The organism is Stenotrophomonas sp. GD03958, assembly GCF_029839005.1.
GTDB classification, from domain to species: domain Bacteria; phylum Pseudomonadota; class Gammaproteobacteria; order Xanthomonadales; family Xanthomonadaceae; genus Stenotrophomonas; species Stenotrophomonas hibiscicola.
Genome location: NZ_JAOBZT010000022.1, coordinates 1 through 57,671, shown reverse-complemented (window position 1 = coordinate 57,671; position 57,671 = coordinate 1). Strand labels below are relative to the sequence as shown.

Genomic DNA, 57,671 nt, shown 5'->3' with positions numbered 1-57,671 from the left:
TTCTGTCGCTGCGCGCCGTTCGGCATTACCCGCAGTAAATCACGCGAATAGACGCCCCCAGGGGACGCTGGGCCAGAAGGCTCGGCGATGGCGTCGCTTTGCCCAAAACCAGTCCAATCAGGAGCCGTACCGATGAATCGGATTTATCGCAAGGTCTGGAACAAAGCATTGGGTCAGTTGGTGGTGGCCTCGGAGCTGGCCTCCTCCGACAGCAGCGGTGGTGTTGTCGACCAGCGCCGCGATACGACACAGGCCACGCCCGCGCTGTTGGCGGTGGCACTGGGCCTGGTATTGGGATTGGGCATGAGCAGTTCCGCCGCTGCACAGTCGGTGCAGATCGGTGGCAGCGCCACCTGTGTGGCACTCAGCGGCAAGCTGCTGGAAAAGTGCCTGGTTGAAGGCACGGCCAGTGCCAAGGGCAGCAACGCGGTGGCGATCGGTGGCAACAGCAGCGCCAGTGCAGCCAACAGCGTTGCGCTGGGCGCAGGCTCCAAGGCTACGCGCGCCAACACGGTGTCTGTCGGCGATGCCGGCAAGGAACGGCAGATCACCAACGTGGCCGCCGGTACCCAGGCCACCGATGCGGTGAACAAGGGGCAGCTGGATGCGCAGGCGCGCGCCACGCAGGCCGCGCTGGCGGATGTCGCCGCAGCTGGGGACCGCTACTTCAAGGCTGATGGCGCAGGTGATGACAGCGACGCGGCCAAGATCGACGGGCAAGGCGCGGTAGCCGCCGGTGCCGGCGCCCAGTCCTTGGCCAATGCCACCACCGCCATCGGCACCCAGGCCATTGCCGCCGGTCTCGGCGCCAGTGCGTTCGGACAAGGCGCATTGGCGATCGGCGATGCCAGCGTGGTGGTCGGGCAGAGCGCCGCAGCGTTCGGTCTCGGTGACACCGCCGTTGGCGCCAGCGCCTATGCCGCCAGCGAGAACGGCGCGGCCACCGCGCTGGGTGCGTTGTCCGAAGCAAGCGCCGACGGCGCCACTGCCGTAGGTGGTGGCGCTGTGGCGATGGGCCCAGGCAGTTCCGCACTGGGTCGAGGCGCCACTGCCGCAAACGAAGCCTCGATTGCGGTGGGTGCATTCAGTACCGCCGTGGGCGAATACAGCACCGCACTGGGCTCCAATTCGGCGGCGGTTGCCACCGGCAGCGTGGCGCTGGGCGCAGGCTCGCTGGCCGACCGTGTCGATACGGTGTCCGTCGGTGCGACCGAGTACGGCCTGACCCGGCAGATCACCAGCGTTGCGGCAGGTACTGAAGATACCGACGCGGTCAATGTCGGCCAGCTGAAGGACGTGGCTGCCGTGGCCGATGCCACCGCCAAGCGGTTCCAGGCTACTGGCAGCAGCAACAGCGATGCCGGCGCGCTGGCCGAAGGTGACGAGGCACTGGCGGCCGGCGAGGCGGCCAACGCCATCGGCAACGGCGCCACCGCTGTGGGCGCGGGCGCCAACGCCGTTGCGCAGAACGCGACCGCCATGGGCAACAACGCACTGGCCTCGGGCCAGAACAGTGCCGCGTTCGGCAACAACGCACAGGCCAACGGCCCGGGCAGCGTCGCCGTCGGTGGTGCCGCTGTTGATGCCGATGGCAATCCGCTGATCACCAGTGGCGGCGTACCGGTGGAAACCGGCGCCACCAGTGCCGGTGTCGGTGGCACCGCGGTGGGCGCCAGTGCCGAAGCCAGCGGCTTTGCGGCGTCGTCCTACGGGGTAGGTGCCTATGCCGCCGGCGCGCAGGCATCCGCGTTCGGTGCGGTCGCCAACGCCATCGGTGATTACTCCACGGCGCTGGGTACGCAGAGCAACGCCACCGGCACCAGCAGCGTGGCCATCGGTGGCCCGGCCGACCTGATTCCCGGCCTGGGTTTCTTCGTGCAGACCCAGGCCGGCGGCGAAGCGGCGACAGCCGTCGGTGCCGGTGCCATCGCAAGCGGTGACCGCGCGGTGGCCAACGGCAGCCTGACCGAAGCCTCCGGTGCTGAAGCCACGGCCGTTGGCTACTTCGCTTACGCCCCGGGTGAGAATGCCAGCGCGCTTGGCGCGCAGACGTGGGCCAGCGGCGCACAGAGCACGGCCGTCGGGTACTACGCCACCGCGCGTGGCGCCAACAGTGTCGCGCTTGGCGCGAATTCCGAAGCGGTGCGCGCCAACAGCGTGGCCGTCGGCAGTGCCGGCAACGAACGGCAGATCACCAGCGTCGCTGCCGGCAGCGAAGCCACCGATGCAGTGAACAAGGCGCAGCTGGACGCCGTGGCCAGTACCGCGGACAACACCGCGCGCTTCTTCCAGGCCCAGCCCGAAGCGGGCAGTGATGCCGGTGCGCTCGCCGAGGGCGAAGGCGCGGTGGCGGCCGGTTCGTCGAGCAATGCGATCGGCGCCGGTGCGGTTGCACATGGCGCCGCCGCTTCGGCGATCGGTGATGACAGCGTGGCGGTGGGTCGCAACAGCAGCGCCACCGGCAACGGCGGTGTTGCCATCGGTGGCCTCGGCCAGGCCTACGATGAGTACAACCAGCCGATCATCGGTGCCGACGGCACGGCGCAGCAGGTAGGCACCACCGCCGTCGCCAACGCCACCGCAGTGGGCAGCGGCGCACAGGCCACCGGCGCCGCCAGCAGCGCGTTCGGCAATGCGGCCAAGGCCAGCGGGGACAACAGCTTCGCTGCTGGCGGCACGTCGCGTGCAACCGGCAGCTATGCGGTCGCGGTTGGTGACAGCGCCTTCGCCAGCAGCGATGACAGCACCGCCGTAGGGGGTTACAGCTGGGCGACGGCCAGTGGCGCAGCAGCGTTCGGTTCGGGTGCGTGGGCCACCGCCACCAACGCGTCGGCCTTTGGCAACGCGGCCTGGGCCAGTGGCAGCGGCGCAACCTCCATCGGCTACAACAGCTGGGCCAATGGGGCCAGTTCCACTGCGGTCGGCCGCGGTGCATTCGGCTATGGCGACAACAGCGTGGCACTGGGCTTCCAGGCGCTGGGCAACAGCATCAACAGCATCGCCATCGGTACCAATACGGTGGCCGGCGGCGAAAGTGCGATCGCATTGGGCGCCGGCACCAACGCCAGCGCCAGCAATGCTGTCGCGCTCGGTGCCGGTTCGGTTGCCAGCCGTGCACGCACGGTGTCGGTGGGCAGCAGCGGCAACGAACGCCAGGTCACCAACGTCGCTGCCGGTACCCAAGCCACGGACGCGGTGAACAAGGCACAGCTGGATGCAGTGGCGAGTACCGCCACCACCACCAGCCGCTTCTTCCAGGCCAGTGGCAGCGGCGACGACGTAGCCGGTGCGCTGGTGGACGGTGACAACGCGCTGGCCGCCGGTGATGCGGCCAACGCCATCGGCAACGGCGCCACCGCGCTCGGCAGTGGTGCCAATGCGCTGGCCAGCAACGCGCAGGCGATCGGTTTCAACGCGCTGGCCAGCGCCGCCAACGCCAGCGCCGTTGGTGCCAACGCACAGGCGACCGGTGAGTACGCCACCGCGCAGGGTGCGGAAAGCGAAGCCAGCGGCGAGCAGAGCGCGGCGTTCGGTGCCGCCAGCATCGCCAGTGGTGCCGGCAGTACCGCCAACGGTGTGTTGTCCGAAGCCTCCGGCGAGGAAGCCGTGGCGGTGGGCTACTTCAGCAACGCCAGCGGCAGCGGCTCCACCGCGGTCGGTAGCGAGAGCGTGGCCAGCGGCACCGCGTCGGCAGCGTTCGGCATCGGTGCAGAAGCGACCGGTGGCTACAGCACCGCCATCGGTGGCTATGCGCAGGCCTCGGCGTTCAACGCCACCGCCTTCGGCAACTTCGCCAATGCCTCCGGTTCCAACAGTGTGGCAGTGGGTGGCGATGCGGAAGCCTCCGGTGCCTACAGCACGGCCACCGGCCAGGGCAGCCTGGCCACCGGCACCAACAGTGTTGCCGTCGGCGGTTCGCTGTTCGGCGTGCTGGCCACCGAAGCATCGGGCAACTACTCCACCGCCGTCGGTGGTGGCGCCTGGTCCGGTGGCATCAACAGCACCGCACTGGGCAACGCCGCCGAATCGCGCGCGGCCAACAGCGTGGCGCTGGGTGCCGATTCGATCGCCGACCGCGACAACACCGTGTCGGTGGGCGGTGGTGGCAATACCCGCCAGATCACCAACGTGTCTGCTGGCACGCAGGGCACTGATGCGGTCAACAAGAACCAGCTCGACGCCGTAGCCGCTGCAGCGGAAAAGACCAGCAGGCAGTTCCAGGCCAGTGGCAACGCCGATGGTGAAACCGGCGCCCTGGTTGAGGGCGACAACGCGTTGGCCGCCGGTGATGCGGCCAACGCCATCGGCAACGGCGCCACCGCACTCGGTAGCGGCGCCAATGCGCTGGCGGCCAACGCCACGGCGGTGGGCCTCGATGCGCTGGCCACCGGCGACAACGCCGCAGCGTTGGGCAGTGCCGCACAGGCCACCGGCGAAGACAGCCTTGCGCTCGGCACCGGCGCCAGCGCCAGCGAGCTGGGTGCCAGTGCCGTGGGTGCGCGTGCACAGGCCAGTGGTGCATACAGCACCGCGACCGGCACTGAATCCAACGCCAGCGGCACGCAGGCACTGGCCAGCGGCTTCCGCAGCGCCGCCTCGGCCGATGGCACCACCGCCGTCGGTGGCTATGCCGAAGCAAGCGGACGCCTCGGCACCGCGTTGGGCTATGGCTCGGCGGCCAGTGGTGCCAACACCACGGCAGTCGGCTTCGGCGCTGCCGCGGCCGGTACCGGTGCCGTGGCCGTAGGTCAGTCCAGCGAGGCCAGTGGCGAGGAGAGTGTGGCCATTGGTGGCAGCACCTTCTTCGGCTTGATCCCGTCGCGTGCCAGCGGCACTGGTGCAGCGGCATTCGGTGCGGGTGCGTGGGCGACAGAAGACTACGCGACCGCGATCGGCTGGAACTCGTGGGCGGATGCGGCGGATGCCACTGCGCTGGGTGCCGGTGCCACCGCCAGTGGGTTGAACAGCGTGGCGCTGGGCGCCGGCTCCAAGGCCGAGCGCGACAATACCGTGGCTGTGGGAACCGCGGGCGGTGAGCGCCAGGTGACCCATGTTGCAGCCGGCACTGAAGCCACCGATGCGGTGAACAAGGGCCAGCTGGACGCGGTGGCCAGCGTTGCCGACAAGACCAGCCGCCAGTTCCAGGCCAGCGGCAATGCCGATGGCGAAGCAGGCGCACTGGTGGAGGGTGACAACGCGCTCGCCGCTGGCAATGCGGCCAATGCAATTGGCAACGGCGCTACGGCGTTGGGCAGCGGCGCAACGGTGGTCGCTGCCAATGCCACGGCGGTCGGCGTCGACGCACTGGCCACGGCCGAGCAGAGCGTGGCCATCGGCAGCGGTGCCAGCAGCACCGCAGACAGTGCCGTTGCGCTGGGTGCACAGAGCAGCAGCGGCGGCGCCGCCAGCATTGCGATCGGCGCGCAGTCGCAGTCGCAGGGCATCGGGGCGACCGCTGTCGGCGGCATGGCCGAGGCCGCCGGCCTTGCGGCTACCGCAGTGGGCTACGGCGCGATCGCCGATGGCCGCGAAACGACCGCAGTCGGCAACTTCGCGCAGGCCAGCGGCTGGCGCGCCACGGCGTTTGGTGCAGGCGCCAGCGCCGGCTTCTTCGGCACCGCCGTAGGCAGTGCTGCGCAGGCCGCCGATGTTTCCACGGCGGTGGGCCAGGGCACCATCGCGCAGATCGCCGGCGCCGGCTTCGGCGTGCAGGCAAAGGCTGGCGAGTACGGCACCGCTCTGGGCAACAACGCCGCCACCGGGTTGAACGGCGTGGCGGTCGGCTTCAACGCACTGGCCGGACAGGATGCCGCCAGCGCCAGCGCCGGCCAGTTCACTACCGCCATCGGCAGTGAAGCGTGGGCCACCGAAGATGGCGCCACCGTGGTCGGTTACAACAGCTATGCGCAGGCCAGCAACGCGACGGTGCTCGGCAGCAACACCTGGACCACCAAGGACGCCGGTAACAGCGTCGCGTTGGGCGCGGGCTCGCTGGCCGACCGCGCCAACACGGTGTCGGTGGGTGCTGCGCAGGAGTGGGTCGATGCCGCCGGCGTCACCCACAGCGCGATCAACCGCCAGCTCACCAATGTCGCGGCGGGTACGCAGGCCACCGATGCGGTGAACAAGGGCCAGCTCGATGCAGTGGCCGCCACCGCCGATGCGGTCGGCCAACGCTTCAAGGCCAACGGTTCGGGTACCGCCAGTGCCACCGGCACCGATGCCGTGGCCATTGGCGGCAACGCCAACGCCAGTGGCGGCCGCAGCAATGCGTTGGGCAGCGGTGCCGCGGCCATCGGCAATGCGACGCTGGCACTGGGTGCCAACAGCGGCGCCAGCGGCAACAACTCGGTGGCATTGGGTGCCGGTTCGCGCGCGCTGGAGGCCAACGTGGTCTCGGTCGGCGGTGGCAACGGCACCGCCGGTCCGGCCACGCGGCGCATCGTCAACGTCGCCGACGGCCGCATCGCTGCCGGCAGCACCGATGCGATCACCGGCTCCCAGCTCAACGTCACCAACCAGCGGGTGGGAGCAGTGGAAACCCGCGTGGGTGACTTCGACTCGCGCATCGCGACGGTCGAGACCACGGCGGCCAGTGCGGTCGGCTACGACGACGCCAGCCGTGACCGACTGACCCTGTCCGGTTTCCAGGGCACCACCATCGACAACGTCGGTGCCGGCAGCATCGCCGCCGGTAGCCGCCAGGCGATCAACGGCGGGCAGCTGTTCCAGTCGCTAAGTGATGCCGCCAGCTTCCTCGGCGGTGGCGCCAGCGTTGGCATGCAGGGCGTGTTCGTGGCGCCGAACTACGTGATCCAGGGCGCCACCTACAGCAACGTCGGCGATGCGCTGGGCGCGCTGGACCGCAAGGTCAGCGAGATCGACCGTCGCACCGCCGGTGGCACGCGTGCCGGAACCGCCAGCCTGCGCGCGATGAGTGCCTCGCTGGATGACAGCCCGCTGGCCAGCGCCGCGGATGCGCGTGCAACAGCCGATGCAGCACCGGCCGGCACCGCGCGGGTGCAGGGTACGCCGACGGCCGCCGCGGCGGGTGCTGGCATTCCGGTCGGGACCCCGGCGACCGGCGCCAATGCGGTGGCCATGGGCGAGGGCGCCGTCGCCAGCGGCGCGTCGTCCACCGCCGTCGGCCAGGGTGCCAGTGCCACGGCTGCCAACGCCGTGGCACTGGGCCAGGGTTCGGTCGCCGATCGTGCCAACACCGTGTCGGTCGGCAGCGAAGGCAACGAACGCCAGGTCACCAACGTCGCCGCCGGCACCACCGCCACCGACGCCGTCAACAAGGGCCAGCTGGACCGTGGCGTGGCCACGGCGAACAGCTACACCGACAGCCGCGTCCAGGCCGTCGCCGACAGCTTCGATGTGTTCAAGGGTGAAATCGATGGACGCCTGCGCCACATGGACCGCCGCATCGACCGCCAGGGTGCGATGAGTGCGGCGATGCTCAACATGGCCACCAGTGCCGCCGGTATCCGCACCCAGAACCGGGTCGGCGTCGGCATCGGTTTCCAGGGCGGCGAGTCGGCGTTGTCGCTGGGCTACCAGCGTGCGATCAGCGATCGCGCCACGGTTACCTTCGGCGGTGCCTTCAGCAGTGACGACAGCTCGGTTGGCGTCGGTGCCGGCTTCGGCTGGTAAGCCAAACCACTGCGCCGGCGGCCACCCACGCCGGCGCCAAACCTGCAAACAGGGCCTGGGGGGAGGTCACGGCAATCCCGGCTGGGCCGGCCGGGAGTCGTCAAGGAATGATGGCCGCAGTGTTGGTTCGATCCATGACCCAGAAGAGGAATTCGACGTGATCAAGAAGCAGAACCTTCGCATCAATGTGCTTGCCGCCGCCGTGCTGTCGATGACCGCCGTCGGTGCCGTCCACGCCGCCGGGTTGGCGACCCGTGAACCGGTGCGCCAGGCCAGCACCGCCGAGCCGGGCACCCAGCGCATCATCGTCAAGTACCGTGCCGGCACCGCTGCGGCGGGCGACCGGTCGGCCAAGCTGTCCACCGTGCAGTCCGCGCTGACCCGCGCCAGCCTGTCCGGTGGCACTACCCGCGCCAGCGCGCTCGGCCCGCAGGTCGTGCGCAGGCTGGGCGTCGGTGCCGACCTGATCCGCCTGCAGGGGCGCCTGGCGCCTGCCGAACTGCAGCGCGTGCTGAAGGAACTGAAGGCCGATCCGTCCGTGCAGTACGCCGAGGCCGATGTGAAGCTGCGCCGTACCGAGCTGCGTGCCGGTGACGTGCAGCCGGCGCTGGCGCCGAATGATCCCTACTACCAGCAGTACCAGTGGCACCTGCACAACGCCACCGGCGGCATCAACGCACCGTCGGCGTGGGATGTATCGCAGGGCGAAGGCGTGGTGGTGGCGGTACTCGACACCGGCATCCTGCCGCAGCACCCGGACCTGGTCGGCAACCTGCTGGAAGGCTACGACTTCATCAGCGATGCCGAGACGTCGCGCCGTGCCACCAACGACCGCGTGCCGGGCGCGCAGGACTATGGTGACTGGGTCGAGAACGACAACGAGTGCTACACCGGCTCCGTCGCCGAGGACAGCTCCTGGCACGGTACCCATGTGGCCGGTACCGTGGCCGAGCAGACCAACAACGGCGTCGGCATGGCCGGTGTCGCGCACAAGGCCAAGGTGCTGCCGGTCCGCGTGCTCGGCAAGTGCGGTGGCTACCTTTCCGATATAGCCGACGCAATCACCTGGGCCTCCGGCGGCACGGTGGCCGGCGTACCCGCCAATGCCAACCCGGCCGAGGTCATCAACATGAGCCTCGGCGGCAGCGGCAGCTGCGACGGGACCTACCAGGAAGCGATCAATGGCGCGATCTCGCGTGGCACCACCGTGGTCGTGGCGGCCGGCAACGAGACCGACAACGCCTCCAAATACCGTCCAGCCAGTTGCGACGGCGTGGTGACCGTCGGCGCCACCCGCATTACCGGCGGCATCACCTACTACTCCAACTACGGCACCCGCGTGGACCTGTCCGGTCCGGGTGGTGGTGGCAGCGTCGATGGCAATCCCGGCGGCTACGTCTGGCAGTCCGGTTCCGATGCGGCCACCACGCCGGAGTCGGGCAGCTACAGCTACATGGGCATGGGCGGCACGTCGATGGCCTCGCCGCACGTGGCTGCCGTCGCTGCACTGGTGCAGAGCGCGCTGATCGCCAAGGGCAAGGATCCGCTGGCCCCCGCCGCGATGCGCACCCTGCTGAAGGAAACCGCGCGTCCGTTCCCGGTCAGCATCCCGACCGCCACTCCGATCGGCACCGGCATCGTCGATGCCAAGGCGGCGCTGGCCAAGGCGCTGGAAGAGCCGTGCACCGAGAACTGTGGACCGGTGGCGACGCCGCTGACCAACAAGGCCGCCGTGGGGGGGCTGAACGGCACGGCCGGCAGCAGCCGCCTGTACAGCTTCGAGGCAGCCGCTGGCAAGCAGCTCAGCGTGATCACCTACGGCGGCACCGGCAACGTGTCCGTCTACATCGCCCAGGGTCGCGAGCCGAGCGCCAGCGACAACGATGGCAAGTCGACCCGTCCCGGCACGTCCGAAACGGTACGGGTGAACAAGCCGGTGGCAGGCACCTACTACATCAAGGTAGTGGGCGAAGCGGCCTACAACGGCGTGAGCATCCTCGCCACGCAGTAAGCCTGACGTGTCGTAGTTGAACGGCCGAGGCCCGTCATCCTGTGTGACGGGCTTCGTCTTTTTACGAAAGCTGGCCGCAGGGCGGCGGAAATCATGGCTTAACTGCTAAAGTCGGTCCGATTGACAGGAGAGTCACGTGAACGCGCTCGCTGCAACCGTTACCGACGATGCCGAAGGCCGCATCCTGGATGCGCTGCTGGCACGCGGCCGGCTCAAGGAAGGAGACCTGGCGCGCGCGCGGCCGTTGCACGCCGAGGCCGGCGGCAGCCTGCTGGGCCTGCTGGTGCGCCTGGGCCTGGTGTCTGAACGCGACCAGGCACAGACCAGCGCGGAGGTGCTGGGCCTGCCGCTGCTGGAGGGCAGGCAGGTGCCGGAGGCCCCGCCACAGGCACTGGCCGAGGGCATGCCACTGTCGCTGCGCTTCCTGAAGCAGTTCCATGTGTGCCCGCTGGAGTTGAATGAACACGGGGTGCGTCTGTGGCTGGCCGATGCCCACGATGCCTATCCGCGGCAGGCCGTGCAGTTGGCGCTGGGGGTTCCGGTGACACCGGTGCTGGGCATGCGCGCGGAGATCGATGACCTGGTCGAGCGCTGGTTCGGCCAGGGCCGCAGCGCGATGGGCGCGATCGTGGAGACCGCAGACGGCGAGGGCGGCGCGGTCGACGATATCGAGCACCTGCGCGACCTGGCCTCGGAAGCGCCGGTGATCCGCCTGGTCAACCTGGTGATCCAGCGTGCGGTGGAACTGCGCGCGTCGGACATCCATGTCGAACCGTTCGAGAGCCGCCTGAAGGTCCGCTACCGTGTCGATGGCGTGCTGGTGGAGGGAGAAAGCCCGCCGGCCAACCTCACCGCAGCGGTGATCAGCCGCATCAAGATCATGGCCCGGCTCAACATTGCCGAGCGCCGCCTGCCGCAGGACGGCCGCATCATGCTGCGCGTGCAGGGCAAGGAGCTGGACCTGCGCGTGAGCACCGTGCCGACCGCGCACGGCGAAAGCGTGGTGATGCGCCTGCTCGACCGCGAGACAGTGGTGTTTGATTTCCACCGGCTGGGGTTCACCGATGCGTTCCTGCCGCAGTTCCGCAAGGTGCTGGAACAGCCGCACGGCATCCTGCTGGTGACCGGCCCGACCGGCTCGGGCAAGACCACCACGCTGTACACCGCGCTGAGCCAGCTCAATACCGCCGACGTCAAGATCATCACGGTCGAGGACCCGGTCGAGTACCAGATCGAGGGCATCAACCAGATCCAGGCCAAGCCGCAGATCGGCCTGGACTTCGCCAACGCGCTGCGCAGCATCGTGCGCCAGGATCCGGACATCATCATGATCGGCGAAATGCGCGATCTGGAAACCGCGCGCATCGCGATCCAGTCGGCACTGACCGGCCATCTGGTGCTGTCCACCCTGCACACCAACAATGCCGCCGGTGGTATCACCCGCCTGCTCGACATGGGCGTGGAAGACTACCTGCTCACCTCCACCATCAACGGGATTCTGGCCCAGCGCCTGGTGCGCCGGCTGGAACCGACCCACGCCGAGCGCTACGAGGCTTCGCCGGAGGAAATCAAACGCTTCGAGCTGCGCCGCCTGCAGCCGGAAGGGCCGATCCATCTTTTCCGCCCCAGGCCCTCGGCGCTGGCGCCGACCGGTTACCTCGGTCGTACCACCATCATGGAATTCCTGGTGATGAACGATGCGCTGCGGCGTGCGGTGATGCGCCGCGACGGCATGGGCGAGATCGAACGCATTGCCCGCGAAGCCGGCATGCGCACGATGTACGAAGACGGCCTGTCCAAGGCCCTCAGTGGGCAGACGACCATCGAGGAAGTCCTGCGTGTCACCGAGGAAAGCTGATGCGCGCAGGACGACGGGGCTGACATGCCGACCTACCGTTACAAGGCACTGAACCCGCACGGCGAGATCTTCGACGGGCAGATGGAAGCGGCCAGCGAGGCCGAGCTGGTCGCGCGCCTGCAGGACCAGGGCCATCTGCCGATGGAGACACAGCTGGCCGATGGCGGTGCGATCGGTGGCGGTACCTGGCGCAACCTGTTCCGCCAACGGCCGCTGCAGGGCGCGGCATTGCTGCAGTTCACCCAGCAGCTGGCGACACTGCTCGGTGCGGGCCAGCCGCTGGACCGCGCGCTGTCGATCCTGCTCGGGTTGCCCGAAGACGATCGTTCGCGTCGCGCGATCACCGACATCCGCGATGTGGTGCGCGGTGGCGCGCCGCTGTCGACCGCACTGGAACGCCAGCACGGGTTGTTCTCGCGCCTGTACGTGAACATGGTGCGTGCCGGTGAGGCCGGCGGCAGCCTGCACGAAACCCTGCAGCGCCTGGCCGACTACCTCGAACGCAGCCGGGCCCTGCAGGGCAAGGTGATCAACGCGCTGGTGTACCCGGCCATCCTGCTGGTGGTGGTGGGTGGTGCGCTGCTGTTCCTGCTTGGCTACGTGGTGCCGCAGTTCGCGCAGATGTACGAGAGCCTGGATGTGGCGCTGCCGTGGTTCACCAACGCAGTGCTGCAGCTGGGCCTGTTCGTGCGTGACTGGTGGGTGCTGCTGCTGGTGGTGCCGGCGCTGGTGGCGCTGTTCTTCGAACGCAAGGCGCGGCAGCCGGCCTTCCGGTTGGCGCTGGATGGTTGGCTGCTGCAGCGTCGCGGCATCGGCCGCCTGCTGGGTGAACTGGAGACTGCCCGGCTGGCGCGAACGCTGGGTACCCTGCTGCGCAATGGCGTACCGCTGCTGGGTGCCCTGGGCATCGCCCGCAACGTGCTGGGCAACCGCGCGCTGGCTGCCGATGTGGAAACCGCCGCCGATGAAGTGAAGAACGGTGCCGGCCTGTCGCTGGCGCTTTCGCGAGGCAGGCGTTTCCCGCGCCTGGCCCTGCAGATGATCCAGGTTGGCGAGGAGTCCGGCGCGCTCGATACCATGCTGTTGAAAGCGGCTGACACCTTCGAACAGGACAGCGCCCGCCGCATCGACCGCCTGTTGGCGGCGATGGTGCCGGCGATCACCCTGGTGCTGGCCTCGGTGGTGGGTGCGGTGATCGTTGCCGTGCTGGTGCCGCTGTACGACCTGACCAATGCCATCGGTTGACGATGGATCCCTACGCAACCCCGACACTCCGCAACTGAAAGGACCGACCATGATTGCTTCCCGTCGACCGATCCGCCTTTCCTTCACCGCAGCGCGCAACCAGTCGGGCATGAGCCTGCTGGAGATCATCATCGTCATCGTGCTGATCGGCGCGGTGCTGACCCTGGTCGCCAGCCGCGTGCTGGGTGGCGCCGACCGCGGCAAGGCCAACATTGCCAAGGCACAGGTGCAGACCGTCGCATCCAAGGTCGACAACTACCAGATCGATACCGGCAAGCTGCCCGGCTCGCTCAATGATCTGGTGACTGCACCGGCTGGCGTGGCTGGCTGGCTGGGGCCCTATGCCAAGCCGGCCGATCTGAACGATCCGTGGGGCCATGCGCTGGAATACCGCACGCCGGGCGAGGGCCAGCCGTATGAGCTGATCAGCCTGGGCAAGGACGGCAAGGCCGGTGGCAGCAGTGTCGACGCCGACATCCGCTACCAGCCGTAACCGGGCATGTCGTGTTTCCTGCCGCGCCGGTTGCAACGCCCGCGCCTGCCCGGCAGGCGCGCAGCGGGCCTGTCGCTGCTGGAAATGCTGCTGGTGATCGCGCTGATCGCCGCGATCGGCCTGATCACCGCTGCCGGCCTGTCACGCGGTTTCGCTGGCATGCAGCTGCGCAGCGCCGGCAAGGACATCGCCAACCAGCTGCGCATGGTGCGCGCGCAGGCGATCACCCGCGGCGAGCCGCAGCGCTTTGTCATCGAGCCGGCCAAGCGGCGCTGGGAAGGCGCCAACCAGCGCCACGGTGACGTGCCGGCACAGCTGCAGGTGCAGTTCGAAGGCGCCGCGCAGCTGGCCACCGCGCCGGGGCAGGGCGTGATCGAGTTCCACCCCGATGGCGGCTCCAGCGGTGGCCGCATCCGGCTGCAGCGTGACGACGCCGAATGGCGCATCGACGTGGGCTGGCTGACCGGTGAGGTCCGCTCTGGCCCTTGGCGGGCGCAATGAAGCGGCGCGCCCGCGGCTTCACCCTGCTGGAAGTGATCATCGCCTTCGCCCTGCTGGGCCTGGCGCTGACGCTGCTGCTGGGCAGCCTGTCCGGCGGCGCAAAACAGGTGCGCGATGCCGAGCTGCGCACGCGCGCGGTGCTGCATGCGCAGTCGCTGCTGGCCGAAACCGGCGTCGCCTCGCCGCTGCAGGCAGGCAGGCAGCAGGGAGACTGGGAGCAGGGGCGCTACCACTGGGAATTGCAGGTCCAGCCGTGGGCAGAGCCGCGCGCAGGCAATGTCGCGCAGGCAACGTCACCGGGAACCCCCTGGCTGGCCGAACTGCAGCTGCAGGTGCGCTGGGGTGACAGCGAGCGCGAGCAGCTGCGCTGGCGCAGCCTGCGCCTGTTGCCGCCCGACCTGGAGAATGCGCGGTGAAGCGCCGCGCCGCAGGGTTCACCCTGGTCGAAGTGATGCTGGCCACCGTGCTGCTGGCCGGCGGCCTGGCGTTGGCCTTTGCCAGCGTGCGCTCGGCGATGGCGGTCAGCCAGCGCGGCGAACAGATCGCCGCCGAAAGTGAACGCATGCGGGCGGTCGAGTCTCTGCTGCGCAGGCAGCTGGCCGGCGCACTGCGCACCCCGCTGGAGGTCCAGGACCCCACCCGCGAACCGGTGTTCTTCCAGGGCGAAGAACAGCGCATGCTGTTCGCCGCCGACCTGCCCGGCTACCTCGGCCGTGGCGGCTCCTACCTGCACGCGCTACAGGTGGACGGACGCGAGGGGCAACAGCGCCTGCTGCTGGACCTGGTGTTGCTGCAGGAAGGCGAGCGCATCGCCGAGAATCCGCCACGCCCGCCGGAGGTGTTGGTTGAGAACCTGAAGTCGGTGCAGCTGCGCTATCGCGGCATCGATGCGGGCACCGGTCAGATGAGTGACTGGATGCCGCGCTGGGACGATACCCGGCGGCTGCCGATGCTGGTGGAGATCAGGATCGTGCCCGCCAAGGGCGCGCCCTGGCCATTGCTGGTGGTGGCACCGCGCGCCGGTGGCAGTGGAGGTGCGCGATGAACCGGCAACACGGTGCGGCGCTGGTGCTGGTGCTGTGGCTGATCGCATTGATGACCGCGCTGGTCGGTGCGTTCGCGCTGAGCGCACGGGTCGAGCATCTGCAGCAGCGGGTATTGGATGACGATGCACGCGGGCAGGAACGTGCGCGCGCCGGCCTGGAGTACGCGCTGCTGCGCCTGTCCGCTGATCCGCTGCGGGCGCCCTGGCGTGCCGATGGCCGCACCTACCGCTGGCAGTTCGATGACGCCAGCATCGAGATCAAGGTGCTGGACGAGAATGGCAAGATCAACCTCAACCTGGCCGACGTGACCCTGCTGACGGCGTTCCTCAAGGCACTCGGTGAAGACGAAGGCGCTGCCCGGCAGATGGCCGGCGCCATTGTTGACTGGCGTGATGAAGACAGCCTGCTGCAGCCCGGTGGCGGTGCCGAAGCGCCGGACTACGCGGCGGCCGGGTTGCCGTATGGCCCGCGCAACAAGCGCTTTGAGACACTCGGCGAACTGCAGCGGGTGCTGGGCATGCGCGGCCCGCTGTACAAGGCCATGCTGCCCCACCTGACCCTGTACAGCCGCCAGGCGCGCCCGGATCCCCAGTTCGCCAGCGCGCCGGTGCTGACCGCGCTGGGGCTGGATGCGGATACCGTGCTGGCGCAGCGCGCCCAGCAGGAGCGTGACGCAGATACCGCTGGCGGTGCGACAACGCTTGCCAGCAGCAGCGGCACCTATAGTATCGAGTCCCGTGCAACCGACAGCAGTGGACGCCGGTCGGTGTTGCAGGCAGTGGTACGCAATGGCTCGGGCGGGGTTCCCGGGCGGTCCTACACAGTGCTTCGCTGGGAGCAGGGAATGACAGCAAGATGACGGCATGGCAGGACAGTGTGCGGCAGGTGCAGGGCCGGATCGGCCCGGGCGCCGGCCGTTTCCTGCGCTGGTGGCGGCAATCGCTGCTGGCGTGGGTGCCGGCCCGTTGGCAGTGGGCGCTGGGCTGGGCACAGGCGCGCCTGCTGCTGCAGCGCCAGGGTGACCAGCTGCAGGTCTGGCGTGAGGCCGGTGAACGCCGCGAAGCGGTTGCCAGCGTGCCATGGCCGCTGTCGCCGGTGGAACTGGACCGCGTGCTGGAACCGAGGCTGCGCAGCCTGCCACGGGTGTGGCTGCTGCCGGCCAGCGAGGTACTGCGTCGTCATCTGCGCTTGCCCGCGGCTGCGGCCGACCGCCTGCGCGCCGTGGTCGGTTTCGAGATCGACCGCCAGACGCCGTTCGAATCGAGCCAGGTCAGCTTTGACGTGCGTGAGCTGGGGGGCGCAGCCGAGGGCCAGCTGCAGGTCGAACTGATCGCCTGGCCGCTGCGCCAGCTGGAAGCGTGGCGGGCCAGCGTGGGCGAGTGGGCCGATGCACTGGCCGGTGTCGATGCCATCGACAGCGAGGGTGAGCCTCTGCAGGTGAACCTGCTGCCACCGGTGCAGCGCCAGTTGCGCGCGGATCCCATGCGGCGCTGGAACGTGCTGTTGGCCGTGGCCGCGCTGGTGATGCTGGTGCTGGCCGCCGTGCAGCTGCTCGACAACCGCCGTGACGCTGCCGATGCGCTGCGTGCGCAGGTCGAGCGCAGTGCACGCAGTGCGCGTGGTGTCGCCAGCGAACGCGCGCAGCTGCAGGCGCTGATCGATGGTGCCGCATTCCTGGAAAAGCAGCGCAGCCAGCGTGCCGGAACGGTGGAAATCTGGAATGAACTGACCCGGCGCCTGCCGGAGGGCACCTATCTGGAAAAGCTGGCCATCGAGAACAACAACCTGCAGCTGATCGGCCTGAGCCGCGAGGCGTCGCAGCTGGTGCAGCTGCTGCAGGACGCACCGCAGTGGCGCAAGGTCAATCTGACCGGCGTACTGCAGGCCGATGGTGCTGCCAGCGGCCGTGACCGTTTCACCATGACTGCCGAACTGCAGCCGTTGCCGGCTGCAGCCCCGGCCCGGGAGGCGGCCGATGCCGATGCCAAGCGCACGCCGTGACCGCTGGCTGGCACTGGCGCTGCTGCTGGCAGTGCTGGGCCTGGCCTACCTGCTGCTGGTGCACCCCTGGTTCACCCGGCCACTGCGTGAAATCGACGCCGACGTGGCCGCCCTGCGCGAGCGCGAACAGCGCGTGCAGGCGCAGCTGCAGCAGCAGCCGCAGATCGAACAACGCCTGCGCGCCACCCGCGAGGCACTGCAGCAGCGGCCGGGCTTCCTGCGTGAGGCCACCGCCGAAGCTGCAGCCGCTGCGCTTGGCGCCAGGCTGCAGGATGCGGTGGCGATGGCCAGCCCGGGCAACCGCAGTTGCACCATCAGCAACCGCACGCCACTGGCCGACAACCGCCGTGACGCCGAATTCGTGCGCGTGGCCATGCAGGTGCGCCTGCGCTGTGGCGTGGCCGAGCTGGCCACGGTACTGCACAGCCTGGAAACCGGCAGCCCACGCCTGTTCGTCGACAATCTCAACCTGATCGCGCAGCGCTTCCAGCAGTCGCCGAATGAATCCGGGCTCGGCCTGGACGTGTCGTTCGAACTGGCCGGTTACCTGCTGCCCGGTGCCGCTGCCGATGGCGCTGCGGCGGCACCGGCAGCCGAGCCGGGCGCGGCGCCGCAACCGCCTTCGGCTGCACCGGCACCCTCACCGGCTGCGCCGGAAGAGGGGCAGGAGGTGGCCGATGAAGCTTGAGCAGATCAGCCTGCGCACCGGTTTCCTGCTGGCACTGGCCGGCTGGGCGGCAGCGGTCTGGCTGGCCACCGGCTTCGGGCTGGGCAGCCAGCTGCCAGCTGCCGGCGGCAATGCCGACGCGGTGCCCTCGTTGCCGGTGCTGCCGCCGTTGGCTGCAGAACGCATGCCCAGCGCCGACAGCTACAGCGCAATCAGCGAGCGGCCGCTGTTCGCCGAGGACCGCAGGCCCAAGCCCTACCTGCTCGGTGGCAGCGAGCCCGCCGCCAGTGCCGCGCTGCGCCTGACCGGCGTGCTGCTGACCGGCAACTTCGGGATGGCCACTTTCACCACCGAACAGAACCGCTCGCTGCGCCTGCGCCTCAACGGTGAAGCTGTCGACGGCTGGCAGCTGGTGGCGCTGCAGCCGCGCCAGGCCACCGTGATCGGCCCCGGTGGCAACCAGGTGCTGGAACTGGCGGTATTCAACGGGCAGGGCGGTGAACCGCCGACCGTACTGCGCGGCGCCAATGGTGTGCCGCCGGCAGGTGCGATCGTTGTGCCGCCCCCGGCAGGCGCTCCGCCGGCACCGCCGCCGGTTGCGGCAACCCCATCGCCGTCGCCTGCTGGCAGTGCGCCAGCGCCCTCGGCTGCGGCATCCGCCCCTGCCACCAACAACGGCCCCAGCGAAGCGCAGATGCAGGCCATCCGCGAACGCATCCAGGCCCGTCGCCGCCAGCTGCAGCAACAACAGCAGCAACAACCGTCGCCGCCCCCGGGCGATGGCACCAACCGATAGAGTGAATGCATGAGCCTGCGTTTCCTTCCCTGGTCCTTTGCCCTCGCGCTGCTGGTCGGCTGCAGCACCGTGTCCGCGCCGCATGTGCAGCGCAAGGGCAATCTGTCGCCCACCTCCGAGGCTGGCCGGGCGGCCGATGTCACCGCTGACGCCGCCCGTGACGCCCAGGGCGCGCCGCAGGCGGTGATCCGCCGTGGCACGGGCACCATGATCAACCGCGAAGCAGCCCGCGCACCGGCACCGGCGCTGCATGGCGCCAGCACCGGCGAGGCTACCTTCAACTTCGAAGGCGAATCGTTGCATGCGGTGGTCAAGGCCATCCTCGGCGACATGCTGGGCCAGAACTACGTGATCGCACCGGGGGTGCAGGGCACGGTCACCCTGGCCACCCCCAAGCCGGTGTCGCCGGCACAGGCGCTGAACCTGCTGGAGATGGTGCTGGGCTGGAACAACGCACGCATGGTCTACAGCGGTGGGCGCTACAACATCGTTGCCGCCGACCAGGCGCTGGCCGGCACGGTCGCGCCGAGCACGGCGCCAGCCGCCAGCGCGCGTGGCTTCGAGGTCCGCGTGGTCCCGCTGCAGTTCATCTCCGCCACTGAAATGAAGAAGGTGCTGGAGCCGTATGCGCGGCCCAACGCCATCGTCAACGTCGACAGCGGCCGCAACGTGATCACCCTGGGCGGTACCCGCGCCGAGCTGGAAAACTACATGCGCACCGTCGAGATCTTCGACGTCGACTGGCTGTCGGGCATGTCGGTGGGCGTGTTCCCGATCCAGTCGGGCAAGGCCGAGCAGGTGGCTGCCGACCTGGAGAAAGTATTCGGCGAGGAGAGCAAGACGCCCAGTGCCGGCATGTTCCGCTTCCTGCCGCTGGAAAACGCCAACGCCGTGCTGGTGATCACCCCGCAGGTGCGTTACCTGGACCAGATCCAGCAGTGGCTGGACCGCATCGATACCGCCGGTGGCAGTGCCCGCCTGTTTTCCTACGAGCTGCGCTACATCAAGGCGCGTGACCTGGCCGAACGGCTCAGTGAAGCATTTGCCAGCAGTGGCAACCGCGGCGGTTCCAGTCCGGCCTCGCTGGCCCCGGGGGCGATGCCGTCGCAGCTGGGCAGCGACTCCGATCGTGGCATGGACAGCACCAACAACAACAGCAGCAGCTTCGGCTCGGTCCCGGGCAGCAGCTCCAGTGGCGGTGGCAACGGCAGCATGAACCTGCCGCAGCGCCAGTCCGGCAACGTCAGTGTCAGCCTGGAAGTGGAAGGCGACCGCGTGGGCGTGTCGGCGGTGGAGGAGACCAACACCCTGCTGGTGCGTTCGACCCCGCAGGCCTGGCGGTCGATCCGCGAGGTGATCGAGAAGCTGGATGTGATGCCCCTGCAGGTGCACATCGAAGCCCAGGTGGCCGAGGTCTCGCTCGATGGCGACCTGAAGTACGGCGTGAACTGGTTCTTCGACAACGCCGTGGCCGGGCGTGCCCTGACGGGCGCATTGGGCGGCGTGACCCTGCCGGCGGCAGCGGGTGGCTCGTGGAGCAGCTTCGCCGGTGCCGCAACGGGCGGCGAAGGCCTGGGCTGGGCATTCACCGGCCACAATGGCGCGGCGGTGGTGAGTGCGCTGGACAAGGTCACGGATGTACGCCTGCTGCAGACGCCTTCGGTGTTCGTGCGCAACAACGCCGAGGCCACGCTCAACGTGGGCGACAAAGTGCCGATCAACACCACCACGGTGAATACCGGCATCGGCACCAGCAGCTACAGCTCGGTGCAGTACATCGACACCGGCGTGATCCTGAAGGTGCGCCCGCGCGTGACCCGCGACGGCACGGTGTTCCTCGACATCGTGCAGGAAGTGAGCAGCGCCTCGAACGTGCCCGACAACTGCAATCCGACCGAGCGCAACTGCAACCCGCGCATTTCCACCAAGAAGCTGTCGACCGAAGCGGCGGTGCAGAGCGGCGACACCATCATGCTGGCCGGCCTGATCACCGATTCGGGCACCGATGGCAGCAGCGGCATTCCCGGCCTGAGCCGGATTCCGGTGGTTGGCGCGCTGTTCGGGCAGAAGAGCCGCTCCAGCCGCCGTTCCGAAGTGATCGTGCTGCTGACCCCGAGCATCGTGCGCAACAGCCTGGAAGCGCGGAATCTGACCGACGAGTACAGCCAGCGTTTCCGCGCGATGGAGCCACTGAACCAGCCGCGCGCAAAGAAGTAAGGGGTTTGCGGCCGGGCCGCGCCCGGCACCCGCCGAGGCTGAAGCTGGAGCAGCGGCAACGGCAACGGCAACAGCAACAGCAACAGCGGGTTTACTGAGGGATGGCGGGGCACTGTGGGTTTGCGGGGGCGCCGTAAATACGTCCATGTAGGCTTGGTCGCCGCATCCATGCGGCTCACACCCCGCAAACCCACAGTGCCCCGCCTTCGACAGTTTCCTGCTGCTGTTGGTAGGTGTCGACCTTGGTCGACACGATCCACGCCATGCGTGGATGACTCTCCATCGAAATCGAATATTTCGATATCTGTGAGATCTGAGCCGAGCATGGCTCGGCTCTACAGAAGGCAATGCTCGACAGATCGTGGAAAACTGTCGACGGTGGGGTGGGTCCGATTGTGGGGGCGTGCGCCGCATGGGCCCGAGGCATGCCTCGGGCGGGTTGGGCAGGACGCCCAACCCCGGTCTTGCCGTGTGCGCAGGACAGCGCACACGAGCAAGCGGCGACCGAGCTTACATGGGTGAGGGCGCTTTGCTTGAGAAGCACTGCTTCGCAAGCGCCCGAACGCACAGCCGCCAGCGGCTGGGCCGGGCCCCGGAGGGGGACTTGCAGCGTCCCCCGCAACCGGACCCACCCCGCCATCCCCCAGGAACCCAGCTCTTGCTTCGGCTGTTGCTGTTGCCCTGGCCTGAAGCGGGTGCCGGGTGCAACCCGGCCGATACCCTCCCGGTGCTAGGCTGTGGCTACCGACAACCACGGAGGCGGGATGGGGGCGATCGTGTTGTTGCCGCTGTGCGTGGACGATGCCGCGCTCGACCGCTGCCTGGCCGCACTGGATGCCGGCACCGCGCCGGGCACCGCAGTCTGGCTGGCCGACGATGCGCAGACCGGGCCGCGTGCGCAGGCGGTGGTGGAACACTGGCTGGCACATACGCCACTACAGGCCGAGTACACCCGGCGCGCGCGGCCACTGGGCGAGGTCGCCCATCTGGACGAGATGCTGCGCGCCTGCGATGGCCTGGACGTGGCCGTGCTGGCACCGGACAGCGTGCCTGCGCCGGGTTGGCTGCAACAACTGGAGGACGCCTTCGCCCGCGATGCCGCCATCGCGACCGCAACGCCGTGGTGCAATGCCGGCGAAACCGCGGCGTGGCCACGGTTGGGCGAGATCAATCCCGAGCCCGAGGATGCGGCGCTGCTGGCACAGACCTGCGCCGCCTTGCCGGCGCTGCACCCGGAACTGCCATCGGCGGTCACCCATGCGGTTCTGGTGCGTGGCAATGCGCGCCGCCGCGCCGGTGGCCTGGATGTGGACAGCTACGCCGGCTGGAACGCGGCCCTGGTCGACCTCAGCCTGCGCATGGCCGGCCTGGGCTGGCGCAACGTACTGTGCGAGACCGCCTTTGTGAGCCGGGCGGGCGAGGCGGCCAGCCGCGATGGCGACCTTGAGGCGCTGGCTGCGCGTTGGCCTGGCTGGGTGCCGCGCCTGGCCGATTTCCTGATGCACGATCCATTGCACAGGCTGCGCGCCGACCTGCAGCAGCGCATGCGGCAGGCGATAATGCCGAAGGAACAGGGCGACCTGTTCGTTCCTTCCGCGCCGGAGTCACTCGCTTGAATGTTGCCATCGCCGCCATCGTCGTGACCTACCAGAGTGCCAGCACCATCGATGCCTGCCTCTCGCGCCTGCGCCAGGCGCAGGACGTGGCCGAGATCCGGGTGATCGACAATGGCTCGATGGATGGCACGCTGGACATCGTGCAGCGCCATGCCAGCCACGATCCGCGCGTGCGTTTCGTCGGCAACCCGGACAATCCCGGCTTCGCCGCTGCCAACAACCAGGGCGTGGCCGATTCGCGCAGCCCCTGGTTGGCTTTCATCAACCCGGACCTGATGGTCGAGCCGGAGACGTTGGCCGCACTGCGCAGCCGGGCGGAAGCACTGGGGGATTGCCTGCTCGGTGTCGAACAGGTGGACGAGCAGGGCCATGCCGACGAAGCCGTGCGCCGCCGCGACCCGGATTTCCTGATGATGCTGCGCTCGCCGGGAAGGGGCTCGAAGCTGGCGCTGCCGCGTGACCCGCAGCAGGTGCTGCAGCGGGTGCCGGCACTGTCTGGCGCACTGCTGATGATGCCGCGTGCATTGTTCGACCGGATCGGAGGCTGGGACGCCGGGTATCGTCTGCACGCCGAAGACCTGGACCTGTGCCGGCGTGCACGCGAAGCCGGGGCCGTGGTGGCGATTGCAAACGACCTGCAGGTCACCCATGTACGTGGCGTCTCCAGCCGATCGCGGCCGTTCTTCGTTGAATGGCACAAGCACAGGGGCCTGTGGCGCTACTTTCAGAAGTTCGAGGCCAGGCAGCGTTCGCTGCCGGTCCGCGTGGCGGTGTGGGCCGCGATCTGGGTGCACGCCCTGATGCTGGTACCGCGCCTGTTGCGCAGGTCGTTGTAGGGCCGAACCTGCATCCACGCATGGCGCGGATCTATCCACGCGGAGAGCCGAGCGTGCCCGCAGCCACCCCGGTTCACCCGTCCGGGCGCATAATCCGCCTCATGCCTATCATCCAGTCCCTGCTCGACACCGACCTGTACAAGTTCACCATGATGCAGGCGGTGCTCCACCAGCACCCCGGTGCCCAGGTGCAGTACCGGTTCAAGTGCCGCACGCCCGGCATCGACCTGGCCCATTACATCGACCAGATCGACGAAGAGATCGACCACCTGTGCAGCCTGCGTTTCAGCGACGCGGAACTGGACTACATGCGCGGCCTGCGCTTCGTGAAGCCCGACTTCGCCGATTTCCTCGGCCTGTTCCATCTGGACCGCAAGTACATCCAGCTGCGCGCGTCGACGGCCGTGCCCGGCGAAATCGAACTGGACATCACTGGCCCGTGGCTGCATACCATCCTGTTCGAAGTCCCGCTGCTGGCGATCATCAACGAAGTCTGGTTCCGCAACACCACCACCGCCGACTTTGCCGAGGGCGAGCGTCGGCTGCAGGCCAAGGCCGCGCTGCTGCGTGATACTCCCGGTTTCGAACAGTGCCGCATTGCCGACTACGGCAGCCGCCGCCGTTATTCGCGTGACTGGCATGCGCGCCTGCTGCCGCTGCTGCGCGATGCGCTCGGCCCGCAACTGGTCGGCACCAGCAACGTGCACTTCGCCCGCCTGTACGGCATGACCCCGCACGGCACCATGGCCCATGAGTACCTGCAGGCATTCCAGGCACTTGGCCCGCGCCTGCGTGATTCGCAGGTGGCGGCACTGGAATCGTGGGCACGCGAGTACCGCGGCGACCTCGGCATCGCGCTGTCCGACGTGGTCGGCCTGGATGCGTTCCTGCGCGATTTCGACATGTATTTCTGCAAGCTGTTCGACGGTGTCCGCCACGACTCGGGCGATCCGTTCGACTGGGGCGACCGCATGCTGGCGCATTTCCAGCAGCGCCGGGTGGATCCGCGCACCAAGGTGCTGGTGTTCAGCGATGGGCTCGACATCGCCAAGGTGATGCGCCTGTACGACTACTTCCGTGGTCGCTGCCAGGTCGCCTTCGGCGTTGGCACCCACCTGACCAATGATCTGGGGCCAACGCCGCTCAACATCGTCATCAAGATGGTCCGCTGCAATGGCCAGCCGGTGGCCAAGCTCAGCGATTCGCCAGGCAAGAGCATGTGCGACGACCCGGGCTACCTGGCCTACCTGCGCCAGGTGTTCGAGCTGCCGCCGGCGTAAGCGTGCCGGCTTACAGGTAGTCGACCACCACCAGGTAGGCGCCCTGCAGCGGCTGCTGCGTCGACGCCTGCACGCTGTAACGCTCGGAGAAGGCGATATCGCCGGCGCGCAGCGCGCTGGCCGACACCGACAGCTTCTGGCCGTGGCGCTTGCCGTCGCGCAGCGTCGCGGCCTGGCCGTTGGCCAGCGCCGTCACTTCCACCGTCGAGCCCTTGGCCGACGGCGGGCAGGCGGCCAGGCTCAGCTCGCCCTGGGACAGATTCGCCGTGCAGCCCGGCTCGGCGATGCGGCCACTGAAACGGATGCTGCCGCTGCTGGCCTGGGCCAGCGCACTGACGGACATCAGGGCCACGCACAGCAGAATGGAATTCCTCATGACACGTTCTCTGGTTCGGTGTGTCCTAGTTAGCGACAGCTTCGATCAGCCTTTAATAGGACGATTCCGAATCTGCTAGGGCCATCACCAAGAAAGAGTGATGCGCATCAAAGAAGACGATTTCCGCCGGGAAAAGGTTTGTTTCCGTGCATGCCGAACGCGCCACCCGAAGCGTCATCCAGGGTCGCTTCTGACCTGATCCGGCGACCGTCGGGTTCCCGAACCCCCGTGGGTCCTGATTTTGGCTATCACGTCACATTTCCAGCGTCAATGAATTGACGTTCAGAAAAATAATGAGACTTTCATCACACTTGCACCTATACTTGCGTCACGGATTCAGGGAAAGCTACGTCCGAGTCCGGCCACAGGTGAGACGCAAGGATGGGTCTTGTTAGCCCGGCAGTGCTCCTTGCTTCCTCCTCTACTTCTCATCTCTTCAGTAGGGTTAGGTAAAAGCGAATGCACAAGATCAATATCATCGCCGCTCTGATGCTGGCCGCCGCTCCGCTGGCCGCCAACGCCGCCGACGGCACCATCACCTTCAATGGCAAGGTGACCGACAAGACCTGCACCATCTCGACCCCGGGCGGCAAGGACTTCGCCGTGACCCTGCCGACCGTGTCCAAGAACACCCTGGCCACCGCCGGCGCCGTTGCGGGCCGTACCCCGTTCGCCATCAACCTGACCAAGTGCAGCGCCGGCAACGTCGCCACCTACTTCGAGCCGGGTTCGACCGTCGACTTCAACAGTGGCCGCCTGGTCAACCAGGCCTCGGCCAACGCTGCCACCAACGTGCAGCTGCAGCTGCTGGGCTCGAACAACCAGTTCCTGCCGATCAAGGCGGCTGGTGCTGGCCTGGCCCAGACCAACTCGCAGTGGGTCACCGTCGGCACCGACGGCTCGGCCGACCTGAACTACTACGCTGAGTACTACGCCACTGCCGCCGCCACTCCGGGCGACGTCACCAGCAGCGTCAAGTACACGATCATCTACAACTGATCGCAGTCATGCCCCCACTGGCCGGCGTTCGCGCCGGCCGGTGTTCCGCGGCCGCTGGCCACACCCCTCGAGCGTAGTACTTCCGATGAAAGCAATCTTTCCCCGGGCGCTGCTGCTGGCAGCGTTCACGCTGCCCTTCTGCCAGAACGCACTGGCCGGCGTGGTGGTCAATGGCACGCGAGTGATCTATCCGGCGCAGGCGCGCGAAGTCACCGTGCAGGTCGACAACGTGGGCGATTCGCCGGCGCTGGTGCAGGCCTGGATCGACAGTGGCGATGCCAACCAGACCGCCGATACCAGCGACGCTCCGTTCGTGCTGACGCCGCCGATCGCGCGCGTCGAACCGGGCCGCAGCCAGGCGCTGCGACTGATCTTCTCCGGCGCGCAGCTGCCGACCGACCGCGAGTCGGTGTTCTGGCTCAACGTGCTGGATGTGCCGCCGTCCCCGGACAACGCTGACAGCGGCGAACAGAATTACCTGCAGGTGGCGTTTCGTTCGCGCCTGAAGCTTTTCTACCGGCCGCAGGGCCTGAAGGGCGTCGCCAATGACGCACCGGCGGCGCTGCGCTGGACCCGCAATGGCGACCGCCTGCGGGTGGAAAACCCGAGCCCCTTCCACGTCACTCTGGCCGAAGTACATGCCGTGACCGGCAGCAGTGAAAAGGCCGTCGAGGACAAGGGCGCGATGGTCGCGCCGAAGCAGAGCCTGGAGTTCGCCGCACCGGCGGGCACCGGCCAGGTCCGCTTCATCACCATCAACGACTACGGCGGCCGGGTGGAACACACCATCCGCCTCGGCAGCACCGGGGGCTGAACGCGCCGCGCCGGCCCCTGGCCTTGCGCATCCCGCCACCGCCGCTGTGCGGCGAATTGAAGGAATGTCAGTGTGATCGGAAACAGATTGACATTGTCGATCCATCAGGCGCTTTGCCTGTTGGTTGCTGGTGTGGCCTGCCCAGGATGGGCGCTGGCTGCCCCGGCCAATCTCGGCGAACAGGCGCTGATGGCGCAGAGTGGTGCGGCCAATGCGCGTGCACCGGAATCGGCCCAGTTCAACTCCAGCTTCCTGTCTGGCCAGGCCAAGCAGGTGGACCTGGCGGCCTTCAGCAACGGCAACCCGATGGTGGCCGGCAACTATCGTGTCGACGTCTACGTCAACGGTGCCTGGCAGGGCCGTCGCGATCTGCAGTTCAAGGCCGATGCGCAGGGCCGTGTCGACGCCTGCCTGCCGCTGCCGATGCTGGAAGAAATGGGCGTGGACAGCGAGGCCGTGCTGCTGCAGCAGGATCCGTCCGTGCCCACCGACAAGACCAGCTGCGTGCCGGTCCAGCAGCGCATGGCCAATGCCTATGGTGTCTATGACAGCGGCAACCTGCGCTACGACCTCAGCATCCCGCAGGTGTTCCTGCGCCGTGAGGCGCGCGGCTACGTCAACCCGGCGCTGTGGGACCGTGGCATCAATGCCGGCTTCGTCGGCTACAGCTTCAACGCCATCGACAGCAACAGCCGTGTGGAAGGTGGCCAGCGCAACCGCAGCGCCTACCTCGGCCTCAACGCCGGCCTGAACCTGGGCGGCTGGCAGTTCCGCCATGATTCCAACCTGACCTGGTCCGAGGGCGACGGCCGCCATTGGCAGAGCATTGCCACCTATGCGCAGCGCGGCATTCCGCAGGTGCGCGGCATGCTCACTATCGGTGAGGCCTACACCACCGGTGAACTGTTCGATTCGATCGGCTACCGCGGTGCCAGCCTGGCCAGCGACGACCGCATGCTGCCCGATTCGCTGCGCGGTTACGCGCCGGTGGTGCGCGGTATCGCCGAGACCAACGCGCGCATCGAAGTGCGCCAGAACGAGCAGCTGATCTACTCCTCCACCGTCTCGCCGGGCAGCTTCGTCATCGACGACCTGTACCCGACCGGTTACGGCGGCGACCTGGAAGTGAGCGTGATCGAGGCCGATGGCCGCCGCCGCGAATTCAAGGTGCCGTTCGGTTCGGTGCCGCAGATGCTGCGCGAAGGCGTGTCGCGTTACTCGCTGACGGCCGGCCAGGTGCGCAACAAGCTGCTGGCCGATGAGCCGTGGCTGGTGCAGGGCACCTACCAGCGCGGTATCGGCAACCAGCTGACCCTGTACGGTGGCAGTGCACTGAGCGATGGCTACCTGTCGCTGCTGTACGGCGTCGGCCTGTCCACGCCGGTCGGCGCATTCGCTGCCGACGTCACCCATGCGCGTACCTCGTTCGATCACTACGGCAACCACACCGGTGCCAGCGTGCGCTTGAGCTACAGCAACATGATCGGCGAGACCGGCACCAACCTGACCCTGGCCGCCTACCGCTATTCGACCGAAGGCTTCTACAGCCTGCAGGATGCGCTGTATGGCCGTGATTCGGACACGCGCGGCATCGATCCGACCACCCGTGGCCGTCAGCGCAGCCAGTTCCAGATAACGCTGAACCAGCCGCTGGGACGTCGCGGCGGCGCGCTGTACGTGACCGGCTCGGTGCGCGACTTCTATGATCGTTCGGGCACCTCCAAGCAGTACCAGGTGGGCTACAACAACGCTTGGCGCTCGGTGAACTACGGCTTCTCGGCGCTGCGCACCGAAGAGGGCGTGCTCGGCCGTTCCGATACCCAGTACCTGCTGTCGATGAGCGTGCCGCTGGGCCGGGGTACCCACCCGGTGTCGTTCAGCGCCGATCTGGGCATGCGCGATCGTGGTGGCTACGACAACAGCCGCGTCGGCATCACCGGTTCGGCCGGCGTCGACAACAACTTCAGCTACGGCGTGGCGCTGTCCGATTCCCGCGAGGGTGGCACCACGGCGGTCGGCAACGCCGAGTACCGCAGCCGCTACTCCGCGTTGAACGCGACCTACAGCCACTCGCGCGATTTCCGCCAGGCTTCGGTCGGTGCCAACGGCAGCGTGGTCGTGCATCCGGGCGGCTTCACCTTCACTCCGCAGCGGGGCGACACCATGGTGCTGGTGGAAGCGCCGGGCGCGCGCGATGCGATCGTCAGCAACGCCCCGGGCCTCCGCGTCGATGGCCGCGGCTACGCGGTGGTCCCGTACGTGTCGCCGTACCGCCTCAACACCGTCACCCTCGACCCGCAGGGCATGGCCCATGACGTCGAGCTGGAAAGCACCAGCCAGTCGATCGCGCCGTTCGCCGGTGCCATCAGCTACCTGCGCTTCGATACCCGCAAGGGCAATGCGCTGCTGATCCAGGTACGCAATGCCGATGGCCGCAGCATGCCGTTCGGTGCGCAGGTCAAGGATGAGCAGGGCCAGCCGGTGGGCATGGTCAGCCAGGGCGGCCGCCTGTACGTGCGCAGTGAAAAGAGCCAGGGCCGCCTGCTGGTGGAGTGGGGCGCCGGTGCAGACCAGCGCTGCACCATCGATTACCAGGTTCCGGCGGGCGCCGATGCGTCCAAGACCGGCTTCATCCCGCTGGAGGCAGCATGCCGATGATTTCTTCCCGCAGCCGCACGCTGCTTGCCGCCATGGCCGTGATGGGGGGTATCGCCGTGGCCAGCCCGGCGTTGGCGACCTGCTATATCACCCAGCAGGGCTTTGTCGCGCAGGACGTGCAGATGGACATGGGGCAGATCGTGATCCTGCCCAGCCTGCCCGTCGGTGGTGTGATCAAGGAGTTGATCGTGCCGATCAACCAGCGCGACAGCATCGGTTACTGCGATCGCTGGGGCGGTAGTGCCAACGGGCGTTTCGTCAACGCCGCACAGCAAAACGCAGTCCCGGGTTTCAGCAACGTCTATGCGACCGATGTAGCGGGGGTGGGTATCCGTGTCTATCGTGATTCGGGCACCATCCAGACCTACTACCCGCACACGCTGCAATTGGGGGGCAACCGGACGTTGACCCTCAATGGTGGCCGCTTCCGCGTGGAGCTGATCAAGACCGCCGCGCAGACGGGCTCGGGCATCATCGCGCCCAACGGCCGCTTCACCACCTACTATCTCGACGGCGACGGTCCTGGCCGTCCGGAGCTGACCTCGACGTTCAAGGGCTCGGGTACCACCGTGGTCAGCCCCACCTGCGAAGTGCAGGCCGGCAGCCGCAACATCGCCGTCGATTTCGGCAGCGTGCCCAACACCACCTTCACCGGTGTCGGCTCCAAGGCCGCTGATCGCGATTTCGAGATCCGCCTGAACTGCCAGGGCAGCAACGTGGCCGCCTACCAGAGCAAGATCGGCATCCGCCTCGACGCCGACCAGGACAGCTCGAACATGCCGGGCGTGCTCAAGCTCAGCGCGGCCAGCAACAGCGCCACGCGCATCGGCATCCAGATGGTCCAGCGCGACGGCAGCACCGAGCGAGAAGTGCGCTTCGGCCAGACCATCAACGTCGGCACTACGGCGCCGGGTACCAGCGTCATGGCGCTGCCGTTGCGCGCGCGCTATGTGCAGACCCAGGCAGGTACCGTCGGTGCCGGCACCGCCAACGGGCAGGCGACGTTCACCATCCAGTACGAGTAACGCAGGTCTCCCATTGCTGAGTTTGGAGCCTCACCCCCCCGCTCCGCGGGGGGCGTTGACTGCGTCTTGATCCCGCAGACGTGAAGATCAGGGCTATCATTGCCGTACAGACACATGAATGTGATGTGCGTCATGGAAATGATCCCTTCTCCACTGCAGCGCCCCCGCTGCCGGGCCGTCGGCCTGGGTGAGGGGCAATGAAAGGATTCGGCGTGCCAGCACCACACCTTGCCATTGCCGGACTGCCCACCGAACTGGTGGAGATGCGCAGCGGGGGCCTGTATTGGGTCGTTGCCGCGGGCAGCGCGCCGACGGATCTGCTCGGTGCCGGTGTGCTGGCCACGGCCGACGCACTGGATGAGGCCGTGCTGGTCACGCTGGGGCGGGGGGCCGAATCGATGCTGACGCTGCTGCCGGCCGATCAGGGGCCGGCCCGCCTGCGGCTGTTCCAGCGGTCGCATCACGGCATGCAGCAGGCGCTGCGCGGGCTGACCGGCGATCTGCCGCGCACCGCCTCGGTGCGCACCCGGCTCAGCGTGGTGCAGTTCCCGGTGGCGGCGCTGGACGGCTGGGATGATGCCCGGCTGGCGCGCTGGTGCCAGCAGCTGCAGGACTGGGCCGGGCAGGCGCAGCAGGTGCTGCTGTTGCTGTGCCATGGCGAAGTGGCGACCCTGGCCCCGCGCCTGTTGTCATTGAACCGGAGCTGCGCCGGTGTGGCCCAGTTGCATCCGCATCGTGGTGCCCTGCAGCTGCTGCTGCACTACTGGTCCAACAGCCATGGCGTGGTGGCCCAGCGATCGTTCGGCGTCGAGCAGGAAAGCCGCGGGCTGCGCCATCTGGCCGAGGCCGATGCCGCTGGGACTGGGGTCGATGCCACCAGTGGCAGTGATCGCGATGTCTTCCTGGCCCAGACCGAAGTACTGGACGGTGCGCCGCCACTGTCGGCAGCCTGGCACCTGTATGACGGCTGGGCTGGATTGTTGCCGGCCGCGCTGCAGGCGCGCGAGGCCACCGTAGTGCTGGCCATCGACGAGAACGCCAAGGTGGATGCACTGGCCCGACTGCTGCACCGCTTGCGCCGGGAACGTGGCAATGCACTGAAACTGGTGGTGCGCGAGCTGCAGCCCTGCCTGCGCTACGCTGATGAGCGGCTGCTGATGCAGTGCGGCTGCAGCCTGGTAGTGCCGTCAGCCACGCCGTTGCCGCGCCTGCTGACCCTGCTGGAAACCGTGCAGCGTCAGCGTTGGCAGGGCCAGCTGGCTGACGATCCGGAGCCACTGATCCGTGCGCATCGGCCGCCACCGGTAAGCGGCCTGGTCAACGCCGCACGCTTCCGCCAGATCGCCGGCGAACGCATCGACCAGGACGGCAGCGCAGTGGAAAGCGCCGTGCTGGCGTTGCAGCCGGTGGCCGGCCTGCGCGCCGAGCAGACGTTGCAGCAGCTGCGCATCCGCCGCCAAGGCGATCTGGCCTGTGTCTACCGCGGGCAGGTGCGCCTGTTCCTGTTCGGGTGCCGGCGTGATGCGGTCGAACAGGCCCTGGGCAATCTGTTCCGCCTACCCTGGCGGGAGCTGTTCGATGGCTACCAGCGTCTGGCCGAATACGACATTGCAGCGATGAACGCCGGCAGCAGCGATCCGGAGGCCGAGGTCCTGCCCGAAGCGCCCGCCGCCCTGCCACCGGTGGCCCCGGCGCTGGAGGCGCCTGTTTTCACTGTCCCGAAGCCGCTGCGACTGGGAGATCGCGCATGACCACCGACCAGCAACTCTGGACCCTGATCGTCGCCTGTGCGCTCGTGATGGTTCCCTTCGGTGCAATGCTCGGTACGCTGTGGCGTGCGCTGCGCCGCCGTGCCGCGCGCTGGCTGCCCCCTCGCCACCTGCGCCGCGCCGGTGTACGCCTGCGTGCGCCGCGGGGGGCTGCATGAGTCCGCAGGTGGCTCCCGCATCGCCCTTCGCCTGGGCCGACCTGCGCGGCTGGAACCTGTATTTCCTGTCCAAGGTGGTACTGGCCTGGATGGGCGCGCTGGATCTGAAGATCCTGCCCAACCTGCTGTTCCTGGGCGCGCTGCTGGTTCCACTGCGCTGGCGCTGGGCACGCATCGCGCGTACTGTCGCTGCGGTACCGGTGGGCGTGGCGCTGTACTACCAGGACACCTGGTGGCCGCCGTTCCGGCGCCTGTTGGTGCAACCTGGCGTGCTGGACTTCTCGGCGGATTACTGGCTCGAGCTGGCCCAGCGCTTCATCAACTGGCAGATGGTGGCGGTACTGGCGATGCTGGTGCTGGCCTACGTACTGCTCAAGCCGTGGCTGCGCATCACCACTCTGAGCGTGCTGGGCATGCTTGGCCTGGCTGTGATGGCGATACCGATGCCGGCGGGTTGGAACTGGGGGCAGGGTACCGCCACCGCGGCCACCACCAGCGTCGCAGGCACTTCAGGTGGCGGCCTGCCGCCGGCCAACAACGATACGCTCAACGCATGGCTGGCCGGCTTCTACCAGCAGCAGGCCAGCCTCAAGACCAGCTTCCCGGCACCGGGCAGCGGCGCGCCGTTCGACGTCATCATCCTCAACATCTGCTCGCTGGCATGGAGCGATCTGGATGAAGTGGGGCTGCGCCAGAACAATCTGCTCGACCACATGGACGTGGTGTTCGACGACTTCAACTCGGCAACCGCCTACAGCGGCCCGGCGGCGATCCGCCTGCTGCGCGCCAGCTGTGGCCAGACCTCGCATACCGGGCTGTTCGATCCGGTGCCGGCCGAGTGCCAGCTGTTCTCGAACCTGCAGCGTCTGGGCTTCCAGAGCCAGCTGGCGATGAACCACGACGGTCACTTCGACGACTTCATCGGTGAACTGCACCAGTACGGCGGGCTGCAGGCACAGCCGATGGATATCAGCGCGTTTCCTAAAGCGCTGGTGGCGTTCGACAAGTCGCCGCTGCGCCGCGATGGCGATGTGCTGATGGCGTGGTGGAAACAGCGGCTGGCCGGGTCCAGCCAGCAGGTGGCGCTGTTCTACAACACGATTTCGCTGCACGATGGCAACCGCATCGTCGGCGCCGATGGCCGTTCGAATGCCGCCGACTACAAGGCACGTGCGGAAATGGTGTTGGGCGACATGGCCGGTTTCGTCGATGCGGTGGAGAAGAGTGGCCGCCGCGCGATGATCGTGGTGGTACCCGAGCATGGCGCGGCCCTGCATGGCGACCGCATGCAGATTCCGGGCATGCGCGAGATTCCCAGCCCGTCGATCACCCACGTGCCGGTGGGCGTGAAGCTGATCGGCATGGGCGCGCCGGCGGCCGGCGGCCCGCGTCATGTCCCCGAACCGAGCAGCTACCTTGCCGTGTCCGAGTTGGTTTCGCGCGTGTACGCGCTCAATGCCCAGTCGCCGCCGAGCGAGCGCAACTGGGACAGTCTGCTGAAGGGGCTGCCGCAGACACCGTCGGTGTCGGAAAACGAAGGCGCCAAGGTCATCGAGTACGCCGGCAAGCCCTGGCTGCAGCTGCAGGGCAGCCAGGCCTGGAGTCCCTACCCCGAGGAGGCACGCTGATGCCTGCCGACATCCTTGCCGTACCGGTCACGCTGTCCGTGGAAGAGGACGATATCGACCTGCTGCGCCGCAGCCTGGGCATGCCGGGGCTGCCCTACGTGGACTTCTCTGCCCAGCATGAGCGTGCCCAGGCGCTGGCGCGCTGGCCGTTGCTGGCCGAACTGGAGCCGCGCCGATGAGCACCGTGCTGTCGCTGCAGGGCATCCATGGCGGAACCGGTGTCACCACGGTGCTGGCCGCACTCGGCCAGGGCTTGCACGCGCAGGGCCAGCGCGTCCTGCTGGTCGAATGCAGTCCGGACCAGATGCTCGGCCTGCACCTGGGGCTGCCTGCCGACGTGGACAACGGTTGGGGGCGCGCGCAGCTGGACGGCACGGACTGGCGTGATGCCGCCTACGCCGTTGCAGCAGGACTTGCGGTGCTGCCCTATGGTCGCGTCGATAGCGAGGCCGCAATGCGCATCGAACAGCAGCTGCAACAGGCACCGGGCACCTGGGCCGAACGCATTCCGCTGCTGGAGACCCAGTTCGACTGGATCCTGTTCGACCTGCCGCAGCGCCTGCCGGCGCATGCAGCGGCCATCAACCAGCACGTGCGCTGCACGCTGCCGCTGCGCCTGGCCTGTGTCGATCCGGTCAGCCACGTGTTCCTGCAGCGGCAGCCGGAGGACACACGCCTGTTGCTGGCCAACCGCTATGACCCGGTCATCCCGGTGCAGCGCGATCTGATGCAGCTGTGGCTTCACGCGCACGGCCCGCGGCTGGTGCCGCAGCCGCTGCACGAGGATGCGCGGGTGCCCTCCGCGCTGGCCAGCAAGCAGCCACTGGGGCGCTATGCGACCGATTCGCTGGCCGCCGCCGATGTCGATGGCCTGGTGCTGTGGTGCCTGGCCGAGGCCGCACGGCGCCAGCCCGTTGCGGGGACACGCTGATGGGCGCCCGCGTCTACTACCTGGACTGGGGGCGCCTGCGCGAACGCGTGCATGCGCCTTGGCCAACCCGCTCGCTGCTGTGGCTGCTGCAGTGCGTGGGCTGGGCGTTGCTGCGCCTGGAAGGGCCGGCATGGCAGGCACAGGCCCCGCGCCTGCGCAACGCCTTCCCGCAGATCCAGGGCGACCGCCGCTGGCGCCCGGGCGATCCACTGCGGTTGTTGATCCAGGCCATGTGGCTGTCGGTGGTGCGGTTGGTACCGCAGCCCTCGCTGAGGCGGCAACGGTTGGCCCGGGCCCGTCGCGAACGCATTGCCGAACTGCGCGGTGCGGCCGGTCGCGGCCGCCTGCGCTACCTGCGCGCCATGCGCGATGCACCCAGTGAATTCTGGAACAGCCGCGTGGCGGCATGGTTCGGCCGGAAGATGGGCAGCCTGTCGCCGCGTTCGCGGCACCTGCTGACCCTGCTGGTCGGGTTGGCCACGCTGGGGCTGGCGGCGCTGTGCATCACCCAGCCGTTCACCTATCTGGCGCAGTTCGTGTTCGTGGTGCTGCTGTGGGCCATCGCGCTGCTGGTGCGGCGCATGCAGGGGCGCTATGCGACGCTGGTGCTGGTCGTGCTGTCGATCACCGTGTCCTGCCGGTACCTGTGGTGGCGCTATACGGCCACGTTGAACTGGAACAGCACCTTCGACCTGGTCTGTGGCGTGGTGCTGCTGGCGGCGGAAACCTATTCGTGGCTCGTGCTGATGCTCGGTTACGTGCAGGTGGCGTGGCCGCTGCGGCGCCGCCCGGCGCCGTTGCCGGCCGATATCCGCCAGTGGCCGACGGTGGATGTGCTGATCCCCACCTACAACGAAGACCTGGCGCTGGTGCGGCACACCGTGTACGCGGCGATGGGCCTGGACTGGCCGGCCGACAAGCTGCGCATCCACATCCTTGATGATGGCAAGCGCGAAGAATTCCGCGCATTCGCCGAGCGCACCGGGGTCAACTACATCACCCGTGCCGACAACCGCCATGCCAAGGCCGGCAACCTCAACCATGCGTTGACCCTGATCGATGGCGAGCTGGTGGCCATCTTCGACAGCGACCACCTGCCGGTGCGGTCGTTCCTGCAGATCACCTGCGGCTGGTTCCTGCGTGATCCCAAACTGGCGCTGGTGCAGACCCCGCACCACTTCTTCTCGGCCGATCCATTCGAGCGCAACCTGCAGGTGTTCCGCAGCGATCCCAACGAAGGCGAGCTGTTCTACGGCCTGGTGCAGGACGGCAACGACCTGTGGAACGCGGCGTTCTTCTGCGGCTCCTGCGCGGTGCTGCGGCGCGAAGCCATCGATGCCATCGGCGGGTTTGCCACCGAGACCGTCACCGAGGATGCGCACACCGCGCTGCGGCTGCACCGCAAGGGCTGGAACTCGGCCTACCTGCGTATTCCGCAGGCGGCCGGCCTGGCCACCGACAGCCTCGGCGCGCACGTCAACCAGCGCATCCGCTGGGCGCGTGGCATGGTGCAGATCTTCCGCATCGACAACCCGTTGCTGGGCAAGGGCCTGAGCCTGTTCCAGCGCTTCTGCTACGCCAACGCGATGCTGCATTTCCTGGCTGGCATTCCGCGCCTGGTGTTCCTCACTGCGCCGCTGGCGTTCCTGCTGCTGCATGTGTACATCATCTACGCACCGGCGCTGGCCATCCTGTTGTTCGTGGTACCGCACATGGCCCACGCCAGCCTGACCAACGCACGCATCCAGGGCAAGTACCGGCGTCCGTTCTGGGGTGAGGTGTACGAGACGGTGCTGGCCTGGTACATCGCACGGCCCACCACCGTGGCGCTGTTCAGTCCGGGCCGCGGCAAGTTCAACGTCACCGACAGGGCGGCACCCAGGCCGGCGATCGTTTCGACTGGCGCGTGGCGCAGCCCTACCTGGTGCTGGCGCTGCTGAACGTGCTGGGCCTGTGCTTTGCCGTGTGGCGCTTCGTGCACGGCCCACTTGACGAACGTGGCACGGTGATCGTGAGTTCGCTGTGGGTGCTGTACAACCTGCTGATCATCGGCGGTGCGCTGGCGGTGGCGGCCGAAGTGCAGCAGGTGCGACGCACGCATCGCGTCACCACCCGTCTGCCGATGGCGCTGCAGGTGCCCGATGGCCGCCGCCTGCGCGGCGTGCTGCAGGATTACTCCAACGATGGCGTGGGCGTCGAACTCGGCGAAGACGCACAGCTGGCCGAAGGCCAGCGCGTGCAGGTGCTGCTGGGGCGGGGTCGCCGCGAGTTCGCATTCCCGGCGCGCGTGCAACGCACGGTCGGCCAGCGACTGGGCCTGCTGCTGCTGTTCGAGGACGAGCGCCAGCGCGTCGAGTTCGCCCAATGCACCTTCGCCCGCGCCGATGCCTGGCTTGACTGGCACGCCGGTTACCAGCCCAAGAGCCTGCCGCGCAGCCTGTGGAGCGTGCTGGTCCTGGGCTGGCGCGGCTACCGGCGGATGGGTGATTTCGCACCGTTCGACCTCGACCGCCCCGCACATTGGAACCGTCGCCTGCTGCGATGGCTGGCCAGTTTTGCTCCGCAACGTCCGCTTCCTTCCCACCCGGCTGACCCAGCCGCTGATCCAGGGCTTCGTCCATGACCCGTCCGTCCTCTCTGCGTTGGCTGCTGCTGCCCCTGCTGGCCCTGCCCGTGGCGTCAGGCAACAGCGCGCCTGCCCCGGCGCCGGTTGTCCCTCCCACTACCGCGCCTGCCGCGCCGCCGGCGCCGGGGGTGCCGGCCGCGCCAGCCACCACGCCTGCCACCGGTACCGAGCCCGCGCTGGCGCAGACCTGGGCGGGCAGCGCCTGGCCCTGGCAGCGGCAGAACACCTTCGCGCAGCTGGGGCGCCGCCAGGACACGCTGCTGTCGGGCGTGCGCAATGCCACCACCTTCGAGTTCCAGGTCCGCCGTGACCGCCTGGTCCGCGATGCCGAGCTGGATCTGAGCTTCACGCCTTCACCGTCGCTGCTGCCGACCCTGTCGCACCTGCGGGTCTATCTCAACGACGCGATGATGGGCGTGGTGCCGATCAGCAACGAGCAGCTGGGCCGCCCGGTGCAGGCCAAGCTACCGCTGGACGCGCGCCTGATTGCTGATTTCAACCAGGTCCGCCTGGAGTTCGTCGGCCACTACACCGACATCTGCGAAGAGCCGACGCACAGCTCGCTGTGGGTCAATCTCTCGAGCAACAGCACGCTGCGCCTGGGCGGCCAGCCGCTGGCGATGCAGGACGACCTGGCCAACTTCCCGCTGCCGTTCTTCGATCCGCGTGATACAGCACGGCTGGAACTGCCAGTGGTGTTCGCCGCTGCGCCGAGCCTGGCACAGCAGCGGGCGGCGGCGGTGATGTCCTCGTACTTCGGCAGCCTTTCCGGCTGGTGGCGCCAGGCACGTTTCCCGGTCAGCTTCGGCACGCTGCCGGACAAGGGCCACGCGGTGGTGCTGGCGGTCAACGGCAGGTTCCCGCCCGTGATCGCCAACCATGCTCCGGTGAACGGCCCGATGATCGAACTGATGTCGCTGCCGGAGGATCCGCAGCGAAAGCTGCTGCTGGTGCTGGGCCGCAACGATGACGACCTGCAGAAGGCCGTGGCTGCGATGGCGGCCGGCAACGTGCTGTTCCGCGGCCGCCAGGTCAGTGTCGATGAGGTCAAGCCGCTGGCCCCGCGCAAGCCGTACGACGCACCGAACTGGGTGCGCACCGACCGCGCCGTCCGCTTGGCTGAACTGCTCGACTATCCGCAACAACTGCACGCCAACGGCGTGTCGCCGCAGCCGATCACGGTCAACCTCAACCTGCCGCCGGATCTGTTCATCTGGCGCAACCAGGGTATTCCGCTGAACCTGCGCTACCGCTACACGCCGCCGTTTGGCAGCGATGAGTCGCGGCTGGGCGTGGCGATCAACGACCAGTTCATCTCCAGCTTCCCGCTGGTGCGCCGCAACGGCAAGCAGGGCCTGGAGGAAATCCGCTTGCCGGTGCTGGCCGGCGATGCCGGTGCCGATGACGGTCGCCTGCTGATTCCGGCGCTCAAACTGGGCGACCGCAACCAGCTGCGTTTCGATTTCAACTTTGCCAGCGTGATGGGCAGTGCGCAGCGCGATCATTGCCAGACCGTGCTGCCGCCCAACCTGCAGGCAGCGATCGAAGACGACTCGACCATCGACTTCTCCGGATTCCATCACTACATGGGCCTGCCGGACCTGTCCGCGTTCGCGCTCAGTGGATTCCCCTTCACCCGCATGGCCGATCTGTCGGAGACTGTCGTGCTGGTGCCGCCCCAAGCCAACGAGGCACAGGTCAGCCTGCTGCTGAACCTGATCGGTGGGCTGGGCGTGCAGAGCGGCTATCCGGCCTATGGGCTGCGCCTGTCCGATGACTGGAAGCAGGCCAGCGCGCTGGATGCGGACCTGCTGATGCTGGGCGCCCTGCCGGCCGAACTGCGCGGTAGCCAGCAGCTGTCGCTGCTGATCGACGACCAGCGCACGCGCCTGCTCAATGGCCAGTCGCCATCGCCGCAGCAGGCGATGGAACAGGCCCGCCGTGGCAGCCGCGATGGCGATCCAGCGGTGACCGAAGTGGCAGTGAGCGCGCAGGCACCGTTTGCCGCGATCATCGGCATGCAGTCACCGACGCATGCGCAGCGCAGCATCGTTTCGCTGGCCGCCAGCAATGCCGCCGACTACGGCCTGCTCCACGATGCACTCAGCGATACCGGCAAGCGCGAAGCCATCGCCGGATCGGTGGCGATCCTGCGTACCTCGGGCATTCACAGCCAGTTCGTCGGTGATCACTACTACGTTGGCGCGCTGCCGTGGTGGCTGCTGCTGTGGTACCACCTGGCCGACCACCCGGCGCTGCTGGCGGTGCTGGCCACGCTGGTGGTGCTGATGGTCGCCTTCCTGCTGTGGCGCGCGCTGCGCTGGGTCGCGGCCAAGCGCCTGGACCCGGGGCACTGATGGCACGTACGCGGCATCCGCTGGTCACCGCGTCCGGCCTCGTCCTGTTGGGACTGGCCGGTGCCGGGCCCTGCGCGGCGCAGGCCTTGCCCGATACGCCGGGCGGAACCGTCGCCGAGCAGCGCCAGTGGCTGTTGCAGCAGGTGCGCATCGGTGAGGCCACCGGTCGCCAGAGCCTGATCGAAGACGCCCTGGCGCGGCTGCGCATGCTGGCACCGGATGATCGCGGCACCTTGGTGGCGATCCTGGAAGTGCAGCTCTCGCAACAGAAGCTGCAGGATGCCGAGGCGACCCTGAAGCGCCTGCGCGAGATCGGTACAGGTACCCGTGAACTGGCCGCCGGCGAACGCCTCTGGAGGGCCTACCGCGGTGATCTGCAGCAGGATCTGCAGCAGGCGCGCCTGTTCGCTGCCGGTGGCCGCAGCGCCGAAGCGCTGGCGATCTACCGCCGCCTGTTCAACGATGATCCACCCGGCCTGCAGCTGGGCCTGGAGTACTGGCGCCTGCGCGGCGGCCAGGCGGATGGGCGTGCACAGGCGATCCGTGCGCTGGGCGAACTGGACCGCAGTTATCCGGGCAATGTGCCATTGCTGCAGGCGCTGTCGCAGATGCTGTTCGCTGCCGGCCGCGATGCAGAGGCGCTCGCCGCGCTGCAGCGCATGGGGTGTAATCCGGAGGCCCGCGGCATGGCGGCGGACGCCGAATGGGCCTACCTGAAGGATCAGCCGGCCGACGACCGCAGCGTGCGCCGGCTGCAGGACTTCATCACCCGCAACCCAGCGTTTGCCGACATCGCGTTGGTGCGCGAGCGCTACATCGACCAGCACAAGCGGGTCAGCGACCCGGCGTGGCGCGCCGGCCTGCGCGGCCAGCAGCTGCTCGACGCAGGCCGCAATGCAGAGGCCGAGCGCGCTTTGCTGCAGGCGTTGCGCGGCTATCCGCGCGAGCCCGACCTGTTGGGGGGGCTGGGCATGGCGCTGATGCGCCAGGGCCGCCGCGAGCAGGCCATCAGCTATTTCCAGCGTGCGGTGCAGGCCACCCCGGCCGGCGACAGCAACGACAAGTGGCGCGACCTGATCGCCAGCACCCGCTACTGGCTGCAGCTGGACCAGGCCGATGCGGCGCTGGCGGCCGGCCGGCTGGACGAGGCCGAGCGCCTCTATGCGCAGGCGCATCGCCAGCAGCCCCGCGACGTCAATGCTGCACTGGGCCTGGTCGACGTGGCCGTGGCCCGCGGTGACGACGCCGCAGCCGAACGCCAGCTGCAGGTTGCGCGGCGGATGGCGCCCAACGATGCCAACGTGATCCGCAAGCTGGTGCAGCTGTACGGCCGCACCGACCCGCAGCGGCTGGAAGCCTTCATCAACGCATTGCCCGCTGCGCAACGCAGGTTGTATGCCGAAGACCTGCGCCAGCTCCAGATCAGCCGCCTGCGTGAGCGTCGCGAGCAGGCGCTGGCTGCCGGTGATGCGACCACCGCGATCATGCTGGGACAGAAGCTGCGCGGCGAACTGCCGGGCGATGCATGGCTGGCCTATGCGCTGGCCAACGAGCTGCGCGCCGCTGGCCGGCAGGACGAGGCCGACGCGGCGGTGGCCGACATGGCCACGCATAACGACAGCGCCGAAGCGCGCTACGCGCAGGCGCTCTACCTGTCGGGATCCGATCGGCTGCCGCAGGCGCTGGCGGTACTCGACGCGCTGCCGCAGGCGAAGTGGAACGACGACATCCGCGCGCTGTCGGCGCGCCTGCAGCGGCAGCAGCTGGTCGATCATCTGTGGGATCTGCGTGCGCAGGGCAGGGAGGCCGAAGCCATCGCGCTGCTGCAGCAGCAACCGCCCAGCACCGACAATGATCTGCTGATGGCCGAGTGGGCGCGCCTGCGCGGCGATCACGCGCAGGCGCTGCACTACTACCAGCGCGTGCTTGCCGCACAGCCGGACAATGTGGATGCGCAGCTGGGCCAGGTCCAGGCCTGGATTGGCACCGGCGATCTGGCCAGCGCACGCCGCCAGATGCACGACGCACCGCCGGCAGTAGACGATGACGAGATCGGCCAGCAGCGTCAGCTCGCCACCATCTGGACCAACCTGCGCGAGGACACGAAGGCCCTGGCGATCCTGCGCGCGTTGCTTGCGCGCAAGACCGGGCCCGACGCACAGTCCTGGCGTGATGCGGCACGGCTGGTGCGCCGCGATGATCCGCAGCAGGCGCTGGACATGTACGCGCAGGCGATGGCCGACAACGGCGTGTTGGCTCCCGGCCAGGTCACGCCGCGCGACAACCGCGCGTTGACCCTGGCCAGCCGCGAGACAGCCGGCGATGACTGGTTGCGGCGCAGCCTGCGCAGCGATGTGGAAACCCTGTACCAGCAGGAGAATCCCACCCTGACGGTGATGCAGGACACCGGTCGCCGCAGCGATGGCACGCCGGGCATTTCGCGGCTGTCGCGCGATACCCGCATCGCGCATCTGGACGCGCCATTCGCCGGTGGCCTGGGCTGGGCGCGCATCGAGCAGGTCAGCTTCGATGCGGGCCGCTTCCAGACCGATGAGAGCGGCGCCTACGACGAGGATTTCGGCAGCTGTGACCTGGATCTGCTGCAGGCCGACGACAGCCGCCTGCGCGCACCGGGCTGCACCCGCTTCGTGCACCAGCGGCGCACCTCCGGTGCCGGCTTCGCCGTCGGCTGGCGCACCCTGGATGACCGCTGGAACGTCGATATCGGCCACACCCCGTCCAACTACGTGGTCGGCAACTGGCTTGGCGGTGTCACCCTCAATGGCGACCTCGGGCGCTTCGGCTGGGGCGCCACGCTGTCGCGGCGGCCGATGACCAATTCGCTGCTGTCGCAGGCCGGTGCGGTTGATCCGCGCAGCGGCATCAGCTGGGGCGGCGTCACCGCCAACGGCGTGACCTTCAGCCTCGGCTACGACCAGGGCGGCCGCGATGGCGTGTGGTCGAACTGGAGCTGGCATCGGCTGACCGGGCACAACGTGGTCGACAACACCCGCGCACGCGCGATGGTGGGCTGGTACCACAAGCTGATCCAGCGCCCCGACATGCGGCTGGATGTGGGTACCACCGCGATGTACTGGCGCTACCAGAAGGACCTGGGCGGCTACTCGCTGGGCCAGGGCGGCTACTACAGCCCGCAGCGCTATGCATCGCTGAGCCTGCCGGTCAGCTTTGCCTGGCGCAACGACGTGTGGTCGGTGCGCCTGGATGGCTCGGTCAGTGTGTCCAGTGCGCGTACCTCGTCGATCAGCCGTTTCCCCGACCAGGCCTTGATCGAGCGCGTGATTGCACAGCTTGAGCCGCAGTACGGCCCGCTGCGGCTGGACGAGGCCGGCCTGTACACCGGTGACAGCAGCAGCACGGGCACCGGGTACCGCCTGTACGGCGCGGTGGAACGCCGCCTCGGCGACCACTTCGTGCTGGGCGCTGCCGGCACCCTCCAGCGCAGCCGCGATTTCTCGCCGAATTCGTTCCAGCTCTACCTGCGCTACACCTTCAAGCCCTGGCAGGGAAACCTGCCGCTGCCCGTATCACCACTGGTGCCGTATGGCGAATTCCGCTGACCTGCGGCGACGGCGCCTGCTGCAGGCGGTCGCCACGCTGCCGCTGCTCGGCGTGTGCCGTGTGCAGGCCGCGCCCGCCCCGCGCTGGCCGGCGTGGCAGGTACTGCTCGACAGCAGCCTGAGCCGCGACGGGCGCATGATCGATCGCAGCCAGGACGATCAGCGCAGCACCTCCGAAGGCCAGTCCTATGCCTTGTTCTTCGCCCTGGTCGACAACGACCAGGCGCTGTTCGACCGCATCCTGGGCTGGACCCAGGACAACCTTGCCGGTGGCGACATGGGCAAGCGCCTGCCGGCTTGGCTGTGGGGACGCGATGACGCCGGCGCCTGGCGGGTGCTGGACGACAACCCGGCCTCGGACTCCGATCTCTGGCTGGCCTACGCGCTGCTGGAAGGCGCGCGGCTGTGGCGCCGTCCGGCGCTGAAGGCCATCGCGGAGGGCATGCTGGTGCAGGTGCGGGCGCGCGAGATCGTGGATCTGCCCGGGCTCGGCCCAATGCTGTTGCCAGGCCCACAGGGGTTCATTGAAGGGGACGCCACGCGGGTCAACCCCAGCTATCTGCCACTGCCGCTGCTGCGCCGCTTTGCGGCGGAGGATCGCAGCGGGCCGTGGCAGGCGCTGGCGCGCAACAGCGTGCAGTTGCTGCAGCAGAGCAGCCCGCACGGGTTCGCACCGGACTGGGCGGCGTGGAAAGGCGATCGCTTCGTCGTCGATCCGGTGCGCGGTGCGGTCGGCGGCTACGACGCCATCCGCTGCTACACCTGGGCAGGCATGACCGCATCGCGCGATCCGTTGTTCCGCGCGCAGCTGGCGGCGCTGTCCGGACCGCTGCAGCGCCTGCGCAGTGGTGCACCGATGTGGGAAAAGATCGACACCCGCAGTGGCCAGGGGCAGGGCGAAGGCAACTACGGATTCCGCGCGGCCCTGCTGCCCTATCTGATCGCGCAGGGCGAAGCGGAGCGCGCGCAGTCGCTGCGGGCCAGCTTGCCCAGCGCCGAGCAGCAACGCGCCGATGCACCGGCCTATTACTCGCAGATGCTGGCCCTGTTCGGCGTGGGTTGGGCCGAAGGACGCTGGCGTTTCGGCGCCGACGGCCGCCTGCAGCCGCGCTGGTAGCAGCAGTCCTGCGGGGTCGGATCCCATTGCACGGCAATGGGCTCCGACCCTCAGCCAGGCATCATTCCAGCGCGTAGCGCAGGGTGAACAGCACCGCCACCAGCCAGACTGCCGGATGCACTTCGCGCCAGCGCCCGGTGCCGGCCTTCAGCGCGGCATAGGCGATGAAGCCGAACGCCAGACCGTTGGCAATCGAATATGTGAACGGCATCGCCAGCGCACACAGGGCCGCCGGCACCGATTCGGTCAGGTCGCTCCAGTCCACTTCCACCAGTTCGCGCAGCATCAGGCCGGCCACGAACAGCAGCGCCGGTGCGGTGGCATAGCTGGGCACCATCGACGCCAGCGGCGAGAACAGCAGCGCGGCCAGGAACAGTGCCGACACCACCAATGCGGTCAGGCCGGTGCGGCCGCCCACCTGTACGCCCGAGGCGCTTTCAGCGAAGGCAGTGGTGCTGCTGGTGCCGAGCATCGAGCCTGCAACAATCGCGGTGCTGTCGGCCAGCAGCGCGCGGCCGAAACGCTTCTGCGCGCCGGGCAGCTTCAGCAGGCCGGCGCGGCCGACCACGCCGTACAGCGTGCCGGTGGCATCGAACACTTCCACCAGCACGAACACCAGCACCACCTGCAGCAGCACGGCGATCGGTGCGCCGCCGTCATGGTGCAGCAGGCCCGGCAGGTCCAGCTGCAGGAAGGTCGGTGCCAGACTCGGTGGCAGCGAAACCAGGCCCTGGTACTGCACGTCGCCCAACGCCCAGCCCGCGCCGGTCACGGCCAGGATGCCGATCAGGATCGCACCACGCACGCGGCGCGCTTCCAGCACCGCGATCAGCAGGAAGCCGGCCAGTGCCAGCAGCGGCGGCGCCGTGTTCAACGGTCCCAGTGCCACCAGCGTATCTTCATTGCCGACAATCACGCCGGATTTCTGCAGCGCGATGATCGCCAGGAACAGGCCGATGCCGGCCACGATGGCCGAGCGCAGCGACGAAGGAATGCCCGATACCAGCCATGCCCGAACGCCGGTCAGTGACAGCACCAGGAACACCAGGCCGGAGATGAACACCGCCGCCAGCGCCTGCTGCCACGGCAGGCCGGCAGCACCAACCACGGTGAAGGCGAAGAACGCGTTCAGGCCCATGCCTGGTGCCATGCCGACCGGGAAGTTGGCGGCCAGCGCCATCACCGCCGAACCCAGTGCAGCAGCCAGGCAGGTGGCCACGAACACCGCGCCGGCGTCCATGCCGGTGGTGCCGAGGATCTCGGGGTTCACGAAGACGATGTAGGACATCGTCAGGAAGGTGGTGACACCGGCCAGCAGCTCGGTGCGCACGGTGGTGCCGTGCTGCTGCAGCTGGAACAGGCGCTCGAACAGGGACATCGCAGATCTCTCATGCCTGCGCGCCCTGCCGCCCCGGGGGACCTGCGGGTACGTCGCCAGGCGGTTAGAAGTGGTAGTTCAACTTCAGCGTAACGCTGCTGTAGTCGGTATGGAAGCTGCGACGCGCCGCAGCGGGGTAGTTGGGGTCTTCCAGGGTCACCGGGCTGGAACCCAGGTGGGTGTAGCGGTATTCGGCACCGGCCGAGAGGCGCTCGTTGAAGCGGTACAGCACGCCTGCGGTGGCGTGGGCGCCGGTGGAAAGGTGCGAGGCGCGGGTCTCGAACTCGGCCACGCGGCAGCCGTTGGTGGCCTCCACCAGCGACTTGTCGCAGCCCAGCGTGAATTCCTGCTGGGCCACGGTCACGCCCGCGCCCACATAAGGCAGCCAGCGGCCCATCGCACGGCCCAGCGTTACATCGAGGGTGCCCGAACGGGTCAGCGCGTCTTCGCCGTAGTACGGGCTGTACTGGTGCTGTTCGCGATCCTTCCAGTCACGGGTGACGTTGCCGAACGACAGCGTGCCTTCAACGCCGACCACGATGCTGTTGTCGAACTGCCAGCGACGGCCGCCCTGCACGCCGCCGGTGAAGCCGCGCACGCTCTTTTCCGAGGCGTTGGCGTTGCTGCGGTCCTTGCTGTGCCCCTCGCCATGCGAGGCCTGGGCACCCAGGTAGAAGCCGTCCCAGTCGGTGGTCGCGGCCGTGGCGGTGCCCGACAGCATCACGGCTGCCGTGGTGATGATCAGTGCTTTCATTGGAATTTCCTACGTTGGGGGATGAATCGGGGCGTAGGAAAACCGATGTGGGCGCGCGGAAACATACAACGAATTGCAAAGTCCGATTACGACAGGGATTCAAGCCCGCTTGAGGCGCCTGCGTTCATCAACGGTTGAATCGCGGCCAGCGAAAACGCCCGGAAAGCGGGCGTCAGGAACGCCTGAAAGACGAAAGGCCGCGCGAGCGCGGCCTTTCGTTTTCTGCGGCAGGGCTTACTTCAGCGCCTTGAAGCGCAGGCGCTTCGGCGCAGCGTCGTCGCCCATGCGGCGCTTCTTGTCTTCCTCATACTCGCGGTAGTTGCCCTGGAAGAACTCCACGTGCGAGTCGCCTTCGAAAGCGATGATGTGCGTGGCGATGCGGTCCAGGAACCAGCGGTCGTGCGAAATCACGAAGGTGTTGCCCGGGAACTCCAGCAGCGCATCTTCCAGCGCACGCAGCGTTTCGATGTCCAGGTCGTTGGACGGTTCGTCCAGCAGCAGCACATTGCCACCCTGCAGCAGGGTCTTGGCCATGTGCAGGCGGCCACGCTCACCACCGGACAGCGAACCGACCATCTTCTGCTGGTCCTGGCCCTTGAAGTTGAAGCGGCCGATGTAGGCGCGCGACTGGATCTCGATGCCGTTGATGTTGAGGATGTCCAGGCCGCCGGCGATTTCCTGGAAGACGTTGTGGTTGCCTTCCAGCTTGTCGCGGCTCTGGTCCACGTAGGACAGCTGCACGGTCGGGCCGATCACGATCTCGCCCGAATCCGGCTTTTCCTGGCCGGTGATCATCTTGAACAGGGTCGACTTGCCGGCGCCGTTCGGGCCGATGATGCCGACGATCGCGCCCGGCGGAATCAGCATCGAGAGGTTGTCGATCAGCAGGCGGTCGCCGAACTTCTTGGAGACGTTCTTGAACTCCATCACCATGTTGCCCAGGCGCTCGCCCGGCGGAATGAAGATTTCGTTGGTCTCGTTGCGCTTCTGGTAATCCTGCGACTGCAGCTCTTCCAGGCGGGCCAGACGGGCCTTGCCCTTGGAACGGCCGCCCTTGGCGTTCTGGCGCGACCACTCCAGTTCCTTCTGGATCGCCTTCTGGCGGGCCTTTTCCTGGTTTTCTTCCTGCTTCAGGCGCTCATCCTTCTGCACCAGCCATTCGGTGTAGTTGCCCTTCCACGGAATGCCGCGGCCGCGGTCCAGTTCCAGGATCCACTCGGCGGCGTTGTCTAGGAAGTAGCGATCGTGGGTAACGGCCACCACGGTGCCGGTGTAGCGCGCCAGGAACTGTTCCAGCCATTCCACCGACTCGGCGTCGAGGTGGTTGGTCGGTTCGTCCAGCAGCAGCATGTCCGGCTTCTGCAGCAGCAGGCGGCACAGCGCCACGCGGCGCTTTTCACCACCGGACAGGTTGGCGATCTTGGCATCCCACGGCGGCAGGCGGAGCGCATCGGCGGCCACGTCCAGCTGGTTTTCCAGGGTATGCGCATCACCGGCGGCCAGGATCGCCTCCAGGCGCTCCTGCTCCTTGGCCAGCGCGTCGAAGTCGGCACCTTCCTCGGCGTAGGCGGCATACACCGCTTCCAGCGCAGCCTGCGCCTGCAGCACTTCGCCCACGCCTTCCTCGACCGACTCGCGCACGGTCTTGTTCGGGTCCAGTTCCGGTTCCTGCGCCAGGTAGCCGACCTTGATGCCCGGCTGCGGGCGGGCCTCGCCCTCGAAATCGGTGTCCACGCCGGCCATGATCTTCAGCACGGTGGACTTGCCGGCGCCGTTCAGGCCCAGCAGGCCGATCTTGGCACCCGGGAAGAAGGACAGCGAGATGTCCTTGATGATCTGCCGCTTGGGCGGGACCACCTTGGACACGCGGTTCATGGTGTAGATGTATTGCGACGACATGAGGTCTCCGTAGGCGCGGCCCTGCACCCGACCCGTCACGGGAACATCCCGTTGCGGCAGCGGGCACAGACTGGAATGGAATACCGCCAATTATAGCCGGAACCGGTTCCGGGCCGCGCCCGGCGCAGGGGCGCCGGCTGGCCGTGGCCTGAATACTCCGTCACAGTCCTGCAGCGGGAAGCGTTTCCAGCCGGAAACGGTTCAGATCGGTTGCGCAATATGGGCTCACCACCACCACCCAAACAGAGGTCTGACATGCGCATCAATCGAGTAATGGCCAGCGCCGTGGCCTCTGTGCTGGCGCTCGGTGCCGTGGCTCCCGCCTTCGCCGACAACGACCACCGCCGCGGCCACGACCGCCGCGAGTGGCGCGAGGACCGCCGCGAGTGGCGACAGGACCGCCGTGACTGGGAACGCGACCGCCGCGAGGCCCGGCGCGACTGGGAACGCGACCGCCGCGACTGGCACCGCGACCATGACCGCTACTACCGCCCGGCACCGCCGCCGCGCGTGGTCTATCGACCGGCCTATGGCCCGGGCTACGGCTGGAAGGTCGGCCACCGCTACCGCGACTACTACCGTGGCCCGATCTACGTGGTGAACGACTACCCGCGCTACCACCTGCGCCGCCCGCCGCATGGGCACCACTGGATCCGCGACGACCGCGGCAACATGCTGCTGGTGGCGGTGGCAACCGGCATCATCGCCGACTACATCATCAACAGTCGCTGAGCCGGCGGCCACGTCCACGCATGGCGTGGATCCACTGGCATGCACGGGGCCGGATTCTTTCGGGAGTGCCGGCCCCGTCCTTTTCGGCCCCGGCGGGCCGGTGCGGGGCTACAATCAGGGGCTGAGCCGTACCCCTTTCCCTGCCTGCTGGAGTACCCGATGTTCCCGCGTGACGTCCGCATCGAATCCTACGATCCCGAACTGGCCAAGGCCATTGCCGCTGAAACCCAGCGCCAGGAAGACCACGTCGAGCTGATCGCCAGCGAGAACTACACCAGCCCGGCGGTGATGGAAGCCCAGGGCAGCCAGCTGACCAACAAGTACGCCGAAGGCTACCCGGGCAAGCGCTACTACGGCGGCTGCGAATACGTGGACATTGCCGAGCAGCTGGCGATCGACCGCCTCAAGCAGCTGTTTGGTGCCGACTACGCCAACGTGCAGCCGCACAGCGGCTCGCAGGCCAACCAGGCCGTGTACTTCGCCCTGCTGCAGCCGGGTGACACCATCCTCGGCATGAGCCTGGCCCACGGCGGCCACCTCACCCACGGTGCCAAGGTGAATGCCTCGGGCAAGCTGTTCAACGCCGTGCAGTACGGCGTGAACGACCAGGGCCTGATCGATTACGACGAAGTCGAGCGCCTGGCCCTGGAGCACAAGCCGAAGATGGTCGTTGCCGGCTTCTCGGCCTATTCGCAGGTGATCGATTGGGCGCGCTTCCGCGCCATCGCCGACAAGGTCGGTGCCTACCTGTTCGTCGACATGGCCCACGTGGCCGGCCTGGTCGCCGCTGGCGTCTACCCGAGCCCGCTCGAGCACGCCCACGTGGTGACCTCCACCACCCACAAGACCCTGCGCGGCCCGCGTGGCGGCATCATCATCGCCAAGGGCGCCGACGAAGACCTGGTCAAGAAGCTGCAGTCGATCGTGTTCCCGGGCATCCAGGGCGGTCCGCTCATGCACGTCATCGCCGGCAAGGCCGTGGCCTTCAAGGAGGCGCTGGAACCGGCCTTCAGGACCTACCAGCAGCAGGTGGTGAAGAACGCCCAGGCGATGGCCAACACGCTGATCGCGCGCGGCTACAAGATCGTCTCCGGCGGCACCCAGAACCACCTCATGCTGGTGGACATGATCGGCAAGGACGTGTCCGGCAAGGACGCGGAAGCCGCGCTGGGCAAGGCTCACATCACCGTCAACAAGAACTCGGTGCCGAACGACCCGCGTTCGCCGTTCGTGACCTCGGGCCTGCGCCTGGGCACCCCGGCGGTGACCACCCGTGGTTACGTCGAGCAGGACTGCGTGGACCTGGCCAACTGGATTGCCGACGTGCTCGATGCACCGAACGACGACGCTGTCATTGCCCGCGTGCGCGACGCCGTCAGCGCGCAGTGCCGCAAGTACCCGGTCTACGGCTGATCGGGTTGGGGTCGGACCTCTTCCCGCAGGGAAGGGCTCTGACCCCGGCATTGCAGCGATCGCGCATGGATGAGCGCCGCCTCAAATACCTGTACGCCACCCTGGCCGTGCTGTTCGGCCTGCCCAGCCTGGTGGCCGGCGGCGTTGCGGCACTGATGCTGCTGCTGACGGGGCTGGGCCAGTTCGGCCATGGCACGCTGGCTGCGGTGACCGTGATGCCGCTGTGGGGCCTGGCCGGCATTGCCGGCTGCCTGGCTTGGTTGTGGCTCAGCGCCGGGTATCTGCTGCAGGGGCGTGCCGGGCTGCAGGTGCATCGCCTCTGGTGGTGGATGCTGCTGGCGGGCGGTCTAGCCGCTGTGCCCCCACTGGGGCTGGCGCTGTGGTGGAGCAGCACCGTCCACGCCGAAGGCATCGCCCTGCTGCTGTTGGGCCCGTCGATGCTGGTGCCGGCTGCGATGCTGGTGTGGATCAAGCGCCGGGCATGACGTGGCCCATGGAAGGACATCGAACGCATGGATGAGCGCCTGCACAAGCGCTGGATGGCGATCGCCGGCCTGCTGGTGGGCCTGCCCACCGTGGCGGCAGGCGGCACGGGTGCCGTGCTGGGGCTGATGGCCGTATGGGACGGCAAGTACCTGACGGGCGACGAGCACACGCTGTTGCTGCTGTGGTCGTCGGCCGGCATCATCGGCCTGCTGTCGTGGCTGTGGCTGAGCGGGCTGTTCCTGTGGCGCGGTGTTGCCGGCCTTCGCCAATCACCGGTCGTGGCCTGGGTCGGCCTGGCGTTGGGTGGCTTGGCCGCGTCGGGCGTGGTCGTCGCCACGCTGTACTCCACGATCAGCAATGGCGAGATCTCGACATTGGGCTTCCTCGGGTTTGGCCCGCCGCTACTGGTGATGTCCGGGCACTTGGCGTGGCTGCGCTGGGCACGCATGGCATCGCCGCCACCCGCACCCGGTTGAGCCGGGCATCCGAACTCGCCTGACACGCTCGAACTCGCCTGACACGCTCGAACTCGCCTGACACGCTGGGTAGCCAGAATGCAGGCGCTTCCGCGCAGGCAGCATTTGCTGCGGCGCCCTTTCTCAGGTACCTTTGCGACGCTGCCATGACCGTGGCAATTGCTCCCTGAGCCAGGCGTTCCATGCATTGCCCCTTCTGCCAACATGCCGATACCCGGGTCATCGACTCGCGCGTCTCTGAAGACGGCGCGACGATTCGCCGTCGGCGGGAATGCGAAGCCTGCGGCGAGCGCTTCAGCACCCTGGAAACGGTCGAGCTGAAGCTGCCGGCCATCGTCAAGAGCGATGGCACCCGTGAAGCGTTCGACCAGCGCAAGGTCCGCGCGGGGTTCGATCGCGCGCTGCAGAAGCGCGCGGTGCCCGAAGAAAAGATCGAAGCAGCGGTACGTGCGGTGGTGCACCAGCTGCGTATCAGCGGCGAGCGCGAAGTGCCCTCGATCAAGGTTGGCGAGTTCGTCATGAACGAACTGCGCAAGCTCGACCACGTGGGCTACGTGCGCTTCGCTTCGGTGTACCGCAGCTTCGAGGACGTGGCCGATTTCCGCGAGGAGATCGAGAAGCTCGAGCGCGAGCTGCCGGCCAGTACCGAACAGCTGCAGCTGCTGGGCGATGTGATTGCCCTGACCAAGAAAAAGAAAGGCTGACCGACACCGCTGTGGTGGCACGGAGGCGCCCATGATCTGGTAGGCGCCAATCTTGGTTGGCACGCAGGTGTCCATCCACGCATGGCGTGGATCTACCGATGGCGTGCATCCACACCGGCGGCGTTACCATGGCCGCATGACAACCCTTTTCTCCATCCTCGATCACCTGCACATGGCCAACGCGCTGCGCCTGGCCGTGCGCGCTGCCTACACCACCCGTCCCAACCCGATGGTCGGCTGCGTGATCGCCCATGGCGAACGCGTGGTCGGGCAGGGCTGGCACCAGCGCGCCGGTGGCCCGCATGCGGAAGTGTTCGCGCTGCGCGAGGCCGGCAGCGAGGCCCGCGGTGCCACCGCCTACGTCACCCTGGAGCCCTGCGCCCACTACGGCCGCACGCCGCCGTGTGCGCTGGCACTGATCGAAGCGGGCGTGTCGCGCGTGGTCGCGGCGATGCGCGATCCGTTCCCCAAGGTCGATGGCGGTGGCTTCGATCTGCTGCGCAATGCCGGCATCGAAGTTGTCGAAGGGCTGATGGCGGCACAGGCGCGCGAGCTCAACAAGGGTTACCTGTCGCGCGTGGAGCGCAACCGCCCATGGCTGCGGGTGAAGCTGGCCGCCAGCCTCGATGGCCGCACCGCGATGGCCGATGGCAGCTCCAAGTGGATTACCGGGCCGGCCGCGCGCGAAGACGTGCAGCGCTGGCGCGCACGTGCGGGTGCAATCCTGACCGGCGCCGACACCGTGATTGCCGACGACCCGATGCTGACCGTGCGCCTGGCCGATACCGAGGTGATGCCACCGCTGCGCGTGGTGCTCGATTCGCGCCTGCGTTCGCTCGAATGCAGCCGCGTGCGCGAAGGCGGGGCCCCGACGCTGTACCTGCACGATGCGGCGGTGAGCGCGCCGGATGCGGCCGACGCCGAATTCGCCAGCGTGCCCAGCGCAGAGGGGCGGTTGGATCTGGGCGCGGTGCTGGCATTGTTGGCCGAGCGCGGCATCAACGAAGTGCACACCGAAGCCGGCGCCACGCTGGCCGGTGCGCTGCTGCGCGGCGGCTGGGTCGATGAGCTTCTGCTTTATCAGGCCCCCACGCTGCTGGGCGACAACGGACGCCCGCTGCTGGCTGGCCTCGGCATTGATGCCATGGACCAGCAGCGTCGCCTGCGCGTGGTTGACCAGCGCCAGGTCGGCGAGGACAACAGGCTGCTGCTGCGCCCATGAAGGAATGACGCAGAGCAGGGGCTACGCCCATGGCGTCAGGCCGCTTCGTCGTCTTCTTCGCCGACCGGGCACTGGCCCTTCCACTGCTGCTTCCACAGCACATGCAGGTCGCGGCAGTACGCGCCGAGCGCCTCGCCCGGCAGTTGCCTCGCCTTGAACCGCAACCGGCGACGCGTAAAACCGTCGTCGTACTCATCCGGCAGTACCAGCACGGCACATTGATCGTGGTACATCAGGAAGTCGCGGCAGTGATCATCCTCGCTCATCCACGCATCCAGGTGCCTGTCGCTCAGCTGCGTTGACTCGAAGGCGACCGAGGGTTGGACGACGATGATCTTCGTGGCTTTGAACCTGGACGCCTCGGCCTGCCAGGACGCCATCAGCACCAGCACCATGATCGCGGTCGACGTCATGCGGTGTTTCATGCGGTTGCCCCCGGTGGAAGAGGGCAACAGCATTGACCATGCAGGTCGCTCAGGGCCATGCAACGGTTCTGAAAGTGCGCTCGCCGTTGCCGCAGGTAACGAGCAGCCTGGCGTGGACCCGGCTCTAGCTCGCGCTTATGCGCATTCGTCGGTCCACATCATCTCGGCGATCGGGCGCAGCGCCTTGCACTCCTGCGTCATCTCATCGGCTGACTTCACCTGCGCCTTGGCCTTCAGTTCCTCGGCCATCGCGTCCACGCCGCTGATCTGGTCGGGCGCGATCTTCGCCACGCAGGCGCGGTGCTGCTGCAGCAGCAGGTCGCAGCCGGGTACGCCGGTCACTTTTGGCGCGTTGGCCGCCTGCGCGTCCTGTATCCAGTCCTCGAACGGTGCCAGCGCACCGGCTACGGTGCCCACCAGGTCATCGAAGTTGCCGCTGTACCAGTAGCCGTTGTCCTTGGCCGGGTACAGGGTGAAGGTGCCGCTGACCGGCACGCGTGCGCCACTCTGCAGTGCCTGGGCATAGGCATCGGTGAACTGCTTGCGCGAGGCCGGGCTGGCATCGTCGGCCAGGCTGGCGGCGAACAGCGGGCGGACCTTGCCCAGGTCGGGCAGCTGGCAGCTGTAGGTGATCCGCGCCAGCTTCTGGTCTTCAACGTATCCGTTGTCTTCGATCACGCTCTTGGTCGCGCGGCACTTCGAATCACGCAGGGCCTTGGCATACAGCGCTTCGGTGGCGGCCGCGTCGGCCTTGGCGCCGGTGCTGGCAAGCACGACCTGCCACGGTTCGGCCAATGCCTTGGCCAGCGCACCCGGGTTGGGGGTCACCGCGTCCTGGCCCTCGAACGCCGGCTTCAGTGCGTCGTTGAGCGTACGCGTGGCGGTGGCATCGTCCTCCAGCAGCACGCGCGCATACAGGTCGAAGGCCTGCTCGGGTGCCAGTTGGGCCGGTGCAGCGCTGGCAATCAGCGGGGCGCACAGCAGCACGCTGGCCAGAAGGGTACGGGTGGGGGTCTTCATGACGGTGTTTTACTGTTCCAGAGGCGCGCAAGCCTAGCGCATCTACCCACACTTTCGACGGCGCGATGCAGCCAGGTGACGGTGTGCAGCGGACAAAAAACGGGCCCCTTGCGGGGCCCGTTCGATCGCACGACGAGGAGCGATCGTTGGATCAGAAGCTGGCGCGGACGCCGGCCGAGTACTGGGTGACGTCGCGGTAGCCGGAGATCTCGCCCACCAGACCCCAGGTCTTGGTGAAGTTGATCTGGCCGCCGACGGTGCCGACCCAGGTGCCCTTGAAGTTGTTGCCGCCGTCCATGTAACCGGCCTTGACCCAACCTTCGGTCATGCGCGACGGCTTGCCACGGATGCCCATGGTGACGCGGCCCAGGTTGGTGTGGTCCTTGTTGCGCAGGCGACCGTAGAAATCGGAGTTGACGGTGATTTCGGCCTGCTGACGGACCCAGGCGGCGTCAGCGGTAAAGTCGACGCGGTCGGTCCACGGCATGTGGTAGCCGATGCCCAGCTCCGGCTGGTTCAGCTTCAGCTTGTAGGAGCCGTAGTCGTAGTTGTACGACTTGCTGGCGTAGGTCCAACCACCGAACACATGGACCTGTTCGGCGATCGCCACGGAACCACGCAGGTAGCCGCCGTCGACCTTCGGGTCGTCCAGTGCGTTGTCGTCAACCTTGACCTGCGTCCAACCGCCTTCGACGTAGGTGTAGCTGAGGGCGTCGGCCGAGGCCGAGAACGGGGCAGCGGCCAGCAGGGCGGCCACGATCAGCATCTTGCGCATGGGAATTCCTGTGAATTTCAGTCCATTGGCGGGCCAGCCCTCTCGGCTACCCGTGGGCGACCTCATGTCGTCCGCTGCGAATTTTAATGAAAGTTTTACAAATTGCGAGCGACGGCCGTCACAGCTGTGGCATCCAGCCCCGTTCAGCCCGGGCTGGTACACTGGCCACGCCGGTTCGCCGGTACACAAACGTCTTCAGGGCGGGGTGCAACTCCCCACCGGCGGTAGGTGCGCAAGCACGAGCCCGCGAGCGCTCCGGCCCACGGCCGGGGGTCAGCAGATCCGGTCCAATGCCGGAGCCGACGGTCATAGTCCGGATGAAAGAAGACGGTGCCACAGGGCCTTCGCGGCCCTGCGCCCGCCTGTTTGCCTTGCGGCGTTTTTCGCTCACTTTTCGCGGAGAACGTTTCTTGTTTACTGGAATCATCGAAGGCGTCGGCCGTCTGGCCGCACGCGAATCCATCGGCGGCGATGTCCGCTTCACCTTCAATGTCGGAAACCTGCCGTTCGACAACGTGCAGATGGGCGAGAGCATTGCCATCAACGGCGTCTGCCTCACCGTCATCGCATTCGACGCCAGCAGCTTCCAGGCCGATGCCTCCACCGAAACCCTGGGCCTGACCACGCTGGGCCAGCTGGGCGAAGGGGCGGTCATCAACCTGGAGCGCGCCATGCGGCCGACCGACCGCCTCGGCGGCCATCTGGTCAGCGGCCACGTCGACGGCCTTGGCCAGGTCCTGTCCATCCACGAAGACGCGCGTGCCCAGCGTTGGCGATTCGCCGCGCCGGCCTCGCTGCGCCGCTACATCGCCAGGAAGGGCTCGATCTGCGTGGACGGCGTCAGCCTCACCGTCAACGAAGTGGACGATGAGGGTTTTGAAGTCGCCCTGATCCCCCACACGGTAGCCAACACCGCCTTCTCCGCCACCGGCGTGGGCAACGCGGTCAATCTGGAAATCGATCTGGTCGCCCGTTACGTGGAGCGGCTGATCAGCGTGCCGACCAACGGTCAGCACCCCCAGGGAGACGTCGCATGAATTTCGCCCCGATCCCGGAAATCCTGGAAGACATCCGCCAGGGCCGCATGGTGGTCATCGTCGATGACGAAGACCGCGAGAACGAAGGCGACCTGATCATGGCCGCCGAGCTGGTCAAGCCGTCGGACATCAACTTCATGGTCACCCACGGCCGTGGCCTGGTGTGCCTGCCGCTGACCCGCACCCGCGCCGCCGACCTCGGCCTGGCGCCGATGGTGCAGGCCAATACCGCCCAGTTCCAGACCAACTTCACGGTCAGCATCGAGGCTGCCGAGGGCGTCACCACCGGGATTTCGGCGCATGACCGCGCGCATACCATCCGCACCGCAGTGAAGCCCAATGCCAAGCCGTCGGACCTGCACCAGCCGGGCCACATCTTCCCGCTGATCGCCCAGCCGGGCGGCGTGCTGACCCGCGCCGGCCATACCGAAGCCGGCGTGGACCTGGCCATGCTGGCCGGGCTGGAACCGGCCGGCGTGCTGGTGGAGATCCTGAACCCGGATGGCAGCATGGCGCGCCGCCCGGAACTGGAAGTGTTCGCCCGCAAGCACGGCCTGAAGATGGGCTCCATCGCCGATCTGATCGCCTACCGCCTGGCCACCGAAAAGACCGTGGAACGCGTGGATGAGCGCGAGATCGAGACCGAGTTCGGCCCGTTCAAGCTGGTGACCTACCGTGACCGCATCGCCCACGACCTGCATTTCGCCCTGGTCCGCGGCACCCCGGATGCGGACACCCCGACCCTGGTGCGCGTGCAAGTGGAAAACCCACTGGCCGACCTGCTGCACTGGCGCCGCGATGACTTCGGCGTGGCCGCCACCGATGCCCTGCGCGCGATCGATGCCGAAGGCGCCGGCGTGATGGTGGTGCTGTCGGCCCCGCGCGATGGTGAAGCCCTGCTGGCCCGCCTGCGCCAGCAGCCCGCACCGGTGGTGCCGGGCAAGGACAAGGACGTGGGCCAGTGGCGCCGCAATGGTGCCGGCGCGCAGATCCTGTCCGACCTGGGCCTGGGCAAGCTGCGGGTGCTGGGCACCCCGCGCCGCCAGGTTGGCCTGGCCGGTTACGGCCTGGAAGTGGTGGAGACGGTC

At 67.9% G+C, this 57,671-nt stretch carries 45 protein-coding genes and 1 riboswitch; of the genes, 38 read left to right on the top strand and 7 right to left on the bottom strand.

The annotated features are described in order from the left end of the window. Nucleotides 1-132 precede the first annotated feature (132 nt). The 16 genes from N5C25_RS09125 to pncB all read left to right on the top strand — a co-directional run bounded on the left by N5C25_RS09125 (nucleotide 133) and on the right by pncB (nucleotide 24,223). The gene (locus N5C25_RS09125; protein ID WP_279936828.1) at nucleotides 133-7,656 is read left to right on the top strand and encodes an ESPR-type extended signal peptide-containing protein; all 7,524 of its coding nucleotides are present in this window, start codon (nucleotides 133-135) and stop codon (nucleotides 7,654-7,656) included. Nucleotides 7,657-7,813: 157 nt separating this feature from the next. Next, nucleotides 7,814-9,667, top strand: a complete 1,854-nt coding sequence (locus tag N5C25_RS09120; RefSeq protein WP_251103262.1) for a S8 family peptidase — start codon at nucleotides 7,814-7,816, stop codon at nucleotides 9,665-9,667. A 136-nt stretch (nucleotides 9,668-9,803) separates the two neighbouring features. Further along, nucleotides 9,804-11,525, top strand: coding sequence for a type II secretion system ATPase GspE (gene gspE / locus N5C25_RS09115; protein WP_279936827.1), 1,722 nt, complete (start codon nucleotides 9,804-9,806; stop codon nucleotides 11,523-11,525). A 24-nt stretch (nucleotides 11,526-11,549) separates the two neighbouring features. Then, nucleotides 11,550-12,770 carry a type II secretion system F family protein gene (locus N5C25_RS09110; protein ID WP_058980468.1) on the top strand — a complete coding sequence of 407 codons (1,221 nt, stop codon included), beginning with the start codon at nucleotides 11,550-11,552 and terminating at the stop codon, nucleotides 12,768-12,770. Between the two features lie 49 nt (nucleotides 12,771-12,819). Further along, nucleotides 12,820-13,263: a type II secretion system major pseudopilin GspG gene (gene gspG / locus N5C25_RS09105; protein WP_021203164.1), complete on the top strand. Its 444-nt coding sequence runs from the start codon at nucleotides 12,820-12,822 to the stop codon at nucleotides 13,261-13,263. Nucleotides 13,264-13,269: 6 nt separating this feature from the next. After that, nucleotides 13,270-13,764: a GspH/FimT family pseudopilin gene (locus N5C25_RS09100; RefSeq protein WP_058980467.1), complete on the top strand. Its 495-nt coding sequence runs from the start codon at nucleotides 13,270-13,272 to the stop codon at nucleotides 13,762-13,764. After that, on the top strand, nucleotides 13,761-14,180 hold the full coding sequence (locus N5C25_RS09095; protein ID WP_019661006.1) for a prepilin-type N-terminal cleavage/methylation domain-containing protein: 420 nt from the start codon (nucleotides 13,761-13,763) through the stop codon (nucleotides 14,178-14,180). Before N5C25_RS09100 ends, N5C25_RS09095 begins: the two co-directional genes overlap by 4 nt. Then, nucleotides 14,177-14,809 (top strand): type II secretion system protein J, encoded by a 633-nt coding sequence (locus tag N5C25_RS09090; RefSeq protein ID WP_251103261.1) that lies wholly within the window; start codon nucleotides 14,177-14,179, stop codon nucleotides 14,807-14,809. Before N5C25_RS09095 ends, N5C25_RS09090 begins: the two co-directional genes overlap by 4 nt. Beyond that, nucleotides 14,806-15,669 (top strand): general secretion pathway protein GspK, encoded by an 864-nt coding sequence (locus tag N5C25_RS09085; protein ID WP_019661008.1) that lies wholly within the window; start codon nucleotides 14,806-14,808, stop codon nucleotides 15,667-15,669. Before N5C25_RS09090 ends, N5C25_RS09085 begins: the two co-directional genes overlap by 4 nt. Further along, nucleotides 15,666-16,811, top strand: a complete 1,146-nt coding sequence (locus tag N5C25_RS09080) for a PilN domain-containing protein (RefSeq protein ID WP_262213543.1) — start codon at nucleotides 15,666-15,668, stop codon at nucleotides 16,809-16,811. The genes N5C25_RS09085 and N5C25_RS09080 overlap by 4 nt, the downstream gene beginning before the upstream one ends. Continuing rightward, nucleotides 16,792-17,499 carry a type II secretion system protein GspM gene (gene gspM, locus N5C25_RS09075; RefSeq protein WP_241745020.1) on the top strand — a complete coding sequence of 236 codons (708 nt, stop codon included), beginning with the start codon at nucleotides 16,792-16,794 and terminating at the stop codon, nucleotides 17,497-17,499. The genes N5C25_RS09080 and gspM overlap by 20 nt, the downstream gene beginning before the upstream one ends. After that, nucleotides 17,489-18,274, top strand: coding sequence for a hypothetical protein (locus N5C25_RS09070; protein ID WP_019661011.1), 786 nt, complete (start codon nucleotides 17,489-17,491; stop codon nucleotides 18,272-18,274). Before gspM ends, N5C25_RS09070 begins: the two co-directional genes overlap by 11 nt. Nucleotides 18,275-18,283: 9 nt before the next feature. Then, nucleotides 18,284-20,491, top strand: a complete 2,208-nt coding sequence (gene gspD, locus N5C25_RS09065) for a type II secretion system secretin GspD (RefSeq protein ID WP_111098955.1) — start codon at nucleotides 18,284-18,286, stop codon at nucleotides 20,489-20,491. Between the two features lie 764 nt (nucleotides 20,492-21,255). After that, complete coding sequence (locus tag N5C25_RS09060; protein ID WP_262213166.1) at nucleotides 21,256-22,107, top strand: glycosyltransferase; 852 nt, start codon at nucleotides 21,256-21,258, stop codon at nucleotides 22,105-22,107. Continuing rightward, a complete protein-coding gene (locus N5C25_RS09055) occupies nucleotides 22,104-22,943 on the top strand; it encodes a glycosyltransferase family 2 protein (protein WP_251102097.1) in 840 nt (279 codons plus the stop codon). Before N5C25_RS09060 ends, N5C25_RS09055 begins: the two co-directional genes overlap by 4 nt. 101 nt (nucleotides 22,944-23,044) lie before the next feature. Then, nucleotides 23,045-24,223, top strand: coding sequence for a nicotinate phosphoribosyltransferase (gene pncB, locus N5C25_RS09050; protein ID WP_021203170.1), 1,179 nt, complete (start codon nucleotides 23,045-23,047; stop codon nucleotides 24,221-24,223). Between the two features lie 10 nt (nucleotides 24,224-24,233). Here the strand turns inward: pncB and N5C25_RS09045 are convergent, their stop codons facing one another. Then, nucleotides 24,234-24,599 (bottom strand): hypothetical protein, encoded by a 366-nt coding sequence (locus tag N5C25_RS09045; protein ID WP_251102098.1) that lies wholly within the window; start codon nucleotides 24,597-24,599, stop codon nucleotides 24,234-24,236. Nucleotides 24,600-25,058: 459 nt separating this feature from the next. On the opposite strand from N5C25_RS09045, the gene N5C25_RS09040 reads away from it, so the two are divergent. The 14 genes from N5C25_RS09040 to bcsZ all read left to right on the top strand — a co-directional run bounded on the left by N5C25_RS09040 (nucleotide 25,059) and on the right by bcsZ (nucleotide 44,262). Further along, nucleotides 25,059-25,598 carry a fimbrial protein gene (locus N5C25_RS09040; protein ID WP_019661017.1) on the top strand — a complete coding sequence of 180 codons (540 nt, stop codon included), beginning with the start codon at nucleotides 25,059-25,061 and terminating at the stop codon, nucleotides 25,596-25,598. An 85-nt stretch (nucleotides 25,599-25,683) separates the two neighbouring features. Further along, nucleotides 25,684-26,412, top strand: coding sequence for a molecular chaperone (locus tag N5C25_RS09035; protein WP_251102099.1), 729 nt, complete (start codon nucleotides 25,684-25,686; stop codon nucleotides 26,410-26,412). Between the two features lie 93 nt (nucleotides 26,413-26,505). Then, nucleotides 26,506-29,070, top strand: a complete 2,565-nt coding sequence (locus tag N5C25_RS09030; RefSeq protein ID WP_058980457.1) for a fimbria/pilus outer membrane usher protein — start codon at nucleotides 26,506-26,508, stop codon at nucleotides 29,068-29,070. Further along, nucleotides 29,061-30,095: a fimbrial protein gene (locus N5C25_RS09025; RefSeq protein ID WP_021203174.1), complete on the top strand. Its 1,035-nt coding sequence runs from the start codon at nucleotides 29,061-29,063 to the stop codon at nucleotides 30,093-30,095. The genes N5C25_RS09030 and N5C25_RS09025 overlap by 10 nt, the downstream gene beginning before the upstream one ends. Nucleotides 30,096-30,307: 212 nt before the next feature. Continuing rightward, nucleotides 30,308-31,846 carry a BcsE family c-di-GMP-binding protein gene (locus N5C25_RS09020; protein WP_058980456.1) on the top strand — a complete coding sequence of 513 codons (1,539 nt, stop codon included), beginning with the start codon at nucleotides 30,308-30,310 and terminating at the stop codon, nucleotides 31,844-31,846. Continuing rightward, nucleotides 31,843-32,022: a cellulose biosynthesis protein BcsF gene (bcsF, locus tag N5C25_RS09015; RefSeq protein ID WP_058980455.1), complete on the top strand. Its 180-nt coding sequence runs from the start codon at nucleotides 31,843-31,845 to the stop codon at nucleotides 32,020-32,022. Before N5C25_RS09020 ends, bcsF begins: the two co-directional genes overlap by 4 nt. Next, nucleotides 32,019-33,650 (top strand): cellulose biosynthesis protein BcsG, encoded by a 1,632-nt coding sequence (gene bcsG, locus N5C25_RS09010; RefSeq protein ID WP_058980454.1) that lies wholly within the window; start codon nucleotides 32,019-32,021, stop codon nucleotides 33,648-33,650. The genes bcsF and bcsG overlap by 4 nt, the downstream gene beginning before the upstream one ends. Then, nucleotides 33,650-33,829, top strand: a complete 180-nt coding sequence (gene bcsR, locus N5C25_RS09005) for a cellulose biosynthesis protein BcsR (protein WP_021204328.1) — start codon at nucleotides 33,650-33,652, stop codon at nucleotides 33,827-33,829. The genes bcsG and bcsR overlap by 1 nt, the downstream gene beginning before the upstream one ends. Then, entirely contained in the window at nucleotides 33,826-34,581 is a 756-nt protein-coding gene (gene bcsQ / locus N5C25_RS09000; protein ID WP_021204329.1) for a cellulose biosynthesis protein BcsQ, read from the top strand. Before bcsR ends, bcsQ begins: the two co-directional genes overlap by 4 nt. Further along, complete coding sequence (gene bcsA / locus N5C25_RS08995; protein WP_279936824.1) at nucleotides 34,581-36,521, top strand: UDP-forming cellulose synthase catalytic subunit; 1,941 nt, start codon at nucleotides 34,581-34,583, stop codon at nucleotides 36,519-36,521. Before bcsQ ends, bcsA begins: the two co-directional genes overlap by 1 nt. Beyond that, nucleotides 36,488-37,204, top strand: coding sequence for a PilZ domain-containing protein (locus N5C25_RS08990; protein WP_279936823.1), 717 nt, complete (start codon nucleotides 36,488-36,490; stop codon nucleotides 37,202-37,204). The genes bcsA and N5C25_RS08990 overlap by 34 nt, the downstream gene beginning before the upstream one ends. Further along, nucleotides 37,201-39,564, top strand: a complete 2,364-nt coding sequence (bcsB, locus tag N5C25_RS08985; protein WP_219634192.1) for a cellulose biosynthesis cyclic di-GMP-binding regulatory protein BcsB — start codon at nucleotides 37,201-37,203, stop codon at nucleotides 39,562-39,564. Before N5C25_RS08990 ends, bcsB begins: the two co-directional genes overlap by 4 nt. Next, entirely contained in the window at nucleotides 39,564-43,145 is a 3,582-nt protein-coding gene (gene bcsC / locus N5C25_RS08980; RefSeq protein ID WP_279936822.1) for a cellulose synthase complex outer membrane protein BcsC, read from the top strand. The genes bcsB and bcsC overlap by 1 nt, the downstream gene beginning before the upstream one ends. Next, nucleotides 43,129-44,262: a cellulose synthase complex periplasmic endoglucanase BcsZ gene (gene bcsZ / locus N5C25_RS08975; RefSeq protein WP_251102103.1), complete on the top strand. Its 1,134-nt coding sequence runs from the start codon at nucleotides 43,129-43,131 to the stop codon at nucleotides 44,260-44,262. The genes bcsC and bcsZ overlap by 17 nt, the downstream gene beginning before the upstream one ends. A gap of 61 nt (nucleotides 44,263-44,323) precedes the next feature. On the opposite strand, the gene N5C25_RS08970 is transcribed toward bcsZ, so the two are convergent. The 3 genes from N5C25_RS08970 to ettA all read right to left on the bottom strand — a co-directional run bounded on the left by N5C25_RS08970 (nucleotide 44,324) and on the right by ettA (nucleotide 48,293). Next, nucleotides 44,324-45,640: an NCS2 family permease gene (locus N5C25_RS08970; protein ID WP_058980448.1), complete on the bottom strand. Its 1,317-nt coding sequence runs from the start codon at nucleotides 45,638-45,640 to the stop codon at nucleotides 44,324-44,326. Between the two features lie 64 nt (nucleotides 45,641-45,704). After that, the gene (locus tag N5C25_RS08965; RefSeq protein WP_058980447.1) at nucleotides 45,705-46,394 is read right to left on the bottom strand and encodes an outer membrane beta-barrel protein; all 690 of its coding nucleotides are present in this window, start codon (nucleotides 46,392-46,394) and stop codon (nucleotides 45,705-45,707) included. A gap of 234 nt (nucleotides 46,395-46,628) precedes the next feature. Beyond that, a complete protein-coding gene (gene ettA, locus N5C25_RS08960) occupies nucleotides 46,629-48,293 on the bottom strand; it encodes an energy-dependent translational throttle protein EttA (RefSeq protein WP_005415249.1) in 1,665 nt (554 codons plus the stop codon). Nucleotides 48,294-48,548: 255 nt separating this feature from the next. Here ettA and N5C25_RS08955 point away from each other — a divergent pair, with 255 nt between their 5' ends. The 6 genes from N5C25_RS08955 to ribD all read left to right on the top strand — a co-directional run bounded on the left by N5C25_RS08955 (nucleotide 48,549) and on the right by ribD (nucleotide 53,326). Beyond that, complete coding sequence (locus N5C25_RS08955) at nucleotides 48,549-49,025, top strand: RcnB family protein (protein WP_019661032.1); 477 nt, start codon at nucleotides 48,549-48,551, stop codon at nucleotides 49,023-49,025. Nucleotides 49,026-49,184: 159 nt separating this feature from the next. Further along, entirely contained in the window at nucleotides 49,185-50,438 is a 1,254-nt protein-coding gene (gene glyA / locus N5C25_RS08950) for a serine hydroxymethyltransferase (RefSeq protein WP_019661033.1), read from the top strand. A gap of 65 nt (nucleotides 50,439-50,503) precedes the next feature. After that, on the top strand, nucleotides 50,504-50,923 hold the full coding sequence (locus N5C25_RS08945) for a hypothetical protein (RefSeq protein ID WP_111098850.1): 420 nt from the start codon (nucleotides 50,504-50,506) through the stop codon (nucleotides 50,921-50,923). Between the two features lie 27 nt (nucleotides 50,924-50,950). Further along, on the top strand, nucleotides 50,951-51,400 hold the full coding sequence (locus tag N5C25_RS08940) for a hypothetical protein (RefSeq protein ID WP_279936821.1): 450 nt from the start codon (nucleotides 50,951-50,953) through the stop codon (nucleotides 51,398-51,400). A 182-nt stretch (nucleotides 51,401-51,582) separates the two neighbouring features. Next, a complete protein-coding gene (gene nrdR, locus N5C25_RS08935; RefSeq protein WP_019661036.1) occupies nucleotides 51,583-52,104 on the top strand; it encodes a transcriptional regulator NrdR in 522 nt (173 codons plus the stop codon). 136 nt (nucleotides 52,105-52,240) lie between these two features. Continuing rightward, nucleotides 52,241-53,326: a bifunctional diaminohydroxyphosphoribosylaminopyrimidine deaminase/5-amino-6-(5-phosphoribosylamino)uracil reductase RibD gene (gene ribD / locus N5C25_RS08930; protein WP_279936820.1), complete on the top strand. Its 1,086-nt coding sequence runs from the start codon at nucleotides 52,241-52,243 to the stop codon at nucleotides 53,324-53,326. Nucleotides 53,327-53,361: 35 nt separating this feature from the next. Here ribD and N5C25_RS08925 read toward each other — a convergent pair whose 3' ends face one another. The 3 genes from N5C25_RS08925 to N5C25_RS08915 all read right to left on the bottom strand — a co-directional run bounded on the left by N5C25_RS08925 (nucleotide 53,362) and on the right by N5C25_RS08915 (nucleotide 55,546). After that, nucleotides 53,362-53,739 carry a hypothetical protein gene (locus N5C25_RS08925; protein WP_279936819.1) on the bottom strand — a complete coding sequence of 126 codons (378 nt, stop codon included), beginning with the start codon at nucleotides 53,737-53,739 and terminating at the stop codon, nucleotides 53,362-53,364. Between the two features lie 147 nt (nucleotides 53,740-53,886). Further along, a complete protein-coding gene (locus N5C25_RS08920) occupies nucleotides 53,887-54,771 on the bottom strand; it encodes a hypothetical protein (protein ID WP_279936818.1) in 885 nt (294 codons plus the stop codon). Nucleotides 54,772-54,922: 151 nt separating this feature from the next. Then, nucleotides 54,923-55,546, bottom strand: a complete 624-nt coding sequence (locus tag N5C25_RS08915) for a hypothetical protein (protein WP_058980443.1) — start codon at nucleotides 55,544-55,546, stop codon at nucleotides 54,923-54,925. A gap of 187 nt (nucleotides 55,547-55,733) precedes the next feature. Next, nucleotides 55,734-55,879, top strand: a riboswitch (FMN riboswitch). A gap of 77 nt (nucleotides 55,880-55,956) precedes the next feature. Between N5C25_RS08915 and N5C25_RS08910 the strand changes: the two genes are divergently transcribed. Then, a complete protein-coding gene (locus N5C25_RS08910; RefSeq protein ID WP_021204341.1) occupies nucleotides 55,957-56,583 on the top strand; it encodes a riboflavin synthase in 627 nt (208 codons plus the stop codon). Beyond that, on the top strand, nucleotides 56,580-57,671 hold a 1,092-nt coding region (ribB, locus tag N5C25_RS08905), incomplete at its 3' end, for a 3,4-dihydroxy-2-butanone-4-phosphate synthase (protein ID WP_279936817.1). The genes N5C25_RS08910 and ribB, both read left to right, overlap by 4 nt.

Coding starts and splice junctions, on each gene's coding strand:
- bcsF (WP_058980455.1), top strand. CDS start 31,843: ATGACCACCGACCAGCAACTCTGGACCCTGATCGTCGCCTGTGCGCTC.
- bcsR (WP_021204328.1), top strand. CDS start 33,650: ATGCCTGCCGACATCCTTGCCGTACCGGTCACGCTGTCCGTGGAAGAG.
- N5C25_RS09085 (WP_019661008.1), top strand. CDS start 14,806: ATGAACCGGCAACACGGTGCGGCGCTGGTGCTGGTGCTGTGGCTGATC.
- N5C25_RS09080 (WP_262213543.1), top strand. CDS start 15,666: ATGACGGCATGGCAGGACAGTGTGCGGCAGGTGCAGGGCCGGATCGGC.
- N5C25_RS09070 (WP_019661011.1), top strand. CDS start 17,489: ATGAAGCTTGAGCAGATCAGCCTGCGCACCGGTTTCCTGCTGGCACTG.
- N5C25_RS09035 (WP_251102099.1), top strand. CDS start 25,684: ATGAAAGCAATCTTTCCCCGGGCGCTGCTGCTGGCAGCGTTCACGCTG.
- N5C25_RS08945 (WP_111098850.1), top strand. CDS start 50,504: ATGGATGAGCGCCGCCTCAAATACCTGTACGCCACCCTGGCCGTGCTG.
- glyA (WP_019661033.1), top strand. CDS start 49,185: ATGTTCCCGCGTGACGTCCGCATCGAATCCTACGATCCCGAACTGGCC.
- N5C25_RS09045 (WP_251102098.1), bottom strand. CDS start 24,599: ATGAGGAATTCCATTCTGCTGTGCGTGGCCCTGATGTCCGTCAGTGCG.
- N5C25_RS08970 (WP_058980448.1), bottom strand. CDS start 45,640: ATGTCCCTGTTCGAGCGCCTGTTCCAGCTGCAGCAGCACGGCACCACC.
- bcsQ (WP_021204329.1), top strand. CDS start 33,826: ATGAGCACCGTGCTGTCGCTGCAGGGCATCCATGGCGGAACCGGTGTC.
- N5C25_RS09095 (WP_019661006.1), top strand. CDS start 13,761: ATGAAGCGGCGCGCCCGCGGCTTCACCCTGCTGGAAGTGATCATCGCC.
- gspG (WP_021203164.1), top strand. CDS start 12,820: ATGATTGCTTCCCGTCGACCGATCCGCCTTTCCTTCACCGCAGCGCGC.
- ribD (WP_279936820.1), top strand. CDS start 52,241: ATGACAACCCTTTTCTCCATCCTCGATCACCTGCACATGGCCAACGCG.
- bcsB (WP_219634192.1), top strand. CDS start 37,201: ATGACCCGTCCGTCCTCTCTGCGTTGGCTGCTGCTGCCCCTGCTGGCC.
- bcsG (WP_058980454.1), top strand. CDS start 32,019: ATGAGTCCGCAGGTGGCTCCCGCATCGCCCTTCGCCTGGGCCGACCTG.
- N5C25_RS08940 (WP_279936821.1), top strand. CDS start 50,951: ATGGATGAGCGCCTGCACAAGCGCTGGATGGCGATCGCCGGCCTGCTG.
- N5C25_RS09040 (WP_019661017.1), top strand. CDS start 25,059: ATGCACAAGATCAATATCATCGCCGCTCTGATGCTGGCCGCCGCTCCG.
- gspD (WP_111098955.1), top strand. CDS start 18,284: ATGAGCCTGCGTTTCCTTCCCTGGTCCTTTGCCCTCGCGCTGCTGGTC.
- N5C25_RS08965 (WP_058980447.1), bottom strand. CDS start 46,394: ATGAAAGCACTGATCATCACCACGGCAGCCGTGATGCTGTCGGGCACC.
- pncB (WP_021203170.1), top strand. CDS start 23,045: ATGCCTATCATCCAGTCCCTGCTCGACACCGACCTGTACAAGTTCACC.
- N5C25_RS09025 (WP_021203174.1), top strand. CDS start 29,061: ATGCCGATGATTTCTTCCCGCAGCCGCACGCTGCTTGCCGCCATGGCC.
- N5C25_RS09110 (WP_058980468.1), top strand. CDS start 11,550: ATGCCGACCTACCGTTACAAGGCACTGAACCCGCACGGCGAGATCTTC.
- N5C25_RS08915 (WP_058980443.1), bottom strand. CDS start 55,546: ATGCGCAAGATGCTGATCGTGGCCGCCCTGCTGGCCGCTGCCCCGTTC.
- ettA (WP_005415249.1), bottom strand. CDS start 48,293: ATGTCGTCGCAATACATCTACACCATGAACCGCGTGTCCAAGGTGGTC.
- N5C25_RS09125 (WP_279936828.1), top strand. CDS start 133: ATGAATCGGATTTATCGCAAGGTCTGGAACAAAGCATTGGGTCAGTTG.
- N5C25_RS08955 (WP_019661032.1), top strand. CDS start 48,549: ATGCGCATCAATCGAGTAATGGCCAGCGCCGTGGCCTCTGTGCTGGCG.
- N5C25_RS08920 (WP_279936818.1), bottom strand. CDS start 54,771: ATGAAGACCCCCACCCGTACCCTTCTGGCCAGCGTGCTGCTGTGCGCC.
- bcsC (WP_279936822.1), top strand. CDS start 39,564: ATGGCACGTACGCGGCATCCGCTGGTCACCGCGTCCGGCCTCGTCCTG.
- nrdR (WP_019661036.1), top strand. CDS start 51,583: ATGCATTGCCCCTTCTGCCAACATGCCGATACCCGGGTCATCGACTCG.
- bcsA (WP_279936824.1), top strand. CDS start 34,581: ATGGGCGCCCGCGTCTACTACCTGGACTGGGGGCGCCTGCGCGAACGC.
- bcsZ (WP_251102103.1), top strand. CDS start 43,129: ATGGCGAATTCCGCTGACCTGCGGCGACGGCGCCTGCTGCAGGCGGTC.
- gspM (WP_241745020.1), top strand. CDS start 16,792: ATGCCAAGCGCACGCCGTGACCGCTGGCTGGCACTGGCGCTGCTGCTG.
- N5C25_RS08925 (WP_279936819.1), bottom strand. CDS start 53,739: ATGACGTCGACCGCGATCATGGTGCTGGTGCTGATGGCGTCCTGGCAG.
- N5C25_RS09060 (WP_262213166.1), top strand. CDS start 21,256: ATGGGGGCGATCGTGTTGTTGCCGCTGTGCGTGGACGATGCCGCGCTC.
- N5C25_RS09100 (WP_058980467.1), top strand. CDS start 13,270: ATGTCGTGTTTCCTGCCGCGCCGGTTGCAACGCCCGCGCCTGCCCGGC.